General features: G+C 62.3%; 52 protein-coding genes and 2 tRNA genes (2 of these 54 only partly in view). 24 read left to right on the top strand and 30 right to left on the bottom strand.

The features are described 5' to 3' along the window. The 3 genes in view from AC1VON_RS19005 to AC1VON_RS18995 are tightly spaced (at most 40 nt apart) and all read right to left on the bottom strand, a layout consistent with a single transcriptional unit that may run on beyond the window. Positions 1-1,611, bottom strand: partial view of an ArnT family glycosyltransferase gene (locus AC1VON_RS19005; RefSeq protein WP_483124522.1) — the 5' portion only. The gene continues 39 nt to the left of window position 1, outside the view; only the first 1,611 of its 1,650 coding nucleotides appear in the window; its start codon is at positions 1,609-1,611; its stop codon lies beyond the left edge, outside the window. Between the two features lie 40 nt (positions 1,612-1,651). Then, positions 1,652-1,984, bottom strand: coding sequence for a lipid-A-disaccharide synthase N-terminal domain-containing protein (locus AC1VON_RS19000; protein ID WP_056562293.1), 333 nt, complete (start codon positions 1,982-1,984; stop codon positions 1,652-1,654). Further along, positions 1,977-2,711: a glycosyltransferase family 2 protein gene (locus AC1VON_RS18995; RefSeq protein WP_172350824.1), complete on the bottom strand. Its 735-nt coding sequence runs from the start codon at positions 2,709-2,711 to the stop codon at positions 1,977-1,979. The genes AC1VON_RS19000 and AC1VON_RS18995 overlap by 8 nt, the downstream gene beginning before the upstream one ends. Positions 2,712-3,092: 381 nt before the next feature. On the opposite strand from AC1VON_RS18995, the gene tyrS reads away from it, so the two are divergent. After that, complete coding sequence (gene tyrS, locus AC1VON_RS18990; RefSeq protein ID WP_483124521.1) at positions 3,093-4,346, top strand: tyrosine--tRNA ligase; 1,254 nt, start codon at positions 3,093-3,095, stop codon at positions 4,344-4,346. A gap of 130 nt (positions 4,347-4,476) precedes the next feature. Here the strand turns inward: tyrS and AC1VON_RS18985 are convergent, their stop codons facing one another. After that, positions 4,477-7,857 carry a hypothetical protein gene (locus AC1VON_RS18985; RefSeq protein ID WP_483124520.1) on the bottom strand — a complete coding sequence of 1,127 codons (3,381 nt, stop codon included), beginning with the start codon at positions 7,855-7,857 and terminating at the stop codon, positions 4,477-4,479. 95 nt (positions 7,858-7,952) lie between these two features. Between AC1VON_RS18985 and AC1VON_RS18980 the strand changes: the two genes are divergently transcribed. Continuing rightward, a complete protein-coding gene (locus tag AC1VON_RS18980; RefSeq protein WP_483124519.1) occupies positions 7,953-8,420 on the top strand; it encodes a peroxiredoxin in 468 nt (155 codons plus the stop codon). A gap of 31 nt (positions 8,421-8,451) precedes the next feature. Here the strand turns inward: AC1VON_RS18980 and AC1VON_RS18975 are convergent, their stop codons facing one another. After that, on the bottom strand, positions 8,452-9,594 hold the full coding sequence (locus AC1VON_RS18975) for a GNAT family N-acetyltransferase (RefSeq protein WP_483124518.1): 1,143 nt from the start codon (positions 9,592-9,594) through the stop codon (positions 8,452-8,454). Continuing rightward, entirely contained in the window at positions 9,591-10,586 is a 996-nt protein-coding gene (locus tag AC1VON_RS18970) for a sterol desaturase family protein (protein WP_172352991.1), read from the bottom strand. Before AC1VON_RS18970 ends, AC1VON_RS18975 begins: the two co-directional genes overlap by 4 nt. Positions 10,587-10,889: 303 nt before the next feature. On the opposite strand from AC1VON_RS18970, the gene AC1VON_RS18965 reads away from it, so the two are divergent. Beyond that, positions 10,890-12,194: a M23 family metallopeptidase gene (locus AC1VON_RS18965; RefSeq protein ID WP_483124517.1), complete on the top strand. Its 1,305-nt coding sequence runs from the start codon at positions 10,890-10,892 to the stop codon at positions 12,192-12,194. A 67-nt stretch (positions 12,195-12,261) separates the two neighbouring features. On the opposite strand, the gene AC1VON_RS18960 is transcribed toward AC1VON_RS18965, so the two are convergent. Both AC1VON_RS18960 and AC1VON_RS18955 read right to left on the bottom strand, forming a co-directional pair. Continuing rightward, positions 12,262-13,500 (bottom strand): M20 metallopeptidase family protein, encoded by a 1,239-nt coding sequence (locus AC1VON_RS18960; protein WP_483124516.1) that lies wholly within the window; start codon positions 13,498-13,500, stop codon positions 12,262-12,264. Further along, positions 13,487-14,665, bottom strand: coding sequence for a M24 family metallopeptidase (locus AC1VON_RS18955; protein ID WP_483124515.1), 1,179 nt, complete (start codon positions 14,663-14,665; stop codon positions 13,487-13,489). Before AC1VON_RS18955 ends, AC1VON_RS18960 begins: the two co-directional genes overlap by 14 nt. A gap of 215 nt (positions 14,666-14,880) precedes the next feature. On the opposite strand from AC1VON_RS18955, the gene AC1VON_RS18950 reads away from it, so the two are divergent. The 5 genes from AC1VON_RS18950 to AC1VON_RS18930 all read left to right on the top strand — a co-directional run bounded on the left by AC1VON_RS18950 (position 14,881) and on the right by AC1VON_RS18930 (position 19,788). Further along, positions 14,881-16,047 (top strand): ROK family transcriptional regulator, encoded by a 1,167-nt coding sequence (locus AC1VON_RS18950; protein ID WP_483124514.1) that lies wholly within the window; start codon positions 14,881-14,883, stop codon positions 16,045-16,047. Then, positions 16,044-16,808, top strand: a complete 765-nt coding sequence (locus tag AC1VON_RS18945) for an ATP-binding cassette domain-containing protein (protein ID WP_483124513.1) — start codon at positions 16,044-16,046, stop codon at positions 16,806-16,808. The genes AC1VON_RS18950 and AC1VON_RS18945 overlap by 4 nt, the downstream gene beginning before the upstream one ends. Before the next feature lie 39 nt (positions 16,809-16,847). After that, entirely contained in the window at positions 16,848-17,888 is a 1,041-nt protein-coding gene (locus AC1VON_RS18940; protein WP_483124512.1) for a sugar ABC transporter substrate-binding protein, read from the top strand. A 120-nt stretch (positions 17,889-18,008) separates the two neighbouring features. Then, positions 18,009-19,004 (top strand): ABC transporter permease, encoded by a 996-nt coding sequence (locus AC1VON_RS18935; RefSeq protein WP_065005129.1) that lies wholly within the window; start codon positions 18,009-18,011, stop codon positions 19,002-19,004. A gap of 13 nt (positions 19,005-19,017) precedes the next feature. Beyond that, a complete protein-coding gene (locus AC1VON_RS18930; RefSeq protein WP_172350834.1) occupies positions 19,018-19,788 on the top strand; it encodes an SDR family oxidoreductase in 771 nt (256 codons plus the stop codon). Positions 19,789-19,853: 65 nt separating this feature from the next. Here AC1VON_RS18930 and AC1VON_RS18925 read toward each other — a convergent pair whose 3' ends face one another. Both AC1VON_RS18925 and AC1VON_RS18920 read right to left on the bottom strand, forming a co-directional pair. Next, a complete protein-coding gene (locus AC1VON_RS18925) occupies positions 19,854-20,627 on the bottom strand; it encodes a hypothetical protein (protein WP_172350835.1) in 774 nt (257 codons plus the stop codon). 9 nt (positions 20,628-20,636) lie between these two features. After that, positions 20,637-20,712 (bottom strand) — tRNA-Val (locus AC1VON_RS18920). A 216-nt stretch (positions 20,713-20,928) separates the two neighbouring features. Between AC1VON_RS18920 and AC1VON_RS18915 the strand changes: the two genes are divergently transcribed. Next, positions 20,929-21,005: transfer RNA gene (locus AC1VON_RS18915), tRNA-Asp, on the top strand. A 906-nt stretch (positions 21,006-21,911) separates the two neighbouring features. Here the strand turns inward: AC1VON_RS18915 and rbsK are convergent. The 3 genes from rbsK to AC1VON_RS18900 are packed head-to-tail and all read right to left on the bottom strand — an operon-like array spanning position 21,912 to position 24,408. Beyond that, positions 21,912-22,856, bottom strand: coding sequence for a ribokinase (rbsK, locus tag AC1VON_RS18910; protein ID WP_483124511.1), 945 nt, complete (start codon positions 22,854-22,856; stop codon positions 21,912-21,914). 1 nt (position 22,857) lies between these two features. Then, positions 22,858-23,310, bottom strand: a complete 453-nt coding sequence (locus AC1VON_RS18905; protein ID WP_483124510.1) for an RbsD/FucU family protein — start codon at positions 23,308-23,310, stop codon at positions 22,858-22,860. Positions 23,311-23,352: 42 nt separating this feature from the next. After that, entirely contained in the window at positions 23,353-24,408 is a 1,056-nt protein-coding gene (locus tag AC1VON_RS18900; RefSeq protein ID WP_172350850.1) for an ABC transporter ATP-binding protein, read from the bottom strand. Positions 24,409-24,694: 286 nt separating this feature from the next. Here AC1VON_RS18900 and AC1VON_RS18895 point away from each other — a divergent pair, with 286 nt between their 5' ends. The 3 genes from AC1VON_RS18895 (at position 24,695) to AC1VON_RS18885 (ending at position 28,509) form a co-directional block, all read left to right on the top strand. Beyond that, positions 24,695-26,362, top strand: coding sequence for an ABC transporter substrate-binding protein (locus AC1VON_RS18895; RefSeq protein WP_483124509.1), 1,668 nt, complete (start codon positions 24,695-24,697; stop codon positions 26,360-26,362). Positions 26,363-26,458: 96 nt separating this feature from the next. Then, a complete protein-coding gene (locus AC1VON_RS18890; protein ID WP_483124508.1) occupies positions 26,459-27,580 on the top strand; it encodes a carbohydrate ABC transporter permease in 1,122 nt (373 codons plus the stop codon). Between the two features lie 11 nt (positions 27,581-27,591). Beyond that, a complete protein-coding gene (locus AC1VON_RS18885) occupies positions 27,592-28,509 on the top strand; it encodes a carbohydrate ABC transporter permease (protein ID WP_056562348.1) in 918 nt (305 codons plus the stop codon). A 123-nt stretch (positions 28,510-28,632) separates the two neighbouring features. Here AC1VON_RS18885 and AC1VON_RS18880 read toward each other — a convergent pair whose 3' ends face one another. Both AC1VON_RS18880 and AC1VON_RS18875 read right to left on the bottom strand, forming a co-directional pair. After that, positions 28,633-29,376 carry a creatininase family protein gene (locus AC1VON_RS18880; protein ID WP_483124507.1) on the bottom strand — a complete coding sequence of 248 codons (744 nt, stop codon included), beginning with the start codon at positions 29,374-29,376 and terminating at the stop codon, positions 28,633-28,635. Positions 29,377-29,379: 3 nt separating this feature from the next. Beyond that, positions 29,380-30,006 carry an SIS domain-containing protein gene (locus AC1VON_RS18875; RefSeq protein ID WP_172350854.1) on the bottom strand — a complete coding sequence of 209 codons (627 nt, stop codon included), beginning with the start codon at positions 30,004-30,006 and terminating at the stop codon, positions 29,380-29,382. Positions 30,007-30,110: 104 nt separating this feature from the next. On the opposite strand from AC1VON_RS18875, the gene AC1VON_RS18870 reads away from it, so the two are divergent. Then, positions 30,111-31,133, top strand: a complete 1,023-nt coding sequence (locus AC1VON_RS18870) for an aldo/keto reductase (protein ID WP_483124506.1) — start codon at positions 30,111-30,113, stop codon at positions 31,131-31,133. 88 nt (positions 31,134-31,221) lie between these two features. On the opposite strand, the gene AC1VON_RS18865 is transcribed toward AC1VON_RS18870, so the two are convergent. The 4 genes from AC1VON_RS18865 to clpP all read right to left on the bottom strand — a co-directional run bounded on the left by AC1VON_RS18865 (position 31,222) and on the right by clpP (position 36,678). Continuing rightward, positions 31,222-31,494, bottom strand: coding sequence for an HU family DNA-binding protein (locus AC1VON_RS18865; protein WP_006201846.1), 273 nt, complete (start codon positions 31,492-31,494; stop codon positions 31,222-31,224). 299 nt (positions 31,495-31,793) lie between these two features. Continuing rightward, positions 31,794-34,205, bottom strand: coding sequence for an endopeptidase La (gene lon / locus AC1VON_RS18860; RefSeq protein WP_140767873.1), 2,412 nt, complete (start codon positions 34,203-34,205; stop codon positions 31,794-31,796). Positions 34,206-34,478: 273 nt separating this feature from the next. After that, positions 34,479-35,753 carry an ATP-dependent Clp protease ATP-binding subunit ClpX gene (clpX, locus tag AC1VON_RS18855; RefSeq protein WP_023759839.1) on the bottom strand — a complete coding sequence of 425 codons (1,275 nt, stop codon included), beginning with the start codon at positions 35,751-35,753 and terminating at the stop codon, positions 34,479-34,481. Positions 35,754-36,048: 295 nt separating this feature from the next. Continuing rightward, on the bottom strand, positions 36,049-36,678 hold the full coding sequence (gene clpP, locus AC1VON_RS18850) for an ATP-dependent Clp endopeptidase proteolytic subunit ClpP (RefSeq protein ID WP_056562366.1): 630 nt from the start codon (positions 36,676-36,678) through the stop codon (positions 36,049-36,051). A 341-nt stretch (positions 36,679-37,019) separates the two neighbouring features. Between clpP and AC1VON_RS18845 the strand changes: the two genes are divergently transcribed. Then, positions 37,020-37,610, top strand: a complete 591-nt coding sequence (locus AC1VON_RS18845; RefSeq protein WP_483124505.1) for a hypothetical protein — start codon at positions 37,020-37,022, stop codon at positions 37,608-37,610. 49 nt (positions 37,611-37,659) lie between these two features. Further along, on the top strand, positions 37,660-39,039 hold the full coding sequence (locus AC1VON_RS18840) for a pyridoxal phosphate-dependent decarboxylase family protein (protein ID WP_483124504.1): 1,380 nt from the start codon (positions 37,660-37,662) through the stop codon (positions 39,037-39,039). On the opposite strand, the gene AC1VON_RS18835 is transcribed toward AC1VON_RS18840, so the two are convergent. Then, a complete protein-coding gene (locus AC1VON_RS18835; protein WP_483124503.1) occupies positions 39,029-40,165 on the bottom strand; it encodes an NAD(P)/FAD-dependent oxidoreductase in 1,137 nt (378 codons plus the stop codon). The genes AC1VON_RS18840 and AC1VON_RS18835 overlap by 11 nt on opposite strands. A 104-nt stretch (positions 40,166-40,269) precedes the next feature. On the opposite strand from AC1VON_RS18835, the gene AC1VON_RS18830 reads away from it, so the two are divergent. The 3 genes from AC1VON_RS18830 (at position 40,270) to AC1VON_RS18820 (ending at position 43,354) form a co-directional block, all read left to right on the top strand. Then, on the top strand, positions 40,270-41,520 hold the full coding sequence (locus AC1VON_RS18830; RefSeq protein WP_483124502.1) for a cytochrome P450: 1,251 nt from the start codon (positions 40,270-40,272) through the stop codon (positions 41,518-41,520). 135 nt (positions 41,521-41,655) lie between these two features. Continuing rightward, complete coding sequence (locus tag AC1VON_RS18825) at positions 41,656-42,603, top strand: hypothetical protein (protein WP_483124501.1); 948 nt, start codon at positions 41,656-41,658, stop codon at positions 42,601-42,603. 34 nt (positions 42,604-42,637) lie between these two features. Next, on the top strand, positions 42,638-43,354 hold the full coding sequence (locus tag AC1VON_RS18820) for a transporter substrate-binding domain-containing protein (protein WP_483124500.1): 717 nt from the start codon (positions 42,638-42,640) through the stop codon (positions 43,352-43,354). A gap of 10 nt (positions 43,355-43,364) precedes the next feature. Here AC1VON_RS18820 and AC1VON_RS18815 read toward each other — a convergent pair whose 3' ends face one another. The 7 genes from AC1VON_RS18815 to AC1VON_RS18785 form a co-directional block, all read right to left on the bottom strand. Next, on the bottom strand, positions 43,365-43,712 hold the full coding sequence (locus tag AC1VON_RS18815; protein WP_483126345.1) for a cupin domain-containing protein: 348 nt from the start codon (positions 43,710-43,712) through the stop codon (positions 43,365-43,367). Positions 43,713-43,803: 91 nt separating this feature from the next. Further along, positions 43,804-45,084, bottom strand: a complete 1,281-nt coding sequence (locus AC1VON_RS18810; protein ID WP_019857664.1) for an O-acetylhomoserine aminocarboxypropyltransferase — start codon at positions 45,082-45,084, stop codon at positions 43,804-43,806. A gap of 159 nt (positions 45,085-45,243) precedes the next feature. Continuing rightward, positions 45,244-45,765 carry a CoA-binding protein gene (locus tag AC1VON_RS18805; protein WP_483124499.1) on the bottom strand — a complete coding sequence of 174 codons (522 nt, stop codon included), beginning with the start codon at positions 45,763-45,765 and terminating at the stop codon, positions 45,244-45,246. Continuing rightward, a complete protein-coding gene (locus AC1VON_RS18800) occupies positions 45,762-46,538 on the bottom strand; it encodes an AAA family ATPase (RefSeq protein ID WP_483124498.1) in 777 nt (258 codons plus the stop codon). Before AC1VON_RS18800 ends, AC1VON_RS18805 begins: the two co-directional genes overlap by 4 nt. A 13-nt stretch (positions 46,539-46,551) precedes the next feature. Next, entirely contained in the window at positions 46,552-46,974 is a 423-nt protein-coding gene (locus AC1VON_RS18795; RefSeq protein ID WP_483124497.1) for a VOC family protein, read from the bottom strand. Between the two features lies 1 nt (position 46,975). Then, the gene (locus AC1VON_RS18790; protein ID WP_483124496.1) at positions 46,976-47,209 is read right to left on the bottom strand and encodes a hypothetical protein; all 234 of its coding nucleotides are present in this window, start codon (positions 47,207-47,209) and stop codon (positions 46,976-46,978) included. 1 nt (position 47,210) lies between these two features. Further along, positions 47,211-48,032 carry an enoyl-CoA hydratase gene (locus AC1VON_RS18785; protein WP_483124495.1) on the bottom strand — a complete coding sequence of 274 codons (822 nt, stop codon included), beginning with the start codon at positions 48,030-48,032 and terminating at the stop codon, positions 47,211-47,213. A gap of 153 nt (positions 48,033-48,185) precedes the next feature. Between AC1VON_RS18785 and AC1VON_RS18780 the strand changes: the two genes are divergently transcribed. The 3 genes from AC1VON_RS18780 (at position 48,186) to rpsI (ending at position 49,814) form a co-directional block, all read left to right on the top strand. Continuing rightward, positions 48,186-48,650, top strand: a complete 465-nt coding sequence (locus AC1VON_RS18780) for a PaaI family thioesterase (protein ID WP_483124494.1) — start codon at positions 48,186-48,188, stop codon at positions 48,648-48,650. A 215-nt stretch (positions 48,651-48,865) separates the two neighbouring features. After that, entirely contained in the window at positions 48,866-49,330 is a 465-nt protein-coding gene (gene rplM / locus AC1VON_RS18775) for a 50S ribosomal protein L13 (RefSeq protein WP_010915638.1), read from the top strand. 1 nt (position 49,331) lies between these two features. Next, positions 49,332-49,814 carry a 30S ribosomal protein S9 gene (gene rpsI / locus AC1VON_RS18770; protein WP_010915637.1) on the top strand — a complete coding sequence of 161 codons (483 nt, stop codon included), beginning with the start codon at positions 49,332-49,334 and terminating at the stop codon, positions 49,812-49,814. Positions 49,815-49,865: 51 nt separating this feature from the next. Here rpsI and AC1VON_RS18765 read toward each other — a convergent pair whose 3' ends face one another. The 3 genes from AC1VON_RS18765 to AC1VON_RS18755 form a co-directional block, all read right to left on the bottom strand. Next, a complete protein-coding gene (locus AC1VON_RS18765) occupies positions 49,866-51,248 on the bottom strand; it encodes an MFS transporter (RefSeq protein WP_483124493.1) in 1,383 nt (460 codons plus the stop codon). 76 nt (positions 51,249-51,324) lie between these two features. Then, entirely contained in the window at positions 51,325-52,383 is a 1,059-nt protein-coding gene (locus AC1VON_RS18760) for a glycerophosphodiester phosphodiesterase family protein (RefSeq protein ID WP_483124492.1), read from the bottom strand. 85 nt (positions 52,384-52,468) lie between these two features. Beyond that, positions 52,469-53,677: an acyltransferase family protein gene (locus AC1VON_RS18755; RefSeq protein ID WP_483124491.1), complete on the bottom strand. Its 1,209-nt coding sequence runs from the start codon at positions 53,675-53,677 to the stop codon at positions 52,469-52,471. 123 nt (positions 53,678-53,800) lie between these two features. On the opposite strand from AC1VON_RS18755, the gene speB reads away from it, so the two are divergent. The 3 genes in view from speB to AC1VON_RS18740 are tightly spaced (at most 30 nt apart) and all read left to right on the top strand, a layout consistent with a single transcriptional unit that may run on beyond the window. Continuing rightward, positions 53,801-54,808 carry an agmatinase gene (speB, locus tag AC1VON_RS18750; RefSeq protein ID WP_056562410.1) on the top strand — a complete coding sequence of 336 codons (1,008 nt, stop codon included), beginning with the start codon at positions 53,801-53,803 and terminating at the stop codon, positions 54,806-54,808. A gap of 30 nt (positions 54,809-54,838) precedes the next feature. Continuing rightward, complete coding sequence (gene argC / locus AC1VON_RS18745; protein ID WP_483124490.1) at positions 54,839-55,765, top strand: N-acetyl-gamma-glutamyl-phosphate reductase; 927 nt, start codon at positions 54,839-54,841, stop codon at positions 55,763-55,765. Further along, positions 55,765-56,538 carry the 5' portion of an aminoglycoside phosphotransferase family protein gene (locus AC1VON_RS18740; RefSeq protein WP_483124489.1) on the top strand. 66 nt of this gene lie beyond the right edge of the window, so only the first 774 of its 840 coding nucleotides appear in the window; the start codon lies at positions 55,765-55,767; its stop codon lies beyond the right edge, outside the window. The genes argC and AC1VON_RS18740 overlap by 1 nt, the downstream gene beginning before the upstream one ends.

Genomic DNA, 56,538 nt, shown 5'->3' with positions numbered 1-56,538 from the left:
TCCCGACGAATAGTTGAGGCCGTCGACTTCGGCGACGCGGTTCGCCGATTTGCCTCGCACCGACAGCATGCCATTCAGTTTCTGCTCATCCTCGATCGGCGCCAGCCCCAACGCGCAGGCCGGATCGGCAAGCAGATGTTCCGCCACCCCCCCAATATCGGTCAGCACCGTCTTGGTGCCGACCAGGAACACCAGGCTCGGTTCCTGATAGCGCGCCGAGGCCAGCACCGTCGTGTCACAAGCCTTGTTGGCAAGCACCGCTTGCTTGATTGCCGGGCTCAGCCAGATCGGCTTCAGGGATGGAGCGATGACACCGAACAGCAAGGCATAGGTGATGCCGGCACAGGCGGCGGTGGCTCCGATACGGGGCAGCGGCACCTGCAACTGCCGCGAAAAACCCAGGTAGCCAGTGCCGAGCGCGGCAGCGGCGGCCGGAATGCTCCACCAGGAAAAGGTGTGGGTGAGGTAGATCGGCGCTCCAATGCAGACCGCCGCCAGGCCGAGGCTGACCACGACCAGGCCGAATGCAGTCGACCACCACAGCCATTGCTGCCAGCGCTTGAGCGGTGTGTTGGCATCCTCCGGCGACAACGTCAGCAGCCAGCCGATCAGCAGCGCCATGCCGGGATAGGCCGGCAGAACGTAGTGCGGCAGCTTCGTCGGAATGAGTTCGAATACGAGCCAGAAAGGGATGTACCAGGCGAGGCAGAAGCGCAACCTGACATCGTCGCGCAGACGGTTGAGGGCCTGGAGACCGGCGCCGACGGCGATCAGGCCGAAGGGCCACATGAACAGCGAATAGGTCAGCATGTAAAAGCCCGGGGGCAGGCCATGCAATTCCTCGCCCGACGCGACCTTGCCAAGCATGTCCTTGCCGACAGCCTGCTGCAGGAAAGCACCATGGCTTTTCCAGGTGATCGCGGCGAGCCAGGGCAGCGTAATCAGCACGACGAGCAACAGGCCGCGCCCGACCTTGAGTTTCGACAGCCAGCGCCCGTCGCGCTCGAAGGCAAACAGCGCGGCGATTGTCAGTGCCGACAGCAGCGGCGCAATCGGCCCCTTGATGAGGATCGCCGCCCCTTGGGCGATCCAGAATATCCACCAGAGGTGGCCGGCGACCGGCTCGTTGCGCCGTGTTGCCAGGTAGATCTGCGCCAGTGCGCCTTGCGCCGCCACGCAGCAGGCGAGCAGCATCGCATCGGTCTTGGCGTCGCGGCCCTCGAAGGCCGTGGCGAAGATCGCCGCCATCACCAGGCCGGCGGCGAGGCCGGCATTGGCGCCGAAAAGATTGGTCCCTGTCCAGGCGATCGCCAGCACCGCAATGGCAATGCCAAGCGCGGAGACCGTGCGGTAGACCCAAATCGGCGCTTCGGCCCCCTTGCCGCTCAAGGTCACGGCGGCAGATTGCAGCCAATAGATACCGATCGGCTTTTGGTAGCGCGAGGCGTTCTGGAAGCGGATGTCGACATAGTCGCCGCTCTCCGCCATCTGCTTGGTGGCCTGGACGAAGCGCAACTCGTCCCGGTCGATCGGCGGCAGGGATGCCAGTCCCGAAACCGTCATCACCAGGCTGAACAGGAAGAGAAGGATGTAGTTCCTGTTCAACGCCATGCTCGAACCTCTCTGGTCATTTCTTGATGTGACAGGCCGCTCAATCGACCTTGGTCATCGCCGCCTTGCGCTCATTGGCGATCAGCCAGAGATTCCTGATGTAGATGAACATGCCCATGGCCTGGCCGGCGATGAACACCGGATCCTGGCGCTGGATGGCATAGATCAGAAGCAGGCCGCCGCCGAACAGGGAGAAGAACCAGAAGGCCACCGGGACCACGCTGCGCTTGGCCTTTTCCGAGGCGAGCCATTGCACGACGAAGCGCATGGTGAAGAAGAACTGGGCAATGAAGCCGAGCAGGACCCACGCATCGAATTGCTTGATGAAAACCTGGTGAAGCCACGTCGCCAGTTCCTGAAGCACGTTAAACACGCTTGATTTCCTCTACTTTTGGCATTCTGCGGCGCCTGCGGCGCAGCCACCAGACACCGCCGAGATCGAGCGCGCCCTGCAGGCCGCGGTCGAAAATGCCGTAGTTCGACTTGCCGTGCCGGCGCGAGCGGTCGACGACGTCGCAATGCACCACGCGATAGCCCTCCTGGATGACCAGAGCGGGGACGAAGCGGTGCGTGCCGTCGAAAAACGGCAGCTTGCGCAGGATGTCCGTATGGACAGCCTTCAGGCCGCAGCCGGTATCGCGCGTCTCATCATGCAGGATGGCGTTTCTCAGCCAGTTGGCGAAGCGCGACGCCAGTTGCTTGACCTTGCTGTCGCGGCGCTTGAGGCGCTGCCCCTGGGCGGCGCCGAAATCGGGGCCGGCCTGCCGCAAGGCGTCCACCAGCACGGGGATGTATTGCGGATCGTTCTGGCCGTCACCATCGATCGTGGCGACGATGCTGCCGCGCGCCGCCCAGGCGCCCGAACGCACTGAAAGGCTCTGGCCGGCGGATTTCTGGTGCCGCAATTCCCGTACCGGAAAGGAGCGAAGCGTCGCCTGCTCGGTCAGCACGGCAGCCGTCTCGTCGGTCGAGCCGTCGTTGACGATGATCAGTTCGAAGTCGCGCCCGGCCATCGCCGTCTCGATCTCGTCGATCAGCAGCGGCAGGTTTGCCGCCTCGTTCCTGCAAGGAATGACGATGGATATCAATGCGTCCGGCATGTCGCGTCGGGGCTCTGTCGTCGGATATGGCATTCCTGGATGCCGTGCGGTGCCGCTCGAGGTCGTGGGACTGCAAGAACCTTTGGCGCGGCGCCTCATTACGCCAGCCGAAACGATGAAGCAAGCATTGGTGCCGGACGGCCCGTTCCGCTGTTTCAACAACCGGTGATCATCAGGACATCTTGTGGTCCTTCGCGCGCAGGCGATCTGCCGCGCGATCGAACGCAAAACCGGATTCCACTTTTGCTGATCGCGAACCCTTGGTTGCCGCGCGATCGGACGCAAAACCGGATTCCACTTTTGCTGATCGCGCTTGGATGCTAAACGCGCCCGTTCACATACGCCGCGCCGGACCGGGCGGACGCTTTCGGGAAAGAAACCATGCCTGCCTTCAAATCCGATTTCCTGCGCACGATGAGCGAGCGCGGCTTCATCCACCAGATTTCGGATGAGACCGGCCTCGACCAGCTTTTCGCCAAGGAAACGGTCACCGCCTATGTCGGCTACGACGCCACCGCCACCAGCTTGCATATCGGCAATTTGATCTCCGCGACCATGCTCTACTGGCTGCAGGAGACCGGGCACCGGCCGATCGCACTGATGGGCGGCGGCACGTCGATGATCGGCGACCCGTCCTTCCGTGACGACCAGCGCAGCCTTTTGACACCCGAGGCGATCGCCACCAACATCGAGGGCATCAAGCGCATCTTCGGCCGCATCCTGCGTTTCGGCGACGGCCCGAACGACGCCATCATGGTCAACAATGCGGACTGGCTGATGAAACTCAACTATGTCGAGTTCCTGCGCGATGTCGGCCGGCATTTTTCCGTCAACCGCATGCTGACCTTCGACAGCGTCAAGCTGCGGCTCGACCGCGAGCAATCGCTGTCGTTCCTCGAATTCAATTACATGATCCTGCAGGGCTATGATTTCGTCGAACTCGCCCGGCGCCAGAACTGCCGCCTGCAGATGGGTGGATCGGACCAGTGGGGCAACATCATCAACGGCGTCGATCTCGGCCATCGCATGGGTACGCCCCAACTCTACGCGCTGACCACGCCGCTGCTCACGACATCGTCCGGCGCCAAGATGGGCAAATCGGCAAAAGGTGCGGTGTGGCTCAACGGCGACCTCTTCTCGCCCTATGATTTCTGGCAGTACTGGCGCAACACCGAGGACGCCGATGTCGAGCGCTTCCTGAAGATATTCACCCGCCTGCCCCTCGATGAGATCGCACGGCTGGCCGCACTCGGCGGCTCCGAGATCAACGAGGCCAAGAAGGTGCTGGCGACGGAGACGACGGCGATCGTCCATGGCCGCGAGGCGGCACAGCAGGCCGAGGAAACCGCGCGAAAAACCTTCGAGGAAGGGGCGCTCGCCGATACGTTGCCGACCGTCGGGGCCGACAAGGCAGCGCTGGAGGCCGGCGTCGGCATCCTGTCGCTGCTGGTCACGGCTGGACTGGCATCGTCCAATGGCGAGGCGCGGAGGCACATCCAGGGCGGTGCGGTTCGCATCAACGACCAGTCGGTCACCGATGATCGCCGCATGGTCACGCTTCAGGATCTGAGTCCGGAAAACGTCGTAAAGCTTTCACTCGGCAAGAAAAAACACGTTCTGGTGCGGCCGGCCTGAGGCCGCCTGGAAGCGTTCACCATCTCACGGAAACGGTGAACGGCCCTAACTATTTGTTTTGAGGCATTCCCAACGGAAAGCGCTAAGCGCTTTTCCCGGAAAAACCGTTTCACACTTATCCTAGAATACTCTAGCGATACTCGAAGATCGACCGGAATATGCCCGGCGCGATCACGGATAGCGGGTTGACGTCGAGCATCGGCTTGTTGGCATTGCCCCTGAGCCGGTAGGTGACGCCGATCAGGCCGCGATCGCGGCCGTTACCGAGAAGCGCGCCAACGATGGGCAGTTCGCCGAAGATGCGGTTGAGCCCATAGACCGGCATGAAGGTGCCCGTCATATCCATATTGTTGTTCTGGTCGTAGAGGATGCCCTGGAACGTCGTGCCGATGCGGGGTCCGCGCAGCACGCCATTGGCCAGCTTCAGATAGCCACTGCCTTTGTCGATCTCGGCGTAGCCGCGCTCGAACTTGACCCGCGACGTGTCGAGATTGCCCTTGACCGCCTGATTGAGGCTGCGGTTGTCGCCGGCCGGCGTGGTCGAGACGATTGAGGCCAGTTTCGGCTCGTTGACGATGAAGAAGCTGCTGGTATCGACCTTGCCCTTCATCGGCCCGTCGCCTGCCCCCGTCAGCGCCAAGGTGATCGACCCGCCTTCCATATGCTCGTAGATGTTGAGAAATCTCAGGATAGCGCCGGCATCCGCCGACTGCACGTTGAGCGAGCGCCGACCATCGCCGGCGGTGTTGCTGACTGCTATGGCTGCGCCCGAACTGGCCGTGGCGCTGACCTTCAGGCCGTTCACCCTTGAACCGGCCGCGCTGTAGTCCAGCTTCAGGTTGGACAGTTGTTCGTCGTGGAAACCGGTGAGCTGCTCGACGTCGGCGCTGACGGAAATGTTGTCTGTCCCCGTGGTCTTGGTTGCGGTGTCCACATCCGACATGAACTGCTTGATGAGCGAGCGAGCGTCGAGCGCATTGCCATTGATGTCGACCGCGTAGCCCTTGCCCGACCGCTTCACCGAAATCGCGACATCGTCACCCCTGTTTAAGGTGACCTTGCTGAATTTTGCCGACGACAGGGCGCCGTTGACCAGCACGATGCTGCCGTCGATGGAGAATGTTTTGCCATCGAGGTTGAAATCGGACAGTGTCGTGGTGTCACCGGACTTGGTCATGACGAAGGTGACACTGGCTGGAACCCCTGCCCCCTTGCTCCAGCCAGCCCAGGGAATGTCCAGCCTGGCATTGGTCAGGTCGGCCGATACATTCTGATTGCCGTTGCCGCTCTTGTCGATCGCGACTTTCACCGTTCCGCCCAGCATCGGCGTTAGGCCGGGCATGGCGGCGGCACGGATCTTGTCGTCAAGCACCAGGGCCACTTTGCGGCTGCGCGGCGGCCCATCATCCGCCAGCGGCTCGACGAGGTCGAGTTCGGCCGGAATGTTGTTCAGCGAGGCCTTGGCGGAAATCACCGCCTTTACAGGGTCGACCGTGATCGAGCCGTCGGCATCGGTGACGGTCTGTCCCTCGAACGGCTTGGCCAGCGACAGGCCGGTGTAGTCGAGGGACACCAGCCAGTCGAGCTTCGAGGTGTCGACGCCGGACTGCAACGGAATGTCGGCCCTGACATGGCCGGCAACGCTGCCGGACAGGTCCGCCGGCAGGAAGCCGACATGGCGCATGGCGTTGATCGGTTCGTAGGAGGCGAGTTCCGCGACAGCCGACGCCTCTCCCTCCACGTCAATGTCGAGTGCGCCGATGACCGGCGGGTGGTTCGCCGCCTTGACCGACAGTGTGCCGTTGCTGGCCGCCACGGTGCGGCCGCTGGGCATGAAGACGGTGCCCGATGAGAGCGAAATGTCGACGTCGTTGCCGTGGAAGGCGACGACGCCGACCGCGTCGCGTATCGGCGGAATGCGGCCGGCCGTGTCGAAGCGCGCCCCCTCGATCTGGAAGCGGCCGAACACTTCGTCGGCCGAAAGCGGAACGCCGTTGCCAAGGCGATCCGGCACCACCTGGAACTGAAGATTGGCATCGACGACGCGGCCGCCGAACAGATTGTCCAGCACCCAGAGCCGCGCGTTGCGGGCCGAAAACCACGGCCACAGCTGCTTGACGTGCGAGACCGGCATGTCATGGACGTTGAGCGCCAGATTGATACCGGGGGCCTTGCCGTCAACGAATTTCACGGCCGCGGTGCCAAGCACCTCGCCGGAAGCGTCGGACCGAACCGCGATCTGCTCGGCCACCAGTTCATGGCTCTTGGTCCGATAGACCCCGGCAATGCGGGCGACGAACGCCAGCGCGGGCTCGGGCGATTCCGATGGCGCCAGGGTCGAACCGTCGCTGGTCAGGTCATAACGATAGGAGGGTTCCTCGCCCACCGCTCCTGTCGCCGGCTTTGGCCCTATCGAGCCGCCGAAATTGAAAGAAGACCGACCGGTTTTCAGGAGCAGCCTGTCGACCTGGATCTTGTTGCTGCCATTGACAAGCGTGGCATCGACATCGATGTCGGCCGGCAGCAAGCCGCGCGTGCCAAGATCAAGGACGGACCCAGCGGACGAGATCGCGGCTGTCAGCCGCGATGCATTCGCGCCGGATCCTTCCGATCCTGTCAGCTTCAATGCGACCGCACCCAGCCTCCCAGCGCCGGCCGCGCTATTGTCGGCAGCCGCCAGCTCGATGTTCGCGGTCAGCGACGTCACGCGGTGCGCCGCGATATCGCGGGTTGCGGAAGCGGCAAGGGTAACCTTTCTGCCGTCGACATTCGCCTCGGAGGAAAACTCCATACCGCCCGGGCCCGATTGTACGACGGTGGCGTCGGTGATGGTGACCAGCTTGATCGCCCCGGCTTCGGGCAATACGAATTCGACGTTGCTGAGATCGATCCGGCGCAGCGAATCTTCCCGCACGGCGTCGAGCGCCTGATGGATGTTGCCGAACACCGCGTCGGACAGTTTCTCCGGGTCGACGAGGCCATCCTCATTGCGCAAGCCGGCTGTCCAGTCACCGCCTGACGGCATCGCGGCCGTGACGATGCGCGCGTCGGAGATCCTGGCGCTGGTCAGGCGCACCTCCCCCCACAGCAGCGGTACCAGGCGCATGCCGAAGCGAACACGGCCGGCATCCGCCATCGGCTTGCCATCCGATGTCTTCAGGCTGACGTCGCTGACCTGAAGCGCGACGAAACTCGAACTGTCGAGCGTGATGCGCGCCGGCCCGACGGCGACATGGACATCGACGCCGGCAAGTCTCTCGATGGCGACCTCGGCTTCCGTCCGAAGCCGCTCGGAGCCGATGCCGGATGCCCCGACCAGATAGACGACGACTGCTGCCAGCAACACGAGGCTGACAACGCCGGCGAACACGCGCGAAAGGATGCGGAAGCCGCGGCCGATGGACGCCTGACCGAGCGGCGGCACGCGGCACGCGGACGGCAATGCCCCCAGGTCGGTGATTTCATCCCGCCTGAACCTGATCTTCTCGTGCTGCGGTTGCTCCTGATCCACGCCATCTTCCGTTGTACGAATTCGCTCGTGGACGAATCCCCGCTCGACACTATATCGGTGTGGCTTCGCGTGTAACCTCAAACAAGGGCATCGATATGGCTGACCTCGACGTGGGCGATCTTGCGCCGCAATTCGACCTGCCGCGAGATGGCGGCGGTTCGCTCAGCCTCGCCGCGTCGGCCGGCAAACCCGTGGTGCTCTACTTCTATCCGCAGGACGACACCACAAGCTGCACGCAGGAGGCGATCAGCTTTTCACAGCTGAAGCCGGATTTCGAGAAGGCCGGTGCCGTCGTGATCGGCCTGTCGCCCGATCCCGTCAAGAAGCATGACAAGTTCAAGTCGAAATACAATCTCACCATCGATCTCGCCGCCGACGAGGAACGCAAGGTGATCGAAGCCTACCATCTCTGGGTCGAGAAATCGATGTATGGCCGCAAATACATGGGCGTCGAGCGCGCGACGTTCCTGATCGGCCGAGACGGGCGGATCGTCAGGATCTGGCGCAAGGTCCGGGTCAAGGGCCATGCCGAGGAAGTGCTGGAAGCCGTTCGCGCGCTTTGATAGCGCAATGCCAGGTTCACACGAGCCGGCCTTACTCGTCGGATGTTTCCGCCTTCGGCTGCCGCCGCGCCCGCCAGGATTTCGCAACATGGTTCGCATGATCGGCCAGCATGGCGAGATGGCCGCGCAGACCGCGAGCGCCCATCATCGACCACAGCGTGACTGATTGCGTGGCGAAGCGGCGCTTGAAGTCCTCGCCACCGCAGAGAAAATCAACCTTGGCCAAGCCGCGGTCGAGCGACCACTGGATATAGTCCATCATCAGTACCATGCCCGGCGAGGCGCGCTCGTATTCGGGATCGTAGGTGGTGACGAAAGCCATCATCGTGCCGTGCTGCTCGAAATTGATAGAGACGGCGATAATCGTGCCGTCAAGCTCCAGCACGAAGATGCGCAACAGCCCGAGTTCGGCCAGCACGGAAACAAGCGCGGCGAGAACGGGCGAGCCCTCGTCGAACAGGTCCGAGACGCGGCCATGCCGGGCGAGCCAGAGGCGCTTCAGCGCCGCAACCCGCGCGAGCACAGGCTCACGCGGCTCGTCCGCATCCAGCAGGCGGAAACGCAATTCCCCGCCTTCCTCCATGAACTTGCGGCCACGACGGTAATTCTGCCGGGCCTTCTTGGACAGCGTCTCGAACCATTTCGCCCCACCCTGCCAGGAACCGGCGACACGGTAGCTGGTTTCACTGCGGTGGTTGGGCCGTAGCGCCTTGCCATGGCGCGAGGCCGGGTCCAGCAGAGCACGGACACCGGCATCCGGCAGCAGACGGTTGAGATAGATCAGGTCGAAGCCACCCTGATCAAGAACATACTGCCAGAGCCGGGAAAACGCCTGCGAATCACAGTCGGGGGCAAGCAGCGCGTCGCCATAGTCACTGTGATCCTTTGCTGCCCATTCGAGCATGCGGATGCCGGAGCGCTTGAAAGTGGCGAGTGCAATCACGCCATCGAGCCGGTCGCCATTCCAGGCCAGTCCGATCCTGAGCGTGCGCAGTTCCTGCTGCGGGGTCGTGCGCCACCAGGCCGCGATCCATTCCGGGTGCTGGAAGACCAGCCCGCCGACGCGCCGCCAAAGTGCGCTCCAGGCCGGCGTGATCTCGGCCAGCCGCTCCGCCGATGTCACGACTTCGAAGGTGCGTGTCCGCGGGATGGCGAGCACGAAAGGAGCGTTCATGGCCGTGTCCCTTCTGATGATCGTGAGGTCCGTGGTTTTCCAGGCCGCATGCGCCTGGCGATATGCCTCCACATCCGCTTCAGCGGCATGACATAGAGGCCGGCGAGCGACTGATAATCGCGCACATCGCGGTCGATCAGTCCGAACTTGAAGTCCTCGTCGGGCTTCGGCACGCACAATGTTCCAAACAGCCGGTCCCAGAACGAGAACAGCAGGCCGAAATTCTTGTCGTAGTGGCGTGGATCGGTGCTGTGATGCAACTGGTGCCAATGGGGACACAGGATCACATTGTTGAGCCGGCCGAACGAGATCTTGAAATGCGTGTGCCTGACGAAATCCATCATCAGGATGTTGCGCATGACATAGACGTTCACGCCAAAGACGGTCAGTTCGACAAGGTTCAGTGAGATCAGCGACCAGATGCCGAAGCAGACGCCGACGATGAGGCCGTCCCAAGCCCGATTCATCAGCTCGTCGAGCGGGTGGACCCGATCCTTGGTGATCCCGACCATCACCTCGGCCGAGTGATGCACCTTGTGCAACTCCCAAAGCAGCGGATAGCGATGCTGGGCGACGTGATAGAGATAATAGGAAATGTCGTAGGCAAGCAGCATGGTGATGGTGAAGATCAGCACCGTCACCGGCCCTGCTGGCCCCTCGACCAGAGGCGGCTGGAACTGGAAGAGTGTCGAAAACAGCCAGTTGGTCGCGTAGCCAACCGCGGTGACGAAGACAATGCCGGCAGGCAGCATCAGGAAGGGCATCAGGGCCTTCTTCGTCACCCAGAACAGCAGATCGGCCTTCGCCGAGGGATGGGTGATGACCTCGTGCGGAATGACGAACTCGAAAAACTCCTTCCAGCTCTTATTCTCGACCGTGCGCCAATAGGCCACGAGCGCGCTGACAAAGGCAGTCAGCAGCAAAAGCCCCGTCGCCAGCAGACCAGTGCCCGAAATCTTGTCGAGGATCTTGCCAACCAGATCGCTCAGCATTCCCACAGCCATAATGAATCCCAAATCCCAGCACGCTTTACTCGAAAACCGTCAATTAAAAGCAATCGAAGACAGTTAAGAAACTACCCCTAAGGCGCGAGCGAAAATCGCTTCTCCCGCCCGGCACATTGGTGTCGATTGCCAGGGATTTCGCGACACCGGGGGCTCAACTTGGCGGTTCTCATGCAACCTCCCGCCCGCTCCGCGTGCATTCGTTGCCGCGCGTTCAATCCGGCAAAGCTTTGTTAACCTTAATAATGTGTAGTCAGGGTGTCGTGATGTCGTAAACGAAAGCTTGGTCCCGTGAACGCAACCGGTCAGTCCGCAGTCTTCGGCAGGCGCAAGGAACCTCACACGATCATCATCGCGCGCGGCAACGAGATCAGGCATTTCACGATCCGGCCCTGGCTCGCGGCATTCATCGGTTCAGCACTCGCCGCTATTGCCATCGGCTACCTCCTGGCCACATCCTATCTCGTGCTGCGCGACGACCTGATCGGCGCCACCACCGCGCGCCAGGCGCGCATGCAGCAGGCCTATGAAGACCGCATCTCGGCACTTCGCGCCCAGGTCGACCGCATCACCAGCCGCCAGTTGCTCGACCAGCAACTGATGGAAACCAAGGTCAGCGAACTGCTTGAACGCCAGACACAGCTCAGCCAGCGGCACGGCCGTCTCGGCCCGCTGCTCGAACGCGCTGAGAATGAGGCCGGGACGGAGCCCGCCGAAGATCCCGCAGCAGCCGTCAAGCCGGACAAGCACGCACAGGTGACCGGCAGTATCAGCCAGCCTGCGCAGAACTACGCGGTCGCCAGCCTGGGCGTGGACCTGGGTGCCGCCGACACCAGACCGTTCTCCTTGTGGTCGACCCGAACCGATCCACTGCCCAGCGATTCCGCCGCGGATCGCGCGGACAAGCTGTTCGTTTCAATCAACCAGTCGCTCAAGTCCATCGAAAACGAACAACTCACGCGCATCAGCACGCTCGCCGACAATGCCTACAAGAGCGCGGATGCCATTCAGCAGGCGCTGGCGGCGGCAGGGCTGCCGGTCGACAGCGATTTCGGCAAGAACGAGAGCGATGTCGGCGGCCCGCTGATCCCACTCGACAGTTCGATGATCTTCGACAGCAAGGTCAAGGAACTGGACGAAGCCCTGGATACGCTTGACCAATTAAAGAAGGAAGCGCGCCGGCTGCCGCTTGCCAACCCCGCCCCTGGCCACTCCGTCACCAGTCCGTTCGGCGTGCGCACGGATCCTATTCTCGGCACCGCCGCGCTGCACTCGGGAATGGACTTCAGGGCTCCCATCGGCATGCCGGCCAAGGTCACGGCGCCCGGCATTGTCACGAAGGCCGGCTGGAACGGGGGCTATGGCCGCATGGTGGAGGTCGACCACGGCAATGGTTTTGCGACCCGCTACGGACATCTGAGCGAAATCGATGTGACCGTGGGTGAGAAACTGGACGCCGGCGCCATCATCGGCAAGACCGGCAGCAGCGGCCGCTCGACCGGCCCGCATCTGCACTACGAAGTGCGCCACAATGGCGAAGCGATCGATCCCCTGCGCTTCCTCACGGTCGGCAAGAAGGTCGCCCAGTATCTCTGAGGCGCGCAAGCCCGGGTTGGTAGGGCTCTCGTGCAAACCATGCATGAACCGGTCTTGGATCGCCTGATCAGTCTGTGCTTCCTGGCTGTATCGACAGAAATCGGGTTGCCGCCGAAATCAGAGTGGCCGCACCAATCTTCAAGGCGGCCTCGTCGACCCGAAACCGGGGATGGTGCAGCGGAAAGACCGATTCGACCTGCTCGTTGCGAATCCCAAGCCGGAAATAGACCGACGGGCGCTTCTCGCTGTAGTAGCCAAAATCGTCGGCAATGGTCCATCCGGGCGTGTTGAGAACATTGTCGGCGCCGATGCAGGCCTTGCCGCTGGCGGCAATCAGTTCGGCCATTTCGCCGTCGTTGACGACCCCAGGCTCGCCCTTGTGTATGGCGAGTTCCACACTGGCGCCGTGGCTCGCCGCCATGCCCTCGAGGATTTCGCGAACACGCCGCCAGGCCCGCTCGCGGGTTGCATCGCTGCCGCTGCGGATGGTCCCTTTCAAGGTGACCTTGCCGGCGATCACATTGTAGGCGCTGCCGCCGTTGATACCGGTGACGGAAATGACCAGGGGATCGTAGGGATCAATCTCGCGCGAGACGATCTTCTGCAATTCACTCACCATGGAGCAGGCCACGGCGATCGCATCGATGCCCTCATAGGGCTTTGCCGCATGGGCCGCCTCACCGATGACGTCGGCGTCGAACGTATCGCACGCCAGCGTGTAGGGACCCGAGCGGACCGCGATCTTGCCTGATGGCGTATACGGATCGACGTGAAGGCAGATCGCGGCGTCGATATCGTCGAGCAGCCCCTCCTCCACCACACGTTTGCCGCCCGAGGGCAAGTCCTCCTCGGCCGGTTGGAAAATGAGACGCACGGTGCCGCCAAAATCGGCCCTTGATTTATGGAGGTGCGCGGCAACCGCGAAGCCCATCGATGCGTGGGCGTCGTGGCCGCACGCATGCATCACGCCGGGATTTGTCGAGGCATAATCGACGCCGGACTCTTCTTCGATCGGCAAGGCATCGATATCGGCGCGAATGGCAATCTTTCGATTTGACGGTTTGCCGGTGCCGACAATATCGACGGCCAGGCCAAAGCCCGCGACATCGCGAATATCGGTCATTCCCTCGCCGGCCAGCTTCTGCCTGAGATAACGCTGCGTGTCGGCCTCGCGGTTCGACAGTTCGGGATTGCGGTGCAAATGGCGCCGTATCTCGATCATGCGATCGAGAAGCCCGGCGTCGATATCGACCGCGCCGGGACCGGCAACATCGCCTGCCATGGCCGAGCCCTCAGGATCTGACATGGATCTCTCGCGGGAACTTCGTCAGGGTCTCATGGCCGTTTTCGGTTACCAGGATGGTCTCGGAGACCTCGATGCCCCAGCCATCCATCCACATGCCGAGGATGGAATGAAGGACGTTGCCGGGTTGAAGTACCGTCTTGTCGCCGGGCCTGAGGCTGATCGTGTGCTCGCCCCAATCCGGCGGATAGGCAACGCCGATGGAATAGCCGATACGCGATTCCTTCTTCAGTCCGTAGCGCTGGATGACCTTGCGCCACGCACCCTCGACCGCTTCGGCAGATGTTCCCGGCCTGACCGCATCGAGAACCGCGTCCATGCCCTCGATCACCGCCTTCGCCGTGTCCGAGACACGCGTCGGCGTCTTGCCGAGTTGCATCGTTCTTGCCAGCCCGGCCGCATAGCGGCGGCAGACGCCGGCCAGCTCCAGCGCAATCGTCTCGTTATCTCCAAACCGCCTGTCGCTCCACATGATGTGCGGGGCCGAGGCATTCTCGCCGCCGAGGATTGTCGGCGGAAGGGCGGTGATGTCGCCCGCGAAATCCGGGCTGCCGGCGATCTGCGCCGCCTGGATGGCAGCAATGGCATCGCATTCGCGCACACCAGGCGCGATCACCTCGAAGGCCCGCGCGACGGCCGCCTCGGCCAGGGTCGATGCCTTGCGCAGATAAGCGATCTCGGGTGCCGATTTGACCGCGCGGATCCAGTTCACCAGAAGGTCGGCATCGTGCCATTTGGCGTTGGGAAGGCCGGCGACGAGCCTGGCATGTGCCTTTGGCGAGAAATAATAGGCTTCGAGTTCAACGCCGATATGTCTGACACCCCATCCCTTGGCGGCGATCCAGTTCGCGATCCAGTCCATGGGATGGCGATCGGCACGCTGGACATGATCTTCCGGGAAGCCAACCACGTTCTCGGGCTTCATCCATGCCGTCAGAAGACCACCAGCCGCATCCATGGCGCGGCCGATCCAGACCGGCTCGACCTCCTCCAAGGGAACCAGCACCACCTGCGGCGTGTAGAATGACCAGCCATCATAGCCGGTGATGTAATGCTGGTTGGCAACGTCGTTGACGACAAGAAGCTCGAGACCGCGCCTCGCCATCTCGGTGCGGATCTTGCGAAGCCGCTGCTGGTACTCGTCGCGGGCAAACGGCAGTTCGATCATCTTTGCTCCATACTCTGTTCAACGGTTGCGAGGCTCCACCATTGAAGCGTTTTGCCGTGACGGCAATCGGCCAAGGGCGACAGGTGAACAGGTCCTAGGCCGATACGACCTACGTCCCCTCGGGAGCTTGGGATGCTGCTTCAATTTTATTTTTGAATTCCATTTGACTGAATAAATCTTTGGTGCGAACCTCGCGTCAACCGAGGGCGCAAGGCATGGCATTGCGGGGGACCAATCAGGAGTTCGGGCGGCCGTACAACCGGCGCATCGTGCTTGAGTCCATCCGCCTTCATGGACCGATAGCCCGTGGCGAAATCGCCAACCGCGTCGGGCTTACGGTCCAAACGGTCTCGACCATCGTTCGTGAATTGGAAGAGCAGGGCTACATCCTCTCGGTGCGCGAAGAGCCGAAGGGGCGCGGCCTGCCCCCTGCGACGCTGCGGATCAATCCCGAGGGCGGCTATGCCGTCGGCATCCACATCACCCCGCTCGGCATCAATGCGGCCTTGATCAATCTGCGTGGCGACGTGATCGAGAGCACCTATCGCGAGGCCCCGAACGCGACGCCGGACCATGCCTTCGACCTCATCGGCGCGATGGTGATCGAATTGATCAGGTTGCGGGCCGGAGGACGGGTGCTTGGAGTCGGCCTGGCCCTGCCCGGCCCATTCGGCGTCGAATCCATGAGTTTTGTCGGCCCGACCACCATGACCGGCTGGAAGGATGTGGCGCTGCGCGAGCGGCTGGCGGCCTCGACCGGGCTGCCGGCCTTCTTCGAAACCGACATGGCGGCGGCGGCCATGGGCGAGCGGCTCTACGGCCTCGGCGCTCAATTCTCTGAATATTACTACCTCTATTTCGGCGTCGGCCTTGGCGGCGTCATGGTTCACGACGGCAGCCCGCTGCGTGGCGCCTGGGGAAATGCCGGCGAGGTCGGGCACATTCCCGTCGTTCCCGGCGGCGAGGCCTGCCCCTGCGGCAACCGGGGCTGTCTCGAAAGATACCTCTCGCTCGAGGCGCTCCGGCGCTGGAACGGCGGCGAGGCCGATTGGGTCGCGGAAGTCGCACCGATCTTTCACAATGCCATTGCCGTCATCGAGAATCTCTTCGACCCCGAAACGGTCATCCTCGGCGGGCTGGCATCCACTGACCTGCTTGAACGGCTGGCTGGCTCGACCGACGGTCTCCACAATTCCGTCTCCGCGCGCAAGGACCGCACGACGCCCCGGGTCATGGTCGCACGCGGCGGGCAACATTCGGTATTGCGCGGTGCCGCCGCCCTCGCTGTTTCCGGAGTGCTGTCGCCCCGCTTCGGCCAGATGTTCACGGCCGAGCGCGAACGCGGCCGCGATCTCCTCGCGGCCAAGGAGATCGCCGCATGAGCGAACCGCTGCTGGTACTCGACAACGTCACCAAGAACTACGGCGCGATCGAAGCGCTCAAGGGGATCAGTTTCTCCATCGACAAGGGCGAGGTCGTGGCGCTGCTCGGCGATAACGGCGCCGGCAAATCGACGCTCGTCAAGATCATCGCCGGCGGGCTGGAGCCGACCTCCGGCCGCATGCTGTTCGAGGGCAAGGAGTTTCTTGCCAGATCGCCGGCCGAGGCGAAGGCGGCGGGCATCGAAACCGTCTACCAGGACCTGTCGCTGTGCACCAATGTCGACGTGGTGGCGAATTTCTTCATGGGCCGTGAGATCACCAGGAAGGTCCTGGGCATTCCCGTGCTCGACGAGCGCGCCATGGAGGCCGTCGTCGCGAAGGCGCTGGCCAGCGCCGGCACCCGCATTCCATCACTGCGCACCAACGTCGAGCATCTCTCGGGCGGCCAGCGCCAGGCCATCGAACTCAACCGGTTCGTGCATTGGGGCGGCAAGCTGGTGCTTCTCGACGAGCCGTTCGCCGCCCTTGGCGTCGAGCAGACGCGGCGCGGCCTCGACATGATCCGCCAGGTGGCGAGCCAGGGCATCGGCGTCGTCATCATCACCCATATCATGCAGCAGGCTTTTCAGGTCGCCGACCGGATCGTGGTGATCCGCCAAGGTATCGTGGCCGGCGATGTCGCCAGAAACAAAACAAGTCCCGATGCGGTGATCAACATGATCACCGGCGAGACGCTTGCCGGTGCCGGACCGGCTGGCTGAGGGACAAAAGAGGGGTCCGGCTCAACAGGAGCGAACGACATGAAGCGAATACTTCTTGCTGTCTTCGGTATCCTGGCACTGGCCTTTGCCACGCTCACGCCGGCATTCGCCCAGTCCAAGGGGACCGTCTACTATATGGTGCCGACATTGCTGGACGAGTTCCAGACCGGCTCGGTGACCGCGCTGGAGCTGTTCCTGAAACAGGTCGGCTACGAGATGAAGACGCTGAACGCCGACAACAAGACCGACGCCCAGCAATCGCAGATGAACGACGTCATCGCGCTGAAGCCAAAGGCGATCATCCTGGCGGCGGTCGATTTCAACGCTCTGAAGCCGTCCATCGAGGCCGCACGCGCCGCCGGCATCCCGGTGGTCGAGTTCGACCGCCAGATCACGTCGACACCTTCCGACTTCACCTCGGTGGCGGGTACCGTCGAGATCGGCCATATCGCCGCCGACCAGGCGCAGAAGCTGTTGAAGGCGAAGAACGGATCGGTGAAGGGCAAGGTGCTACAGGTGCTCGGCGATCCTGGCGATCCCTACACGCTCGACATCCAGAAGGGTTTCGAGGAGAAGATGAAGGCGTTCCCCGACGTCAAAATCATCTCGCTGCCGGCCATGCAGTGGGAAGCCAGCAATGCCGGCACCATCGTCGCCGACCAGATGCTGGCCAACCCCGACATCGACCTGATCTTCAGCCATGCCGCGCATCTCTCGGTCGCCGCCGTCGCGTCGCTCGAAGCCGCCGGCAAAAAGCCGGGCGACGTCATGCTGATGAGCTCGAATGGCGCGCCGGTCGGCCTCGACCTGATCCGCAAGGGTTGGCTCAACGTCGAAGTCGAGCAGCCGCTCTACGCGCAGGCCGCGGCCGTCGCCATGTTCATGGACAAGGTCGCCAACAAGCAGGAGATCAAGCCCGGCGACTACGACGTGCTGGGCCTGAAATCGACCGTGACCAAAGAAGCGTGGGGGCCGAACATCAAGATCCCGGGTGCCGCCATCACCAAGGAAAACGTCGACAATCCGGCCTTCTGGGGCAACCAGAAGGCGCCGACGGATACCGTCAAACCGGTCGAATAGGCCGGTCGCATAAGGTGCTCCGGACCAAAGTGGTCCGGAGCCGCTTCTCCGCAACATCAATCCGCGCAAGATCGTCACCGAAATCGATTTTCGGGGTTCATGCGCCAGCCGGATCAGCTCATGAACCCCCGCACCCGCCAAGCCCTGGAGTTCGTTCTCGACAACCTTGTCTGGTTCATGCTGGTCTTCGTGCTGGTGGTCTTCTCCATCTTCATCCCGAACTATTTCCAGCTCGGCATCTTCGCCAACATCATCGAGGCTTCGAGCGTGCTCGGCGTCATGTCGATCGGCCTGGCGCTGGTCATCATCGCCGGGCACATGGACCTGTCGGTCGAATCCGTCGCGGCGCTCAGCGCCATGGCGGTGGGCATCCTGTTCTGCTCGTCCGGCATCGGCCTCGGCATCCAATTGCACCCCGAATGGCTGATGGTTCCGGTGTCGCTGCTGCTGGCTCTGGCCGTCGGCGGTCTGATCGGCGCCTTCAACGGGTTTCTGGTCGTCAAGGTCAAGATGAGCGCCTTCATCATCACGCTGGCGTCCTACATCTGGGTGCGCGGCCTGGTGCTGGTCATTTCGGGCGGCCGCTCGGCTCAGGATTTGGCACCCGCCATCCGCTGGTTCGGCATCCAGCGGCTGATCGGCCTGCCGCTGACCGCCTGGATCGCCATCGCCTGTTTCGTCGTCTTCTCGCTGATCATGGCCAAGACGCCGTTCGGCCGGCACCTCGTGATGATCGGCGGCAACGAGACGGCGACCTTCCGCGCCGGCATCCGGGTCAACCGAAACCTCATCATCGCCTTCGTGCTTGCCGGCGCCATCGCTGGCCTTGCCGGCTGGCTGCTGGCGATCCGCACCTCGGGCGCCACCGCAAATCTCGGCGTCGGGCTGCTGTTCAACGCCTTTGCCGCGGTCGTCATCGGCGGCGTCAGCCTGAAAGGCGGCGTCGGCACCTTGCCCGGCGTCTATGCCGGCGTGCTCCTGCTCTCGGCCATCAACACGGCGATCAACCTGATGGGACTGCCGGCCAACTTCACCCAGGTCATCCACGGCCTGCTGGTGCTGGCCGCGGTGCTGCTCGACGCATTCAAGCAAACCATTCGCCAAAGACTCGCATGACAGGACGGCTCGCATGACCGGAAGACTGAAGGACAAGGTGGCGCTGATCGTCGGCAGCGCGCGCGGCATCGGCAAGGGAATCGCGCTTCGCTTCGCCGAAGAAGGCGCAAGTCTGGTCCTCGCCGACACCGAGGCCGAGGCCGGGCAAGCGACAGCCGACGAACTGGGCGTGCCCTTCATCCGCACCGACATCTCGCAAATGGCCGACGCGGAGGCCGCGGTGGCACTGGCGCTGAAGCGTCACGGCCGCCTCGATATCATCGTGCAGAATGCCGGTATCTATCCCTGGCAGTTGATCGAAAACACCAGCGCTGACGACTGGGACCGCGTGATGGCCGTCAATCTGCGCGGCACGTTCAATGCCAGCCGCGCGGCACTGGTGCCAATGAAGGCGCAGCGCTCCGGGCGCATGCTCTACACCTCCTCCATCACCGGCCCGCACGTGACCAGTCCCGGCCATGGCCATTATTCGGCCAGCAAGGCGGGCATCAACGGCTTCATCCGGGCGGCGGCGCTGGAATTCTCCGGCTACGGCATCACCGTCAACGGCGTCGAGCCCGGCAACATCCTCACAGAGGCCATCCAGCAGCATCGCGGCGCCGCCTATATCAAGAACATGGAGGATTCCATCCCGCTCGGCCGCCTCGGCAGCCCGCGCGACGTCGCCAATGCCTTCCTGTTCCTGGCCTCGGACGATGCCAGCTACATCACCGGCACGACCATCGTCGTCGACGGCGGGCAGTTGCTGCCCGAGGGCAAGGATTTCCGGATGGCGCCGCCGTGATTCCGTAAACCTGCGAGGGAAAGTCGCCGCTCTTTCCGTCGCCGCTCCGCGGCTTCCTGCAAGGCTTACCGAAACCAGTTGAACAGTTGTTCGAGCATTCCGGGCGGTTCCAGCGAGAACACGGCGCGAAATGTCGTCGGCCGATCGCTGGAAAATGCCGATGCAAGCGGGCGAGAATAGGATGCCGTCCGTCCGTCATCCGATATCGTGCCACTTGTCTCGATGATGCGCGGAGCCGTCACCGTCCATGCAATATGCCTGCCTGACATCTTCGCCAATATGAGGGTCTGCAGCCCTTGCGCCATCGGATCGTCGGCATACTTGTCGGTTGGCTTGAGACTGGGGAAATTGACGACGAATTCGTAATTGTCCCCTACTCGATTGAGCTGCACGCCTTGCTTCTTGTCTCCTCCGACACTGGCGTTCGAAAGAGCCGCAACGAGATCGTCTGTCTTGCCGGAGAAAAACAGCGAGCAGACCTCATCGCGGCCCTCGGTTTTCTGCTCGGCGGTTCCGGTTATGCCCGGCGACGACAACAGCTTGTCGGAACTGCACCATTTGCCGTTCGCGTTCTTGGCCATCGCCAGTAGCGAAGCATCCACCGCTATCCGGATATTGGCCGTCGCGGTCCCATCGCGCCGGAATGCCAGATCCTGCTTCATGTCGAAGCAGCCCGCCACCAACAGACATCCGACCAGCGAGACCACGATGTTGCGACGAACAGGGAATATCCAAAAACGCATCACATCTACGTTCAAAACTTGGCTCGGTGTCTCTTTTCGCGGCACCCTTCGCAAAAAGCGGCCAGCCGACGATGCGAAATAACCTATAAAAACCATAAGACTATTTGGTGGGCGATGACGGACTCGAACCGCCGACATCTTCGGTGTAAACGAAGCGCTCTACCAACTGAGCTAATCGCCCGCTCCGGCGCGACCTTTAAGCGGTCGGGACCGGGTTCGCAAGGCCAAATGAACAGCCGACGCCGTGTTCGCACGCCGGATTTGTCCACAGAATGGGGGCTGTCAAAAAACCTTCTCCAGTTTGTGTTTATGATGGTTTGGTGCGCTTGACACCCGGAGGCGAACCCCTTATCCACCGCCCCAACGACGAACACGGCTGACACGTGCTCGTCAATGCGCGGGTGTAGCTCAGTTGGTTAGAGTGCCGGCCTGTCACGCCGGAGGTCGCGGGTTCGAGCCCCGTCACTCGCGCCAAGTCTTTTCAAGGACTTGGCCTTTGTCGCGCATAAGAAGTTTCAATTTTTCCTGCCGCCTGGCGTCCTCCTTTAGGGCCGGGGCCGAAGGTCGAGAGCGGAAGATTGAAGCCTCGTCGAGAGGCTCAACCGCAAGGCGGACCGAGGCACCCGAAGTCGATTGTCATTTGCAGCGGTGCGGCTCATAGCGTCTCCCCCAATTCGAAAAACTCCCGTCGTACCAGATAAGCATTGGGCTGATGGCCTGGACTCCAATCCATCTTTGCAAGACGTCCGGCGCCATTCCCTAAATTGCACACATTTACATTAGCAATCCCTCAACTAACTGGGACGACCATACTCCACGTTGGGTCGACAGTTGGGTGTTGCGATGCAAAGTGACTTTGCAGCGGCGCGCGAGCTGCTCGAATGCGCGCAAAACCGCCTATCCGGAAATGACGAAACAAGCCGGAGTGTCCGCGCGATGCTTGACGTCCTGATTGAAGAGATCGCAGCCGCGGAATTTCAGAAGGCGCCCTTGACGATCATCCCATTTCCGCGAACGCGACCGCCGCGGTAGTCAGGAGCCCAGGTCCTTCCCTTCGAGGGGATTGTCGGGATGCAGCCAAATCAGGAAAGCGGCGTTGGCAGCCACCCATTCCCGCGCCAGGAGGGATATAGCCCAGTTCGATCACCCTGTGTGCTGGCCTTGCCTCCATCAGGCAAAGCCAGCCAACAGCCCCTGCGGCGGTTCGTAATGTCAGAAATGTGCGCGATTGGTCGCTAAGCAGGCCGCCGACAATTTCTTAGTCATGGACTTGCGGCGGTTGTGGTTGGCATCATGGGCCGCGCGAGCAGAAGGTGTTGGTCGGCGCTTCTCTCGCGCACGGCTGGCGGCAATGACAACGGTCGATCGGCGAAACCGATCCTAGCTTCCGGCCAGCAGCGCCTCGACCTCGCGCAGTGTCGGCATCGATGGCGCCGTCCCCGGCCGCGTCACCGAAATGCCGGCGACCGCGCAGGCAAAGCGCACCGCTTGCACCGGCTCCACGCCTCGCGAAAGCGCTGCGGCGAAGCCGCCGTTGAAGGCATCTCCGGCTCCCGTGGTTTCGACCACCGGCCCGGCGCTGATGGCGGGGACATGCTCGGAGCGGTCCTTGGTGTGCAGCAGTGCGCCCTTGTCACCGAGCGTGACGATGACGGTGCCGACGCCCTTTTCGAGCAGCTTGCCGGCGGCGGCCCGGGCGTCATCGACCGAGGAGACTTTCAGCCCTGTCAATTCCTCCGTCTCGGTCTCGTTCGGCGTGAGATAATCGCAGAGCATGTAGATGCGGTCGGGGAGCGTGGCCGCGGGAGCGGGGTTGAGGATGGTCGTCACCCCTGCCCCGCGCGCGATCTCCAGCGCCCTCAGCGCCGCGTCGATCGGCTGTTCGAGCTGCGTGACAAAGACGCCGGCCCCGCCGATCAGATCGGCATTGGCCTCGATATCGGCCGGCGAAATCAGCATAGCCGCACCAGGGCTGACGATGATGGCGTTGTTGCCGCTTCCCTCCTCGACGAAGATGTAGGCGGCGCCGGTGTAGCTATCCGGCGTATCGATGACGGCGCTTTTCACGCCGGCATCCTTCCAGGTCCGCTTGGCCATGTCTGCGAAGGCATCGACGCCAAGCCGGGTCAGGAAGGTGATATCGGCACCGAGCTTGCCGGCGGCCACCGCCTGGTTCGAACCCTTGCCGCCCGGCCCGAGCTTGAAAGAATTGCCGAGGATCGTTTCGCCCATGCGCGGCTGGCGATCGGCGCGATAGGCGGTATCGGCGACGAAGACGCCCAGGACGACGACAGGTTTCATGACGACAGGCTTGCCGGAGGCCATGCTATGCCGCGTCCGGCGGCACGACGCCCTTGCGGAAGGCGAAGCAGCCGTAGAAGCGGCGCTCGCCGGTCTGGATGACGCAATAGGCCCGTTTGGCGCGCTCATAGAAGGCGTAGCGCTCGACCGGGAGCATCGGCCAAGACTTGCCCTCGGCCGCGTCGATTTCCTTTTGCACTTCCTTCTGCACGGGCGGAATCTCGTCCGGCTTGCCGACGATCTCCATGCGCGCCGCGGAGTTGTCGACGAACGTATCCAGCGGGTAGAGCGACAGCACCGCCTTAACCACTTGCGCCGCCGGGGCATCGATGCGCAACAGCCGGCCGAGCGTCGTCTGGCGCGCCACCGAATCGGACGGGAAATTGGTGTCGGCGATGATCAGGTCGTCGCCATGTCCCATCGCCCGCAATGCCTGCAGCACGTCGGCATTGAGCAACGGATGGATCCCTTTGAGCATGATGGTCCTCGTGAAGTCCGTTTGAGATCAGAGACGTTGAGATCAGAGACGCTGGCCGGTCTCGGCGTCGAACAGGTGGATATGGTCGAGCCTGGGCCGGAGCTTGAGCGTGTCGCCAGGCTTGAAGTCGTGGCGCTCGCGAAACAATGCCACCATCTCACCGTCGCCGAAGCGCAGGAACACCAGCGTTTCGGACCCGGTCGGCTCGACCACCGAAATCTTCGCCGGGACGCCATCGGGATGGATCTCGAGATGCTCCGGGCGCACGCCATAGACGACAGCCTGCCCGTCCCGCGCGGCATTGTCGCCAATCGGGAACAATGTACCTGATATGTCGACACCGGGCTTGTCGCCCTTGCGCAAAACACCCTTGAGCAAGTTCATCGAAGGTGAGCCGATAAAACCGGCGACGAACAAATTGGCTGGCCGGTCGAACAGCTCCAGTGGCGCGCCGATCTGCTCGATGCGGCCGTCGCGCATGACGACGATCTTGTCGGCCATCGTCATCGCCTCGATCTGGTCGTGGGTGACGTAGATGGTGGTGGTTTTCAGCCGCTGGTGGAGTTCCTTGATCTCGGTGCGCATCTGCACGCGCAGCTTGGCATCGAGGTTCGAGAGCGGCTCATCGAAGAGGAACACTTGCGGATTGCGCACGATGGCACGCCCCATCGCCACGCGTTGACGCTGGCCGCCCGAGAGCTGCCGGGGATAGCGCTTGAGATAGGGATTGAGATCCAGGATATCGGCGGCGCGCTTGACCCGCTCGGCGACCACGGCCGGATCGGTCTTCCGCAGCTTGAGGGCAAAGGCCATGTTCTGCTCCACCGTCTTGTGCGGATAGAGCGCGTAGTTCTGGAACACCATGGCGATGTCGCGTTTTGCGGGCGGCAGATGATTGACGACACGGTCACCGATGGCGATCGTGCCGCCGGAAACGGTCTCCAGCCCGGCCACCATTCTCAGCAGCGTGGACTTGCCGCAACCTGAAGGACCGACCAGCACGACGAACTGTCCGTCAGCGATGTCGACGCTGACTTCGTGCAGAACCTTGACGGTTCCAAACGCCTTGGCCACCTTGCTGATCGCGACTTGAGCCATATCTCCCCCATCGGCTCCACTGGCCGTAGGCGCAGAAGCTAACCAACGCGACCTGCCAGGGCAAGTCGGTCTCTTATAGATAAAAACCTGTTCTCGTTGACACGGCGTTTGGTTGTGAGAATAGTGGCAGGCGCTGGTCCAAATGTCGGTAACGATCCGCAGGGAATTTCAATCGACGCAGGGTGGGGTCCTGCCTAATTCGTTGCCCAGCCGGGAGCACAGTCGTGCTCCAGCGTCCGACAGGTGGCCACATCCATTCACACTGATATTCTGGGAGGAATAGTCGATGAGAACAGGTCTTTACGACAAACTGGTCCGCGCTGGCGCCACAAGGCGCGACATATTGAAGGGTGCGGCCAGCATGGCCGCGATCGCGGCGGCATCCGGCGCTGGGCTCGGCGCGCTGACGCGTCCGGCCTCCGCTGCAAGCGAGCTTCGCTCGAAGATCCTGCAGATTCCCGGCGTTGGCAAAGGCCAGCCGACCGATGCCGATTTCCAGAAGGTCGGCGAGCTCTGCCTCGAGGCGACCAAGGCCAATGTCAAGGAAGGTGAATTCGCCGGCGTTGAGCTGACCTTCATGGGCCTCAACAACCAGAACCTGCACAATGTGCTGTTCCGCGGCTTCCTGAAGCCATGGGAAGCCTATACCGGCGCCAAGATCAGCTGGATCGACCTGGCGCAGGCCGACTACAACGCCCGCCTGCAGCAGTCGATCGCCACCGGCACCGTCGACTTCGACATTATCGAGATGGGCGCCCCCTTCGAAGGCGACGTCTGCGGCAAGGGCCTGACCTCGGAAATGCCCGACTGGGTCAAGAAGCAGATCGATTTCGACGATCTGGTCAATTATCTGAAGCCGCCGGTCGGCACCTGGGATGGCAAGCAGTATCGCGTGACCATCGACGGCGACACGCACAATTTCAACTACCGCACCGACGTGTTCGCCAATGCCGACCTCGCCAAGCAGTGGAAGGACGGCGGCGGTGAAGGCGAATGGGGCGTGCCGAAGACCTGGCAACAGGTGCAGGCCGTGACCAAGTTCCTCAAGGGCAAGAAATTCAAGGGCCAGGACGTCTACGGCTACCTCGATGCGCCCAAGCCCTGGGGCGGTTTCGGGTTCTACTTCCTCGGCAGCCGCGCCACCGCCTATGCCAAGCATCCCGACGACAAGGCCTGGCTGTTCGACGCCGACACGATGAAGCCGCGCGTCAACAATCCGGCCTGGGTGCGCGCCATTCAGGACGTGATCGACGCCCTGCCCTCCGAACCGGCCGACCAGATCAATGCCGATCCGAACACCACCGCCTTCCAGCAGTTCCTGGCCGGCACCGGCTCGATGATCCCCTGGTGGGGCGATGTCGGCTCGAACGTGAAGACCAATGATTCCTCTGTCATCGGCGACGTCACCGGCTTCTCGATCCTGCCGGGCTCGGACGACGTCTACAACTCCAAGACCGGCAAATGGGAGAAGCTCGCCAGCGGGCCGAACTATTCGCCGAACTGCGCCTACCTCGGCTGGGGCGTCTACGTGATGGCCCGTGTCGACAGCGACGAGAAGAAGAAGAAAGCGGCATGGTCCGCCGCCGCCCATCTCGGCGGCAAGGACCTGTCGATCTGGACGGCGATGTATCCGTCCGGCTTCCAGCCCTACCGCAATTCCCATTTCGACATTCCGGAATGGGTGGCGGCTGGCTACGACGAGGCCTTCATCACCTCGTACCTCAAGTCGGAAGGCGACAGCTACAACCATCCGAACGCGGCAATCGAGCCACGCATCCCCGGCATCTTCCAGTATTATTCCGCCGCCGAGGACATCCTGGCCAACACCTTCGCGGGCAAGATGAAGGCGCAGGAAGGCGCCGACGCCATTGCCGCGGCCTGGGAAAAGCTGACCGACCAGATCGGCCGCGAAAAGCAGATCAAGCTCTACAAGGCATCGCTCGGCATGGCCTGATCGGAGCCTGAAACCGGGTCCGGCGACGAGAGCCGCCGGACCCTGTCTTGACCGGTACGCCGGTCGCGAAGTGCCTTCTGCAACCGGACGAGACGCTTGGCTGACCAGATTTTGCCCACCAATGATTGGCCGGCAAACGCCGTCCCATCCGACCTGATCCCGCCAGGCCGCAAACGCCTTGGCTGGGCGCTGATGGCGCTGGTCACGCTCGGCCTCCTGGCAACGATCCTGGTACAGGTCCTCCACAAGAGCGAAGTCGACACGATCGGCTTCGAGACATGGCGTCCCGTCGTCTACGCCTATGTGCTATGGGGCGTGGCGCTCGGCATCGGCCAGGTGCTGACGCGCGGCGAGGACGGGCAGCGCGCGCTGTTCCTGTTGCCGGCGCTGCTGTTCACCATCGCCATGGTGATCTTCCCGACGCTGTTCGGCTTCTACATCGCACTCACCGACTGGAACCTCTCCTCCTTCAGTGGCCGCAGGTTCAACGGGCTCGACAATTTCTGGCAGATGCTTGGCGACCCCTACTACCGCAATGCACTGTTCAACATGGTGCTCTATGTGCTGGCGGTGCTGGTCGAATATGTCATCGCCTTCGGCCTGGCGCTGTTGCTCAACGCACAGATCCGGGCGCGAAAGTTCTTCCGCGTCGTCTTCCTGATGCCGCTGATGCTGTCGCCGGTCGCGGTATCCTGGATGATCGGCAAATCGCTGATGGAATACCGGTTCGGGCCGGCGGCGACGCTGGCGCGCCATCTCGGCTGGGATAATCCCGCCTTCTTCTCCGATCCGATCACCGCGCGCATCTCGATCATGCTGCTCGACGCCTGGACCTTCATTCCCTTCATGATGATCATGCTGCTGGCCGGCCTGCAGGCCATGTCGCGCGAGGTGCTGGAGGCGGCGCGCGTCGACGGCGCGACCGCATGGCAGACCTTCTGGCAGGTCACCTTCCCGCTGATGCTGCCGGTCTCGGTGACGGCCGTGATCCTGCGCATCATCTTCAAGCTGAAGCTCGCCGACATCATCATCACAGTGACATCAGGCGGCCCGGGCGGCGCGACCGATTCCGTGTCGAGCTTCATCTATCGGGAATACCGCGACCGCTCGAATGTCGGCTACGGCACCATGCTGGCAATGGCCTACCTCGTCATCATCGTGGTGTTCGTGACCTGGCTGCTGAAGCTCGCCAACCGCTTCGTGCGCAACGTCAACTGAGTGGCCGGATCATGAGCGTTCAGACCACCGACTATACCGTCTCCGAAATCCGCTCTCCGGCGAGCTTCATCACCAGCCGCGTCTTCATCTATGGGGCTCTCGTCTTCTGGGCCTTCATCTGCCTGTTCCCGATCTACTGGACGATAACGACCTCGTTCAAATCGGCGGTCGACGTCACGCAAGGCCATCTCATCCCCTTCGTCGACTTCTGGCCGGACTGGAAGGGCTGGCGATCGCTCGGCCTGTCGCCGGATTCGATCTTCCAGACCTCCACGGTGCGCGATGAGTTCTTCAAGCGATTCATGAACTCGGTCATCACTTCGGTCGGCGCATCGAGCCTCGCCATCGTCATCGGCAGCCTCGCCGCCTATGGCCTGACGCGCTACCGCTACAAATTCGCCTGGTTCAGGAACGAGGATATCTCCTTCTTCTTCCTGTCGCAGCTGATCCTGCCGCCCGTGGTGCTCGCCCTGCCCTTCCTGGTGCTCTACCGGGAGGTCGGCCTGCTCGACACGCGCGTCGGGCTGATCTTGCTCTACACCCTGATGGTGCTGCCGATCGTCATCTGGATCATGCGCGACCAGTTCAACTCCATTCCCGTCGAGTTGGAGGAAGCGGCCCTCGTCGATGGCCTGTCGATCTGGGGCGCGTTTTTCCGCATCGTCATGCCGATCGCGCTGCCAGGCATGGTCGCCGCGTTCATCCTGGCGATGGTGCTATGCTGGAACGAATATTTTTTCGCCGCGCTGCTGACCTCGACCGACGCCAAGACCATTCCGGTCATGGTGGCGAGCCAGACCGGCTCGCAAGGCATCAACTGGTGGTCGATGGCGGCCCTTGCCACCGCGGCCATAGCGCCTCTCGCCGTCATCGGCATCGCGCTGGAGCGCTATCTGATCATGGGCATGACTGCGGGAGCGGTGAAATAAGGCCGTACTGGTTCGTGCGCGATATCCGCGTTGGCCACAAAGGCCATGACCGCTACGGCAAGGGTGCATGCCAATCGCCTGGCAAGGTCGGACTTACCGGGCGGAACGGCTGAAAAACCGCGGTTAAGTCTTCAGGATGGACCGCAGGTGATCCATGATCATGGCAACGCCTTTTTGCCCGAGTTCCGCCGATGCATCCTTGGCGCCCGCCGTATACCAGCCGGTATTGTCGGCGAAGCGGGCGGCATCGACAGCTTCAGGGCATAGTGCCAGCATCAGCGATGTCTCGCCGACGCCGGCATGGTCGAACGGGTACTTGCCGTTCATGGCCGCCGGCATCAACGGATGCACCTGCACCCAGTTGAAGAAGTTTTCCCCCTCGGCATGTCCGGCATAATAGTCAGCCATCGTCTCGGAACCCCACCAGCCCTCGCCGCGCTGCTTTTCGAGAAAACGGAAGATCGCCTGACGGCCGGCGGTCTTGAAGGCGAGATCGGTCGGCATGCCGGCGGCAAAGTTCTCGGTCTGGTGATGGACGATGGCGTGGATGTTGCGGAAGCCGATGCGCAGCAGGCTGTAGAACAGCTCCTCGCCGAATGGGGCCAGTTGATTGCCGCCGACCTGCACCGAACCAGTGCCTTCCGGCGGCGCCACCGCGTAACTCGCCGCGCCGTAGTAGAAGGGCGGCAGGATGACGACATCCCTCTCCTGCTCGAACAGCTCCAGCGTCTTGATGACGGCCAGAGTGTCCATGCCGACAGCCATGTGCTCGCCATGGTATTCAAGCACGCCCAGCGGCAGCGCGACCGGCCAATTCTGCGTGATCGCCTTGCGGATCTGGTGCGGCAGCATCAATTCATAACGCATGGTCTATTCCATGTTGGTGTGGCGCGCGCGCATGGCTTGCGGCGACGCACCGGTCAGGGATTTGAGTTTCAGCACCATCACCTCGAACAGCAGAAACAGGGCTCCTTCGAACACCGAGCCCATCGGCAGGACCGAAGTCTTTTGTGGACCCTGGTCATCGGCCATGGTCTGGGCCGGGATGATCAGCGTGGTGTCGGCCAGCCCCGCGGCACTGCCACCGGCCTGGGCGGTCAGCAGCAGATTGGTCGCGCCGGCGTTGCGCGCAACCTGCATCAAGGTCAGCACTGTCGAGGTTTCTCCCGGCCCGGAACTGGACAGGAAAACATCGCCTGGGCCCAGCGGCGGCGTGGTCATGTCCCCGACCACCGAGACAGGCAGACCGAGATGGAAGAGCCGCATGGCGAAACCCTTGACCTGCAACGCCTCGCGGCCGCAGCCATAGACGACGATCTGTCTGGCTTCTGCCAACTGCTTGCAGGCGGCCTCGATGCTGCCTTCATCCACGCGTGCCAACACGCCGCCGAGTTCATCGAGCGCGGTCTTGAACAGGTTTTCGCTCGGGCCGCTCACTGCAAATCCACCCTCGAAATCGTCCGGGATTTTTTTCACGAACAGCTTGATCTGGTTCATGCTAGCAACCGCGAAAATGGGTGTCCAACGCCGCGCAACGCTTTTGCCTGATCACAGGCGTGATAGTGTCATGCCAGACAAATCAACCCGGGAAACTGCAGGACATGAAGACACGGCATTTCGACCGCATCGGCAATGGCGGCATCACCTTTACCGAGCTCGGCTTCGGCACGGCACCGCTCGGCAATCTCTACCGCACCGTTTCGGACGAGGATGCCAATGCCACGCTGGATGCCGCCTGGGCGACCGGCTGCCGCTACTACGACACCGCGCCGCTCTATGGGCTCGGCCTGTCTGAAACGCGCCTCAATCCCTTCCTGCGCGGCAAGAAGCGCGATGACTATGTGCTGTCGAGCAAGGTCGGCCGCCTGATGCGCGCCTGCCCGCCCGAGCAGCGCACGGGCATCGGCAAGTTCTTCGACACGCCGTCGCGCCGCGAGGTGTACGATTACAGCTATGACGGCGTGATGCGCTCTTTCGAGGCCTCGCTCGAGCGGCTTGGCGTCGACCGGATAGACATACTGTTCGTGCATGATGTCGACATCTTCACCCATGGCAGCAAGGAGGCGTCCGACCTGCGCATCGAGGAATTCATGCGCTCGGGCTATTACGGGCTGCTTTCGCTGCGCGACCAGGGCGTCATCAAGGCGTTCGGCGGCGGCATCAACGAATGGCAGGTTGCCCAGACGCTGGCCGAGCGCGGCGATTTCGACCTGTTTCTGCTTGCCGGGCGCTACACGCTGCTCGAACAGGAAGCGCTGACATCCTTCCTGCCGCTCTGCCAAAAACGCGGCATCGGCATCGTTCTCGGCGGCCCCTACAATTCCGGGATCCTGGCGACGGGGCCGAAACCCGGCGCCTACTACAATTATTCCGAAGCGCCGAGGGACATTCTCGAACGGGTCGCCAGCATCGAGGCTGTCTGCAAACGCCATGGCGTCAGGCTGATCGAGGCGGCGCTGCAATTTCCGTTGCTGCATCCGTCGGTCGTCTCGGTGATCCCCGGCGGCCAGCGGCCGAGCGAAGTCGAAAGCAACCGGGCGCTGCTCGACGCGAAACTGCCAGCAACCCTTTGGGCCGACCTCAAGAAGGAAGGCCTGATGAGCGCCGATGCGCCGACCGCATAACCGGGGACCATCAGCGCCGGTGTCAGGCCCAAAAAAGAAAAGCCGAGGCAAGCCCGGCTTTTCTGGTCTCTGAAAAAGAAAAACGCGTTTAGTTGACGGCGTCCTTGAGGCCTTTGCCGGCCGAAAACTTCGGCACGGTGCGTGCCGGGATCTTCACTTCAGCGCCGGTCTGGGGGTTGCGGCCAGTCGAGGCCGCACGCTTTGACACGGTGAAATTGCCAAAGCCGACAAGCCGGACATCGCCGCCCTTCTTCAGTTCGCCGGTGATGACGGAAAACACCGCATCGACCGCCGACTGCGCGTCACCCTTCGAAATGCTCGCGGCGTCGGCGACAGCGGACACCAGTTCGTTCTTGTTCATAAAAATTCCCTTCCATGAGAACACCGGAACTAACGACTCATCCGGCAGGAAACGGACTTTAGAAAGAAGCGTTCCCGCAACCAAGTCGAAAAGGCAGGAAAAAGTGGGAAAAAGCCCGGAAATCCGGGGTTTTTCACATGAAAAAGCCGGGCGCGAGGCCCGGCTTTCTGTTTGTGCGCTGCAACTTTAGAAATTTCTAACGCATGGCCCCGAAAACCGTAGCCGGTTTTCGGAAAGGACCATGCGCAAGTCTATAGTGTTAGAGCGTCCTTTACGCGTCCAATCGGACGCGCGGCGCTCTAATGTGCAAGCGACTTTCCAGCATCATCGGCACTGTCGGTCGAGGCCGGCGGATTGACCGGTTCAACCCATTCAATCGGCTCCGGCATACGCACCAGCGCGTGGCGCAACACCTCACCGACGCGTGAGACCGGAATGATCTCCATGCCGTTCTTCACGTTGTCCGGAATCTCCGCCAGATCCTTGGCGTTGTCTTCCGGGATCAGCACCTTCTTGATGCCGCCGCGCAGAGCGGCGAGCAACTTCTCCTTGAGGCCGCCGATCGGCAAGATGCGGCCGCGAAGCGTTATCTCGCCAGTCATCGCCACATCGGCCCGGACCGGAATGCCCGTCAGTACCGACACAATGGCTGTCGCCATGGCAGCACCAGCGGACGGACCGTCCTTCGGCGTGGCGCCTTCCGGCAAGTGCACGTGGATGTCGCGCTTGTCGAACAGCGGCGGCTCGATGCCGAAATCGATGGCCCGCGAGCGGACATAGGAGGCCGCCGCCGAAATCGATTCCTTCATCACGTCGCGCAGGTTGCCCGTCACCGTCATGCGGCCCTTGCCGGGCATCATGACGCCTTCGATCGTCAACAGCTCGCCGCCGACTTCCGTCCAGGCAAGCCCGGTAACGACGCCGACCTGATCATCAGCCTCGACCTGGCCGAAGCGGAAGCGCTGGACACCAAGGTAGTCGGCGAGGTTCGCCGCCGTGATGTTCACCGTCTTCTTCTTCGTCTTCAGGATCTCGGTCACCGCCTTGCGCCCGAGCTTCATCAGCTCGCGCTCCAGGCTCCGGACGCCCGCTTCGCGGGTGTAGGTCTGGATGATGGCGCGGATCGCATCCTCGCCGACGGAGAACTCCTTCGGCTGCAGCGCGTGATCGCGGATCACCTTCGGCATCAGATGCCGCTTGGCGATCTCGATCTTCTCGTCCTCGGTGTAACCGGCGATACGGATGATCTCCATGCGGTCCATCAAGGGCGCAGGGATGTTCAGCGTGTTCGCCGTCGTCACGAACATCACGCTCGACAGGTCATATTCGACCTCGAGGTAATGGTCCATGAACGTCGAGTTCTGTTCGGGGTCGAGCACCTCGAGCAGCGCCGACGACGGATCGCCACGGAAGTCCTGGCCCATCTTGTCGATCTCATCGAGCAGGAAGAGCGGGTTGGACTTCTTCGCCTTCTTCATCGACTGGATGACCTTGCCGGGCATCGAGCCGATATAGGTGCGCCGATGGCCACGGATCTCGGCTTCGTCACGCACGCCGCCGAGCGCCATGCGGATGAATTCGCGACCGGTCGCCTTGGCGATCGACTTGCCGAGCGAGGTCTTGCCGACGCCGGGAGGGCCGACGAGGCACAGGATCGGCCCCTTCAGCTTCTTCTGTCGGCTCTGCACGGCCAGGTACTCGACGATGCGGTCCTTGACCTTGTCGAGGCCGAAGTGATCGGTATCGAGCACGTTCTGGGCATAGGCCAAATCCTGCTTGACCTTGGAGTTCTTGCCCCACGGGATCGACAGCAGCCAATCGAGGTAGTTGCGCACGACGGTCGATTCAGCCGACATCGGCGACATCGTCCTCAGCTTCTTCAACTCGGCTTCCGCCTTTTCGCGGGCTTCCTTGGAGAGCTTGGTCTTCTTGATACGCGCCTCGATCTCGGCAGCCTCGTCGCGGCCGTCCTCGCCTTCGCCGAGTTCCTTCTGGATCGCCTTCATCTGCTCGTTGAGGTAGTATTCGCGCTGCGTCTTCTCCATCTGGCGCTTGACGCGCGAGCGGATGCGCTTCTCCACCTGCAACACGGAGATCTCGGCTTCCATGAAGCCCATCGCCTTTTCCAGCCGCTCCTTGACCGAGAGCGTGGCCAGCATTTCCTGCTTTTCAGGGATCTTGATGGCGAGATGGGAGGCAACCGTATCGGCGAGCTTGGAATAGTCGTCGATCTGGCTGGCGGCACCCACCACTTCAGGCGAGATCTTCTTGTTCAGCTTGACGTAGTTCTCGAAGTCGGTGACGACCGAGCGGGCCAGCGCCTCGACCTCGACCTCTTCCTCCTCCGGCTCGACCAGCGCCGCGGCGCGGGCTTCGTGGAAGTCGGGACGGTCGGTGAAGGAGACGATTTTCGCACGCGAGGCGCCCTCGACCAGAACCTTGACGGTGCCGTCGGGCAGCTTCAGCAATTGCAGCACATTGGCGAGCGTGCCGATGTCGAAGATCGCATCGGGCTCGGGATCGTCATCGGCGGCATTCATCTGGGTGGCAAGCAGGATCTGCTTCTCCTGACCCATCACCTCTTCCAGCGCCTTGATCGACTTTTCGCGCCCGACAAAGAGCGGAACGATCATGTGCGGGAACACCACGATGTCGCGCAGTGGGAGGACTGCGTAGACGCCGTCGCTGGGAGCCTTGGATATTTTGGCCATTGTCCAACCTTTCATGTCGCGGTCGCCATCAGGCCAACCGCGAATCTCATATTAACGACCGGGGATCGTTCCGCCTACCACCGTTTGTGACGGGAGTTTTACAGCACAGAAATCGGGCACCTCGGCCTTCTGGTGTTAGGTGGATGCAGGCGGGGCAAAGATCAAGAGTTAACATCGTCCGCAATCCACTCCATCGCCGAAGTCGCGTGCCCTTCACAGCAAAACGGCGCCGCAACGGCGCCGTTCCATAAAAATATAGGGTGGAGTGCCATGTCAGGCACTGACGTTGCCCTTCTTTTCCTTCTGTTCGGAATAGATATAGAGCGGCCGGGCGCTGCCGGTCACCACTTCCTCCGAAATCACCACTTCGCGCACGCCTTCGAGGGCGGGCAGTTCGAACATGGTGTCGAGCAGGATCGCTTCCATGATCGAACGCAGGCCGCGCGCGCCGGTCTTGCGCTCGATGGCGCGCTTGGCGATCGCCGACAGGGCGTTTTCGTGGAAGGTCAGGTCGACGTTTTCCATCTCGAACAGCCGCTGATACTGCTTGACCAGCGCGTTCTTCGGCTCGGTCAGGATCTGGATCAGCGCCGGCTCGTCGAGGTCCTCCAGCGTCGCCAGAACCGGCAGACGGCCAACGAACTCCGGAATGAGCCCGAACTTCAACAGATCCTCGGGCTCGACCAGGCGGAAGACATCGCCGGTGCGGCGATCCTCGGGCGAGGCAACGATAGCGCCGAAGCCGATCGAGGTCTTGCGGCCGCGATCCGAGATGATCTTGTCCAGCCCGGCGAAGGCGCCGCCGCAGATGAACAGGATGTTGGCGGTGTCGACCTGCAGGAATTCCTGCTGCGGATGCTTCCTGCCGCCCTGCGGCGGCACGGAGGCGACCGTGCCTTCCATGATCTTCAACAGTGCCTGCTGCACGCCCTCGCCCGACACGTCGCGGGTGATCGAGGGATTGTCGGACTTACGCGAAATCTTGTCGATCTCGTCGATGTAGACGATACCGCGCTGGGCGCGCTCGACATTGTAGTCGGCCGACTGCAGCAGCTTCAGGATGATGTTCTCGACGTCCTCGCCCACATAACCGGCTTCGGTCAGCGTCGTCGCATCCGCCATGGTGAAGGGCACGTCGATGATGCGGGCCAGCGTCTGCGCAAGCAGCGTCTTGCCGCAACCGGTCGGACCGATCAGCAGGATGTTGGACTTGGCCAGCTCGACATCGTTGTTCTTGCCGGCATGGGCGAGGCGCTTGTAGTGGTTGTGGACCGCCACCGACAGCACGCGCTTGGCGTAGGGCTGGCCGATGACATAGTCGTCGAGAACCTTGAGGATCTCCTGCGGTGTCGGCACGCCCTCGCGCGACTTCACCATCGAGGTCTTGTTCTCCTCACGGATGATGTCCATGCAGAGCTCGACGCATTCGTCGCAGATGAAGACCGTCGGACCGGCGATCAGCTTGCGCACCTCATGCTGGCTTTTGCCGCAAAACGAGCAATAAAGCGTGTTCTTCGAGTCACCGCTGTTGTTGCCGACCTTGCTCATTTTCCTGTCCTTTCATGGCCGCCCGCCGATGGTCTGGCTGAAAGGGCGCATACCCTATTTATCGCGGGAATCCGCCGCCGCCAGTATCCCGGCTCCCGCAACGTATTCCGTACGAAACACAAATCAGAAAACGTGGCAATGATTCGCAGCAACCCCACACAAAGCTAAGCCGTCGAAAATCAACATAGCCTTAACGTAGGCAATCCCGACCGTCGAGGGAACAGCCAATTGTGGCCGAAATGCCGCAAGAGGCACCAAAAGCGCGTGATGGTGCCATCCAACTGCCACCAAGTCCTTATGCCACAGCGCCTTCGGCCGGTTCGCGCGACGAAATGACCTTGTCGATGAGGCCGAAATCCTTGGCTTCGTCGGCGGTCATGAAATGATCGCGGTCGAGCGTGCGTTCAATCTCTTCGTAGCTCTTGCCGGTGTGCTTGACGTAGACCTCGTTGAGACGGCGCTTCAGCTTGACGATATCCATGGCATGGCGCTCGATGTCGGAGGCCTGCCCCTGGAAGCCGCCGGACGGCTGGTGAACCATGATGCGGGCGTTCGGCGTGGCGAAGCGCATGTCCTTGTGGCCGGCGGTCAGCAGCAGCGAGCCCATCGAGGCCGCCTGGCCGATGCAGAGCGTCGACACGGCCGGCTTGATGAACTGCATGGTGTCGTAGATCGCCATGCCCGAGGTGACGACGCCGCCCGGCGAATTGATGTAAAGATTGATTTCCTTCTTCGGATTCTCGGCTTCAAGGAACAGAAGCTGCGCGCAAACCAGCGTCGCCATGCCGTCCTCGACCGGACCGGTGATGAAAATGATGCGCTCCTTGAGGAGGCGGGAGAAGATGTCGTAGGCCCGCTCGCCGCGATTGGTCTGTTCGACCACCATCGGAACGAGGTTCATGTAGGTTTCGACGGGGTTCTTCATCTGATATCTCTTATCTCGCGGTGGGATTCCGGCGCCGGGAATGCCGGCAGATCGGGCAGAATTGGTTCTGGATCGTTGTTCCGTAGATAGGATGCCGGCTCATCCTTGTGCAAGGCCGACCCGTCCTAGCCATCTGGGTAAGTCGAATCAAGCTTTACGGCCAAGGATTCGTCACGGTGACGGCCTCCAACGCACCATGGCCGCACAACCAAGCCGCCGGCGCGTAGCAATTTCTTAACCGCGTCACTTAACGAAATGCGGCGAAACCGCTTTTCTCCGGGAGCGCTTCCCCTACAATTCAACGTTGAACTTGTGGCTGCGGTTCAAACAGGGGGAGTGTCATGTACAGGAGAAGCGTATCCTTCGCCGCTGCCGGGCTGGCCATGCTCGGCATGACTTCGCAGACGGCAGCCGGCGGCCGCGCCGTGGAATGCTACGAACCGGTCCGCACGCCTGACCTCTACGACACTGTCTATGAAGACGTGATGGTCAGCCCACCGGGCCAGCAGGTCGACTACACCCCGCCCATCTACGGCACGCGCGAACGCGTGGTGATGACCGTTCCGGCACGGGTGACCTACGAGGTCGTGCCCGCCGTCACGCGCACCGTCTATCACACGGTGAGGGTCGATGGCGGCGGCTATTCCTGGGAATGGCGCGTCATCCATGGCCGCAGGGTGCTGTGCAAGATCTGGCACAAGGCACGCTACGAACGCGTCGCCGAGACCGTGGTGATCCAACCTGAACGCACGCGGCGGGTCGTCATTCCAGCGCAATACGACAGCATCGCCGAGGAAGTCCTGGTGCAGCCGGAGCAAAGACGCATCATCGACGTACCCGCGTCTTACCAGACCGTGGCGCGGCGTGTGCTGGTGCGTGAAGGGTCGTCAGGCTGGCGGCGCGTGCATATTCCGAGGCATTGCCAAGATTAGTGGGCATGGCATAGCCTGCGCCACAGCGGGTCTCCGTTGGGCTGAGGACATGCGCGACCTGGAAATTTCCAATCAGGAACTATCGGATCTTGCGGAAGAAGCCCTGGATCTGGCCAAAAACTATTGGGCGTCCGTCGAGGAACGTCGGGCGTATCCCTCGACCAGCGGCAAGAATACGACTGAACTCTTCTCGCGGCCTTGGGCGGAGAATGCGCGTGGCCGGAACGTCCTCCAGGACTTCAAGTCGATCGCAGAGCATGCGCGGCCTGCAACCGGCAGATTCTTTGGTTACGTCCTCGGCTCGGGCGAACCAATCGGCGTCCTGGGCGAATTGCTGGCCGCGGTGCTCAATCAGAATGTGACGTCGTGGCGGTCGGCGCCGGCGGCGACGTCGATCGAACGCACCGTTGTTGGATGGTTGGCGGAAGCCGTCGGCTGCGCGGGATTTACCGGCAGCCTGTGCGGTGGCGGCTCGATGGCCAACCTCATGGCGCTGGCGATGGCGCGGGAAGCGAAGCTGCCAGCCAACGAAACAGGCGCACGACCCTGCGTGATCTATGCTTCCGAACAAGTGCACATGTCGATTCCAAAGGCCGTCGCGCTCTTGGGCATAGGCAGAAAAAATCTTCGCCTGATCCCTGTCGACGATAAATTCAGGATGCGCCCGGATGCCCTCCAGGCGGCAATAGCCGCCGACCGCGAGGCCGGCAACACGCCAATCGCCATCGTGGCCACGGTCGGGACCATCGTCTCCGGCGCGATCGATCCCCTCCCCGAAATTGCCGACATCGCCCGAAGAGAGGCCCTGTGGATGCACGTCGATGGTGCCTATGGGGGACTGGCGGCTCTGGCGGTTCCGGAAAAATTCCAGGGATTGTCCTTGGCGGATTCACTGTCGCTCGACGCACACAAATGGCTCTATCAACCACTCGATTGCGGCTGCCTGCTCAATCGCCATCCAGACATTGCGCGCAGGACGTTCTCGCACAGCGACGATTACGTGAGGATACTGAGCGAAGACCCCACGGAAGCATTTGCCTTCTTTGAGGAGTCGATCGAGCTCTCGCGACGCTTCCGCGCGCTGAAGCTCTGGATGTCGCTGCAATATCACGGACGCAGTGCCTATCGCGAAGCCATTGCGCGCGATCTCCACCATGCGCAAATGCTGGCTCAGACAATCGCAACGAGGCCTGAATTGGAACAGGTTGCGCCGGTATCGCTGAGCGCGGTCTGTTTTCGCCACCGCTCGAAGGACAATGAAGCGATCCTGCGCCGCGTGATTGCGCGCGGTCGCGTGTATCTGTCAAATGCCTCGATCAACGGCCAGTTCGCGCTGCGGGCGTGTTTCGTCAATCACCGAACGACGCCAGATGACGTACGGGCGATTGTTTCCGAAGTCATTGCCGCCGCTGACGAGCTCAATCACTGAGCCGTCGCACGTCTTCGGCCTGGCTTGCCACCTCCGCCCGCAACCAGCGCTTCAGCCCCGCGACATCGCCATCCCCGACAGCAGCCGCAACGCGCCGACCGACCGCCGCCCCGAACTTGTAGCCGTGACCTGAGCAAGCCGAGACGACAAGGCACCTGCCCTTCTCATGGGCGAGAAATTTCTCGTCCTCGGTGAAAGTGTAGGCGCAGGTGACGACCTCGGTCACCTCATACTCCTCGATGCAGGCGATCGGCGGCGAAAACAGGTTGCGGATCGCCTCGCCCTCGCCCGGCACCGGCTCACGATTCCAGTCGGCGTCGCTGGTCGGTACCCGGTGCAGACCTGACCCGAATTTCATGCCGGCGCCGCCGGAGGGCGGGATCACGTAGCCATCGACAGTGCCGCCGACGTCGAGGACGACGGGTGCCGCCTCCCAGGCTGCCTTCAGGTCGACCGGCGGTTCGACATAGGCAAGGGCTGTTCGATAGGTCTTCAGTTCGCCGCCCAGCTCCGGGAAAAGTTTCAGAACCCAAGCGCCGGCCGTAACGACGATGCGGTCGGCCTGCATGGTTTCGCGGCTTTCGAGCACGACATGACCGGCCTCGGAGTCGATCGCGGTGACCTTGCTCTTCTCGTAGACATTGGCGCCGTTGGCACGCAACCAGCTTGCCAATCCCGCCGCGATCTTGCGGCAGTGGAGCGCGCCGCCTTCCGGCGAGTAGTAGGCATAACGGAACGAGCCTGGCTCAAGGAAAGGCCAACGCTTGACCGCGGCGTCGGGCTCGAACAGTTCGAAGGGAAAATTCCCTTCTTCCAGGCCCTGGCGGTATTCCTCGGCCTCGTCACCGGGCTCGCGCGAAATGCAGACGAAGCCGCGCGCATCAAGATGACTTTCGCCGAGATCGGCCCACATCTCGTCCCAGGCTTCATAGGCCTCTGTGATTAGCCGGCCGTAGCCGGTTCCGGCCCGATAGGCGCGACGGATGATGCGGTGATGGTCGCCCGACGCGGCCAGCGGATTGGGGATCGGTCCCTGCTCGACGATCGACACGCTGTGGCCCGCCTTGACCAGGGACCACGCCGTGGAGAGACCGGCGATACCCGCACCAACGACAATCACATTCATCCGCTCAGACCTTCCGCAGCCGCTTCGGCTGGCTCAATTCATGGGTTGTCGCGCGCCAACATACGGTCTGGAACGAGGCTGGCAAGCCGCGCTATGGGTCTGGCATGACCAAATTGACGCTGCCCTACATCGCCTTTGATCCAGCCACACGCCAACTGAGGCTCGACCCGCACGAGCCGGCTTTCTTCCTGAATCCGTACGAGGCCTATGCGTTCCTGCACGGCGCATCGAATGCGTTCTACTGGGAAGAGTTCGGCTTCTGGTGCTTCGGCGGCTTCGACGATGTCAACCGGCTGCTGCGCGATCGCCGTTTCGGCCGCAAGAACCCGGCCGGCATTCCCGACAGCCGCGGCGTCGGCCAGGACCGAAGCCATCTCACGGCATTCGACGGCATCGAAGCCAATTCGATGCTGGAGCTGGAACCGCCGGTGCACACGCGGCTGAGGACGCTGGTCAACCGGGCCTTTGTCTCGCGCCAGGTCGAACGGCTGCGACCGCGGGTCGAGGCACTTGCCAACGAGCTGATCGACCGTTTTGATCCGACTGGTCCAGTCGACCTTTTGCCCGCCTTCGCTTCGCCCCTGCCGATCACCATCATCGCCGAAATGCTCGGCGTGCCGGTCGAGATGGGACCGCAACTGCTCGACTGGTCGCATCAAATGGTCGCCATGTACATCCATGGCCGCACCCGCGAGACCGAGGAGACGGCCAACCGCGCCGCGGGCGAATTCGCCGATTTCCTGCGCGGCTACGTCACCGAACGACGCAAGAACCCTGGTGACGATCTGCTTTCGCTGCTGATTTCGGCGCAGGAAGACGGCCAGAGGCTGTCGGAGGACGAGATGGTGTCCTCGGCGATCCTGCTGCTCAATGCCGGCCACGAGGCGACCGTGCACCAGACCGGCAATGCGGTGCGCTCGATCCTGGCGCAAGGCGGTGACCCCAGCCGCTTCTTCACCTCGTCCGAAGCGACCGCTGCCACAGTCGAGGAATGCCTGCGCTTCGACGCACCGCTGCACATGTTCACGCGCTACGCCTACCAGGAGATCGAAGTGGCGCCCGGCATCGTCGTACAGCCGGGCCAGACCATCGGGCTCTTGCTGGGCATGGCCAATCATGACCCGCGCGCCTTTGCCGAACCGCAGGCCTTCCGGCCGGATCGTGCGGACCAGAAGAACGTGTCCTTCGGCGCCGGCATTCATTTCTGCATCGGCGCGCCGCTGGCCCGGCTCGAATTGCAGGTGTCGCTGAAGACTTTGTTCGACCGGCACCCGCGACTGCATCTTGCCGAACAGCCCCGCTTCCGCGACACTTACCACTTCCATGGGCTGGAAACGCTCGCCGTCGGCTTCTGACGATCGCGGGCCTGGGGCTGCGCGATGAGACTGTTTTGGAGACCGGCGACAGCGTTCGCATTGGCGTTTCTATGCGCCTGCATGGGAGCGGCACGCACCCAGCAACAGCCGGAAAACATTCCCTGGGAAAACAGCATGGCCATTGCCCAGAAGATGGCGATGAGCCTACTGGAGCGGCAGACCGGGTCGAAGGGCCTGCCGCTGGCATCCTTCGCCATCGAGGTCGATCTCAACCTCGACGGCTTGCCTGAAATCTTCGCCTACCGCTACGCACCGGGCTGCGACGGCGTCAATTGCGGCAATTTCCTGTTCGTCCTGGAAGGCGACAGCTATCAGGAAGTTCTCGGCGGCATTCCCGGAGCGCGGCTGGTGCCGCAAGACAAGATCGCACTCAGCCCCTTCAAACGAAACGGTTTCTTCGACATCCAGTCCGACAAGATGACGATCGGCTGGGATGGAACGCGCTATATCGATGCTTCGACTTTTCCGGCATCGTCGCTGGATGGCGCTGCCTTTGTCGCGGCTTGTCAGAAAAACAAGCTGAGCCAGCAGTCGCAAGAGCAAGTGAGTGCCGCTTGCCAATGCCAGTTCAACCGATTTCAGACGCTCGGTTTCACACAGGCCGACCTTGATGCCTATACGGCCTCGATGGTTGGCCAGGATTTCAAGTACCCCACGGGCGACAAGGAGAATGCCTGGCTCACCCTCACGAGAAATGCCCAGGACATCGCCACGGGCTGCGATGTCGCGAGCGGCAAGAGCCAATGGCCGCCGGCCTATTTCAACCATGGCGACCAGCCGCAGCGGAAGCTGAACTTCAACGGCTTTCTCGACGCCTGCCCGGCTCAGGATTTCATCCTGACCAACCACAAGACCGGCTCGCCCGATCGTGCGCTCAGTCTCTGCGGCTGCCTTGCCCGCGAGATCCCGACCCATGGCGTCAGCCAGGAAGGGCTCGACCTCCTGGCGCAATATTATCGCGACGAGATATCGGATTCCGATCTCGAAGTGCAGGACGCCGATCTTCTGACGGCGCACGACAAGGCGTCGGAAGCCTGCCTCAGCCAGTTTCCGGCGAAGTAGATCGCCTTAACATGACATCTGGCCGCCGGAACCGATGACCGCAATGAAATTCGCCTTTCTGGAAGAGCCGCCATTTTGCTTTACCGACGGATCGTCCGAGGTTTCGGGCTGTGACGTCGAGCTTGCGCAAAGGGTCAGCGGCATGCTGGGTCTCAGGGATTTTACGGCGATCGGAACTGAATTCGCCGAATTGTTGCCAGGACTGGTGAACGGCCGCTGGACCATGACGACCGGGCTGTTCGTCTCCGATGAGCGCAGGCAGATTGTCGACTTCACCCGGCCGATCTGGTCTTTGCAGGATGGGTTGCTGGTCATGCAAGGCAATCCGTGCGGCTTCGACGGCTATCAATCGATTGCGAAAAATCCCACCGCCTTGATCGGCGTCATCACCGATCAAGTCCAGCATCTCACGGCGTTGCGGAATGGCGTCTCGCCCAACCAGATCAGGCCGTTCGCGACACAGGCGGATGCAGCACGGGCTGTTGCCGACGGCGTGGTGCATGCCTATGCCAGCGTTGCCATGGCGCACCGAGGTTATCTGGCGCGGCGACCCGAAATGCCGCTTGGACTTGTCGAGATTGCCGCGGCCGAAAAACAGCCATCGGCCGGTGCATTCGCGATCGCCAAGGAGAATGCTGGCCTGCTCCAACGCATCGATGATTGCCTCGATGAACTGCTCGGCGGCGACTGGCACCGGCGGATGATGGCCCGATACGGATTTTCAGACAGCGACATCGATCGCGTCGTCTGACCCGGAATGATCACAGCTTGATCACATACTCCTTGCGGGTCGTTTCAAGCACTTCCCAGCTGCCCTTGAAGCCCGGCCTCAGCACGAAACTGTCGCCGGACTTGACGGTGCGCGCTTCGCCACCGTCTTCCGCGATCACCGAAACGCCGGACAAGATGCGGCAGAACTCCCATTCGTCATAGACGATGCGCCATTTGCCCGGGGTCGACTCCCAGATGCCGGCATAGAGGCCATCGTCACGCTCCTCGACATTCCAGGTGCGGAATTTCGGATCGCCCGAGATCAGGCGATCCGGCGCCGGCGCGCCAGATTCGGGTTCGACGCCGTCAATAGATATTGTCAGGTAATGCGCGGACAGAATTTGCCTCCATGAAAGAGCCGCGTATGCCGGCTCACCCCAACCCAGGCGCTGCGCGCCGCCCCTCCCCACAAGGGGGAGGGTAAAAGAATCAAACCTTGGCGAGCGCCTGTTCGAGGTCGGCGACGATGTCGGTGACGTCCTCGATGCCGATGGAAAGCCGCACCGTGTCCGGGCCGGCGCCGGCCTTGACCTTCTGCTCGTCGGAAAGCTGGCGGTGCGTGGTCGAAGCCGGATGGATGACCAGCGACTTGGTGTCGCCGACGTTGGCCAGATGCGAGAACAGCTCGAGCGCCTCTACGAATTTGACGCCGGCCTCATAACCGCCCTTGAGGCCGAAGGTGAACACGGCGCCTGCGCCAAGCGGCGAGTATTTCTTCTGCAGCGCATTGTTCTTGTCGCTGGGCAGGCCGGGATAGTTCACCCAAGCGACCTTGGGGTGGTTGGACAGCCAGCCCGCGACCGTGACGGCATTGTCGCAGTGGCGCTGCATGCGTAGCGGCAAGGTTTCGAGGCCGGTCAGGATGAGGAAGGCGTTGAAAGGCGAGATCGCCGGGCCAAGGTCGCGCAGGCCGAGCACGCGCGCGGCTATGGCGAAAGCGAAATTGCCGAAGGTCTCGTGCAGGACGAGGCCGCCATATTCGGGGCGCGGTTCCGACAGCATCGGGTACTTGCCCGACTTCGACCAGTCAAAGGTGCCGCCATCGACAATGACGCCGCCGATCGAATTGCCATGACCGCCGATGAACTTGGTCAGCGAATGGACGACGATGTCGGCGCCGTGCTCGATCGGCCGGATCAGATAGGGCGAGGCCAGCGTGTTGTCGACGATCAGCGGCAGGCCGTGCTTGCGGGCGATGTCGCCGATCTTCTCGATATCGACGAAGGTGCCGCCGGGATTGGCCAGGCTCTCGATGAAGATCGCCTTGGTCCTGTCGTCGATCTGGCTCTCGAAGGTCGAGATGTCGTTGGTGTCGGCCCAGCGCACCTCCCAGCCATAGTTCTTGAAGGCATGGCCGAACTGGTTGATCGAGCCGCCATAGAGCCTTGTCGCGGCAACGAAATTGTCGCCCGGCTGCATCAGATTGTGGAACACGATGACCTGTGCGGCATGGCCCGATGCGACCGCAAGGGCAGCCGTGCCGCCCTCGAGGGCGGCGACGCGCTCTTCAAGCACCGCCTGCGTCGGGTTCATGATGCGGGTGTAGATGTTGCCGAAAGCCTTCAGCCCGAACAGCGAAGCGGCGTGGTCGGCATCGTCGAAGACGAAGGAGGTGGTCTGGTAGATCGGCGTGGCGCGTGCGCCGGTGGCCGGATCGGGCTTGGCGCCGGCGTGAACGGCGAGCGTGTTGAAACCGGGCGTACGGGTCACTGAAAACCTCCCTCGAGAACTTCTGAAATTCGCCGGGCATTCTTGGCGAAGCCGGGCCTGGAATGCAAAGAAGAAAATACCCTTCGGCGTGGGACTTTCAGCCAAACCTCAGGAAAATATGGTATTCGCCGGAATAATTTTGCGCTGCTCGCCCCTCGCCTATTTCTGGCGCACGCCGAAACTCTGAAACCCCTGCCGCATCAGCGGCTTCTTCGACGACAGGACGCCGGAGTTGACGCCGGTCCAGCCGATCTCGCCGGAGAGCTTGCCGTACTCGATCTTGGGGCAGCGGTTCATCACCACCTTGATGCCGGCCGCCTCGGCGCGCGAGGCTGCCTCGTCATGGCGCACCCCAAGCTGCATCCAGACGACCTTCGGTAATGGATCGAGCTTTAGCACCTCATCGACAATGCCGGGCACCGCGGTTGCGGCGCGAAAAATGTCGACCATGTCGATCGGTCCCGGAATGTCGGCCAGCCGGGCATAGGTCATCCGGCCAAGGATCTCCTTGCCTGCTTGGCCGGGATTGATCGGAAATACCGTAAACCCCTTGGCCAGCAGGTATTTCAGCACGAAATAGCTCGGTCTGACGTCATTGGCCGATGCGCCGACCATGGCGATCGTCTTCACCGAATTGAGGATGCCGCCGATATAGGTGTTGTCATAGCTATCGTGATTCATGCCTCGTCCTCATACAACGCCTCGGCGAGAAAACCATCCGGATCATTGCTGAAATCGCGCAACATGCGGAAGTGGTCGGTATCCCGGAAGTCGGCGGGCTCCAGCCCGAAACGGCTGATGCGGAACAGTCGCGCGCCGGGACATGCCATCAATAATGGCGAGTGCGTCGCCATGATCACTTGCGCGGCGCCCGAGTGGTCCATGCGGCGCAGCATCTTCAGAAGTTCGATCTGGCGCGACGGCGAGAGCGCGCTTTCAGGCTCGTCGAGGATGTAGATTCCTTGCCTGCGGCAACGCTCCTCGAAGAAACGGATGAAGCCTTCGCCATGCGACCAGGACAGGAAGTCAGGCGGCGTCCCGCCGGATTCCCTAGCCGCCTCGTCGAGGTAACGGGCAACGGAATAGAAGGATTCCGCGCGGAAGAACCAACCGGCGGTAACCTTCGGCAGCCAGTGGCAACGAAAATTGTCGGCTAACGCGGCACCGCTCTTGTCGATGGCGCGAGAATGGTCGACGGGCATATAACCCTTGCCGCCGCCGGCCTCGTCATAGCCGGCCAGCGCGCCGATCGCCTCCAGCAACGTCGATTTTCCGGTGCCATTCTCGCCGACGATGATGGTGATCGGCGTGGCGAATTCGAGTTCGAATGCGTGGCCGCGAAACAGCGGCAGGTTCCAGGGGTATTTTTCCCAATCCTCGACTCGCGTCGGTTCAAGCAGGATGCGCTTGAGATAGGGGGCCTTGAGCCGCGTCAGTTGCTTGCGGTAGGCCATCACCTAGTCAACATCAATCAGGCAGCGAAATCGTACCGTCTTCCGCGATCGGAAAGGCCGGATTGTGCGCCACTTCCCAGACATGGCCTTCAGCATCGGCGAAGTAGCCATACCAGCCGCCCCAGAAGGCGCGACCGGCCGGCTTGACTATGCGGCCGCCGGCTTTCTCGGCCATCGCCAGCACCTCGTCGACTTCGGCATCGGAGCGGGTGTTGTAGGCGAGATAGACGGCCGAAGGCGCTTCGGCGAAGGCGATGCCGGAATCTTCTTCGGCGCTCTTGCGTGGAAACAGGCCAAGAATGACGCCGCCCATCTGGAAGAAGGCGACCCCGTCGGTGATGCCGGCATGCCGTTTCAGGCCCATGGCCTCATAGAAGCGCACCGCACGATCGAGATCGTCCGTCGCGATGGTGATGATGGAGATACGTGGTTCCATCCTATTTTAAGCCGAAATGATCTCTGAGGATGTTAAAAAGCTGCGCCGCAGAGTCCTCATCCAATTGTATCGACTGGCTCACCTTGTCAGGGATCTCGCGATCTTTTCGGCCCGATGTGTTGATTTGCAATAATCGACGGCCGTCTAGCTCGTAAGCAAAGTAGGTCGCGTCAATCGGATCGTGGAGGGTCATCCGCTGCAGCGTTCCGGGAACAAAAGTATCAATTCGCGCCATCTTATTCGTCCGTCCATTGCGGCTTGCGCTTGCCGATGAAGGCGCCGATGCCCTCCTCTGCGTCGCGTGCCAGCATGTTCTCGACCATGACGCGGCCGGTATAGGCATAGGCGTCCGCCAGCCCCATTTCAGCCTGGGCGTAGTAGGCTTCCTTGCCGGTCTTGACCACCAAAGATGATTTGGAAGCAATGGTTTGCGCGTATTTGGTGACGATCTGATTCAGGTATTCGCGCGGCACGACGCGGTTGACCAGGCCGAATTCCTTGGCGGTCGCCGCGTCGATCGTCTCGCCGGTCAGCAGCATTTCCATCGCCTGCTTGCGCGACACGTTGCGCGACAGCGCCACCATCGGCGTCGAGCAGAACAGGCCGATGTTGACGCCCGGCGTGCAGAAGGTCGCCTCATGCGAGGCGATCGCCAGGTCGCAGCTGGCGACCAGTTGCAGGCCGGCGGCGGTGGCCAGACCGTCGACTTCGGCGATCACAGGCAAGGGATGGCGCACGATCGCCTGCATCAGCGTCGCACAAGCGGCGAACGTCTCTTCGAAGAAGGCCTTGCCGCGGTCGGCGTCGGCGCGGCGCGCCGTCATTTCCTTGAGATCATGGCCGGCGCAGAACACTTTTCCCGCTGCCGACAGCACGATGACACGAACGGCCTTGTCGTCCTTGGCGCGGTCGAGTTCGGCAGTCAGCGCCGCCATCACCCCAAGCGACAGGGCGTTGGCAGGAGGATTGGCGAGGGTCAGGCGCAGCACGCCCTTGTCCAGCCTGGTCGTGACCGGACCCTCGACAGCGACAGGCTTGATGGCAAGGATTTCGGCCATGGCTAAGGTCTCCGCGATTCCGAACGGGCTGGGAGAGTATCTAATATCGGATCGGGTTTCATCCAACACCCATCGCTTGCGCCAGAAGACTGAAGGTGTTGCAAGGAACGCCCGGCTGCGCCCATACAGGCCTGCGCAGAACGAGAGACCGACATGCCCGCCCAGACCAACCTCAAGCCGGTGCTGACCGCAGCACAGATCAATGCGCTGATGGAGACCGTCTTTCCACAACTCAACGAGAATTCCGCCGCCTATGAGGCGATCGACGTGTTCCCCGGCGGCTGCATCGTGCGGCTCAACGCCGGCGAGCGGCATCTGCGTCCTGGCGGCACGGTGTCGGGCCCTGCCCTGTTCACACTGGCGGACATTGGCGGCTATGTCTGCGTGCTCAGCCACGCCGGGCCGGATGCGCTCTCGGTCACGACCAACCTCAATATCAACTTCGTGCGCAAGGCCGGGGCCGGACCGATCGATGGCCATTGCCGCATCCTGAAGCTGGGAAAGAGCCTGATGGTGTTCGACATCGACATCGTCGCCGGCCCGGAAGGTCAGACGATCGCGCACGCGACGGGCACCTATTCGATCCCGCCGAAGCGGAACAATGATGTGGTAAAATAATACCTTTTACCTAGATCGTTGTTTTTGCTATTGTTTCTTCGCTAGGGAGCTTTCTGATCGGCTTGACGCGCAGTTCCCCCTCGCCTATAAGCCCTCACGAAGCAGCGGCCCGCAAAGGCCGCCGTTTTGTTATTGGCGGCGGGCAAGCGCCCATCGTCAATCCAAGCAACAAGAAACGCCTTCCTCAGTGAAGGTCAGAACCGAGAGCAGAAAACATGACAACCTTTTCGCAGAAGCCTGCGGATGTGGTGAAGAAGTGGATCCTGATCGACGCCGAAGGTCTCGTCGTTGGTCGTCTCGCCACTGTCATCGCCAATCATCTTCGCGGCAAGCACAAGCCGACCTTCACCCCGCATGTCGACGACGGCGACAATGTCATCGTCATCAATGCCGACAAGGTGGTGTTCACCGGCAAGAAGTTCACCGACAAGGTCTATTACTGGCACACCGGCCACCCCGGCGGCATCAAGGAGCGCACCGCGCGCCAGCTGCTCGAGGGTCGTTTCCCCGAGCGTGTCGTCGAGAAGGCCGTTGAGCGCATGGTGCCGCGTGGCCCGCTCGGCCGTCGCCAGATGAAGAACCTGCGCGTCTATGCAGGCGCGGAGCATCCGCATGTCGCCCAGCAGCCAGAAGTCCTCGACGTGGCCAAGCTGAATTCCAAGAACAAGAAGGTCGCATAAGATGGCTGAGCTTTCCTCGCTCGCAGAACTGGGCGCCGCCACCGGCAACACGAACACGCAGGCCGCGGCCCCGGTCCACGTCCAGAAGCTCGACAAGTCGGGCCGCGCCTATGCCACCGGCAAGCGCAAGAACGCCATTGCGCGCGTCTGGGTGAAGCCGGGTTCCGGCAAGATCGTCGTCAACGACAAGGAATTCGCGACCTATTTCGCGCGTCCGGTCCTGCAGATGATCCTCAACCAGCCGATCATCGCCTCCAACCGTTCAGGCCAGTACGACATCGTCGCCACGGTCGTCGGCGGCGGCCTCTCCGGCCAGGCGGGTGCGGTTCGTCACGGCATCTCCAAGGCGCTGACCTACTACGAGCCGGCGCTGCGGGCCGTGCTCAAGAAGGGCGGCTTCCTAACCCGCGACAGCCGCGTCGTCGAGCGCAAGAAGTATGGCAAGGCGAAAGCCCGCCGCAGCTTCCAGTTCTCGAAGCGCTAAGCGCTCCACGGTTTTGGACAATCGAAAAGGCCGCCTCCGGGCGGCCTTTTGCTATCCGGCGGAATGGTCGGCGTCGCGGATGAACAGGAATGCGCAGACCGCCGAGAACGCCACGGCGAGCGCGGAGGCGAGGAAAGCAATCCGCATGCCTTGGATCGTGCCCAGCGCCAAGGCCGAGCCGAACAGCGCGACCCCGATCGCCCAGCCCGACTGGCGCACTGTGTTCAGCACGCCCGAGGCTGTTCCCGACATCGCCGTCGGCACTGACGACAACAGTGCCGTGGTCATGGCGGGCACCGCAAGACCGATGCCGACCGGCAGGAACAGCAGCCGCCAGAGCAGCGACAGGTAGGACGTGTCGGCCTGGATCAGTGCCATCAGCCCGAAACCGGTCGCCCCGATGAGCAGGCCGATCGCCATCGGCAAGCGTGGGCCGTAGGTGGCCGCGATGCGGCCGGCGGCAATGTTCGACACAGTGACCGCCGCCATGAAGGGCAGGAAGGCGAGCCCGGTCATTTCGGGCGAAAAATGCATTTCCTTCTGGAAGTAGAGGCTGAGCATAAAGATCGTGCCGTAGAGCGTCAAATTGACCGCCAGCCCGACGAGGCTGGTCACAGCCGGCACACGGCTGGCGAACAGCTTGAGCGGAAACATCGGTGCCGCTGTCCGGCTCTCAGCGAGCAGGAACAGGCTTCCGGCCGCCACCGCCACTATCAGTCCGCCGATGACCGCCATCGAAATCCAGCCCGACGAACCGGTTTCGATGAAGGCCGCGGTCAGCGAAAACAGTGCCAGCACAACAAGCCCCTGGCCGGCCCAGTCTATAGGCGGCCGCCCGGCCTTGAGCGGCGTTTCCTCAAGAAACCGATAAGCCATCCAGATTGCGAGAGCGCCGATAGGCAGGTTGACCAGGAAGATGCTGGCCCAGCCAAACGATGCCACCATGAAGCCGCCGAGCACAGGTCCGGCCGACAGCGCAATGCCGCCAGCCGCCGTCCACAGCCCTACGGCGCGTGCCCGACGTGGCCTGTCGGAGGCATAGGCGCGATTGAGGAGCGCCAGCGAACACGGCATCAGCAAGGCCGCACCAGCACCCTGCACGGCGCGCGCCGCGATCAGCACCCACGGGCTCTGCGCCAGCCCGCAGACCAGCGAAGCAACACTGAACAATGCCATGCCGCCAACAAACACGCGGCGGGCGCCGATCCTGTCGCCGAGGGCGCCGCCGGCGAGCAGCAGCGACGCGAAGGCGAGTGTATAGGCATCGACGACCCATTGCAGGCCGCCTATGCCCATCGAAAGTGCGGCGCCAATCCTGTTCAGCGCAACATTGACGATTGAGACATCGAGTTGCACCACCACAAAGCCGAGACTGATCGCGGCGACGATTGCGGCATAGGCGGCGCGGGGCTTGAGAACGATGGCTTCGGACATGCCTTGGGATAACGGATTTTCACTGACACCGTTCCGTCAGCAGAGGCCAGCCTGCGACAACTTCAACCGCGGCAGATCAGTTGATGCTGGCGGTCGCGGCGGGCTCGATACGTTCGCCGACCCCAGCATAAAGCACGCGATAGCCGTTCGCCGCCAGCCAGTCGATGGCCGCCTTCGGCTCGTCGGTCTGGATGATGGTGGCGCCACGATCGGCCCAGAAACCCCAGGCCTCGCGCGGCAGGCTGGCCTTGACCGCCAATTCGTCGCCACGGCCGCCAGCCAGGAAGCCGCCCGGCTTGTTGACGATGGCGTAGGTGTCGGCCCAGATGTGCCAGTTACCCCGCACCGCGGCGGCGCGCATGCGCGTGCTGAACAGCGGTCCGCCGGTCTCGGTCAGCGTCTCTGCACCCGCCCGCCAGTTGATCAGCTCGATCGCGCGCGGCGAGAAAGCGTGGTCGACCGTCTCGGCGAAACCGGCATCATGCACCGCGTCATCGGCGATGATCGGCATGAACTGGACGCCGCCGCCGATGGCAGCCATCGCGGCCTTGACCGTGGCGATCCTGTTCTGGTTCCAGAGGTTCTCCTTGACGATGACCTGATCGGCCATGCCGAGATCGCGTGCCACAGCGATCATGCCCGGGAGATCACCGACTTCGAGCTTGTTGTCGAGATTGATGAGGATCCTGTCCCTGGTCGCCAGCAGCATCTCGTGCAGCGTCGAGACCCGCTCGTTGGTGACGACGCCGGTGCCCTCGACCAGCAGCCGGCAGGCCTTCAGTTCGGCCAGCGTATAGTTCACCACCTCGCCCTTGCAGGTCGTGGTGCGATCGAGCCAGCTGTCATGCATGACGACGAACGCGCCGTCCTTCGAGCGCCTGATGTCGACCTCGACGATTTCGGCACCCATGGCGATCGAACCTTCAACGGCGGCAATCGAGTTTTCCGCGTAGAGCGTCTTGCCGGCCTGCATGCTCCCGGCGCGATGCGCGGCCACCATGACGTGGTCGCGCCACTGGTTGGCATGCTCGAAGCGGTCGAGGATCTGCCTGGCACGGCTTTCGCCGGCCAAAGCCTGACCGGATGCGACCGCGAAGGCCGTGGAAAGCAAAAGGCTCAACCAGATTGTCCGCATCGAGAATCGCTCCTTGCCGGATCGAAACCGGGATAGGCGATGCCCGTGACAGGCGGGTGAACGAAGCCGGCTAGCGGATGGTGCGTCAGATGCGCCTGGACAGCCGGCGGAACCATGCCATGGCCGGCATCTCGACCAGGCGCCAGGTAATCCAGGAGGCGGCGATGGTGGCGATGAGCATGATGACGATTGCCCCGGTCCCGGCCAAGCCGGCGCCGAAGCCGGTGGCGGGCTGTCCGCGCAGCACGAAGTCGCCGATCAGGCCAAGGCCAAGCTTGCGCTCGACGAGCCCGGCAAAATTGATCAGACGCGCCTGGACGAAGATGTGGACCATGTAGATGGAGTAGGACAGCGCGCCAAGCGTCAGCATGAAGGGCGTTCTCAGCAAGGCGGAAATCCAGCCGCCCTCATGGGCGAAGAGGAACAGCGCCAGCGCGAACACCAGGGGTGCCGCGATACCAAAATCATTACTGCCCGCCAACGAGACAAAAAGCACGATCACCGCCACCATGACGATTTCGGCAAGGGTCCAGCTCAGCCGTGGGCCGCTCCTGGCGAGGAGCTGTCGCGCCCCTGCAATGGAATCATGCTGAAACCAGGCCAGCAGGGCGCCGAGCGAGAAGCCGTAGAGACAGCGGATGAAGCCGAAATCGTAGGACACATCCATATGATGCGTGGAGAAGCCGAGCAGGAACAGCGGCGCGGTGACGGCGGCGGCGACAAACCATATCCAGGCACGCGCGCCGGCGACGAAGACCACGCCCGCGAACAAGAGATAGGCGAAGAACTCGGCCGAAATGCTCCAGCTTGGCGCATTCCAGGTCAATTGATCCTCAAAGCCCATGCCCTGCAGGAGAAGCAGATTGGCAAGCAGGCTCCCAAGGTCGAAACCGCCGGTGAAGGGGGCTGCGCCGGTGCCATGAAGTTGCGGGAGCATCAGCCGCAGCAGTTCGAACCCCGCAAAGGCCGCAAGCATCAGCAGATGCAGCGGGTAGATGCGGCCGAAACGCACCAGCGCGAAGCGGGCTACCTCTTCCGGCCGGCTGAGCCGATTGGCGTAGCTGCTGGCGATGACGAAACCGGAAAGAACGAAGAAGAAGTCGACGAAAAGGTAGGACGAACCCACAAAGGCGCTTTGCGAGATCGACGAGGCGGTCGGGAAATGAAACAGGGCCACCAGAAGCGCGCAGATGCCGCGCCACGAATCGAGAACCTGGAAGCGTTCTCCCGCTACCGTACCGGCATGGGTCGACACCACGGCATGGGACGGATTAAGAAACGCGGTCTGCGTCATGATGGTACAGATCCTGTCTTGCCGTGGCACCTGGGCGGCATCGTTTCGTCTCCCCAAGCTGTGACTGGCATCTTCCGTGCCGGTTTTGTAGTTGTTGCACCCCGATGAAAACGAGGACCAGTAATGGCGACCAAGAACATCGACCATGCCTTCACCGCCCGTTCCAAGACGGGCGGCGCCCTTGAGCCGACCTATTCCGGCGCGCTGTCGTTCATGCGGCGCAAATACACCAAGGACGTGAAGGGCGCGGACGCGGTGGTGTGGGGCATTCCCTTCGACGCCGCCGTCACCAACCGGCCCGGCGCCCGTTTCGGGCCGCAGGCTATACGCCGCGCCTCGGCCATCCTCGACAATGACCCGCAATACCCGTTCTCGCGCGATCTGTTCGAGCATCTGGCCGTGGTCGATTATGGCGACTGCCTGCTCGACTCCGGCAACCACCAGAAGACGCCCGGCACGATCGAGCGCGAAGCGGCCAAGATCCTGAAGTCGGGCGCTTTCCTTTTGACGCTCGGCGGCGACCATTTCGTTACCTGGCCGCTGCTCAAGGCGCATGCCGCCATCCACGGACCGCTCGCTCTGGTGCAGTTCGACGCGCATCAGGATACGTGGGAAGATGACGGCAAGCGCATCGACCACGGATCCTTCGTCGGCCGTGCGGTCAAGGAAGGCATCATCGACCCCGACCGGTCGATCCAGATCGGCATCCGGACGCACGCGCCCGACACGTTCGGCATCAAGATCCTCTACGGCCACGAAATCGAGGAGATGCGTGCGTCCGACATCGCCTACGCCATCGTCGACCGCACCGGCGGCAAGAAGACGTACCTCACGTTCGATATCGACTGCCTCGACCCGGCCTATGCGCCCGGAACCGGCACCCCGGTTGCCGGCGGCCCATCCTCGGCGAAGATCCTGTCGACGCTGCGCCAGCTCAACCAGGTCGATATTGTCGGCGCCGATGTCGTGGAGGTTGCGCCGGCCTATGATCACGCCGATATAACGGCGATCGCCGGCTCGATGGTGGCCATGCAATATCTCGGCCTGCTGGCTGAACGAAAGGCACGACAGGTAGAGATGAACAACGGCAATCATAACGGTGCCGCGGTGAATCAAGGTCACGGCATATAGTCTTGAAATATCAGGGAATTTGATCAGGTCATGAAACCGAAAATCTTCATCGACGGCGAGCACGGCACCACCGGCCTCCAGATCCGGGCGCTGCTTGCCGAGCGTGGCGACCTGGAGATCATTTCCATTCCCGCGGAGCGCCGCAAGGAGACGGCGGCGCGCGCCGAATTCCTCAATGCCGCCGATATCGCGATCTTGTGCCTGCCGGACGATGCGGCGAAGGAGAGCGTCTCGCTGATCGCCAACGACACCACCAAGGTCATCGATGCGTCGACCGCGCATCGCGTCGCCGAAGGCTGGGCATATGGCTTCGCCGAGATGGACAAGGATCAGGCCAAGACGATTGCCACGGCCAAGCGCGTCGCCAATCCCGGCTGCTGGCCGCAGGGGCCGATAGCAACGCTCAGGCCACTGGTCACATCAGGCCTGCTGCCCGCCGATTTCCCGGTCACGATCAACGGCATTTCGGGCTATTCAGGCGGCGGTCGGCCGATGATCGAGGATTATGTCGCCAAGGGCGAGGACGCCTCGGAGTTCCTGCCCTATGGCCTGACCCTGCAGCACAAGCACGTGCCGGAGCTGAGGGCCTATGCGAAGCTGTCGCATGATCCGATCATGCAGCCGGCGGTCGGCAATTTCGCACAGGGCATGATCACCGTGGTGCCGCTGCAGCTCGGCGGCCTGGACCACGTGCCGACGGGCGCGGAGCTCCATGCGGCCATTGCCGACCATTTCGCCGAGATCAGGGGCGGCGTGGTGGAAGTGGCGCCTTACGCCCATCTGGAGCGTGTGCCGGAGATCGATCCCGAGATCTACAACGGCACCAACCGCATGAAGGTCTATGTCTTTGCCAACGACAAACGCGCGCAGGCGCTGCTGCTGGCGGTCTATGACAATCTCGGCAAGGGTGCCTCGGGCGCAGCCGTCCAGAACATGGACCTGATGCTCGGCCTTTGATGGACGCACCAGTCTTCCCGGCGCGCTGGAAAATCAGCGCACCCGAACTCATTGCCGAGACCTTTTCGAGCCGCATCTGGAAGGTTGTTCGCGAGGATGGCTCGCCGGCCGTCGTCAAGGCGCTCAAGCCTTTCGACGATGTCGCCGACGAGTTGCGCGGCGAGCATTTCCTCGCCTGGCGGCGCGGCGAAGGCGCGGTGCGCCTGCTTGGCCGCGACGGCCATAGAATGCTGCTCGAATATGCCGGCGACACTCTGCTTACGCGGGTTCTCGATGAACAGGGCGACAACACCGCAACCGCGATAGCGGCGGATGTGATGGCGAAATTGTTTTCGCCTGGGAAAGACCCCTTCCCGCCCGAGCTTCAGCCGCTCCGGGAACGGTTCGCCAGCCTGTTCAAGAAAGCCGCAACAGACCGCGGCGCCCGCCGCAACAGCCTCTATGTCGAGGCCGCCGCCATCGCCGATCGGCTGCTGGATGATCCGCATGACGTCAGGCCATTGCATGGCGACCTGCATCACGAAAACATCCTGCAAGGCCCGCGCGGTTGGCTGGCGATCGACCCGAAGGGCGTGCTTGGCGATCCCGGCTTCGACGCCGCCAACATGTTCTATAACCCGCTCGACCGCGACGCGCTTTGCCTCGATCCCTCGCGGATCGCACACATGGCCGAAGTCTTTGCCAGGACGCTGGGGCAGTCGCCGGCCGCGATACTGGACCATGCCATCGCCTATGGCTGCCTGTCCGCGGCATGGCATCACGAGGACGACAAT

It is taken from the genome of Mesorhizobium sp. HAY1-8B, assembly GCF_056868045.1.
Note: the sequence above shows the minus strand (reverse complement) of the source record. Positions and strands in the feature narration are given on the sequence as shown.

Bases quoted from the DNA above. Each gene is read 5' to 3' on its own strand.
- AC1VON_RS18835 (WP_483124503.1), bottom strand. From the start codon at position 40,165: ATGAATGTGATTGTCGTTGGTGCGGGTATCGCCGGTCTCTCCACGGCG.
- AC1VON_RS18895 (WP_483124509.1), top strand. From the start codon at position 24,695: ATGAGAACAGGTCTTTACGACAAACTGGTCCGCGCTGGCGCCACAAGG.
- AC1VON_RS18960 (WP_483124516.1), bottom strand. From the start codon at position 13,500: ATGTCAGATCCTGAGGGCTCGGCCATGGCAGGCGATGTTGCCGGTCCC.
- AC1VON_RS18785 (WP_483124495.1), bottom strand. From the start codon at position 48,032: ATGGCCGAAATCCTTGCCATCAAGCCTGTCGCTGTCGAGGGTCCGGTC.
- AC1VON_RS18845 (WP_483124505.1), top strand. From the start codon at position 37,020: ATGTACAGGAGAAGCGTATCCTTCGCCGCTGCCGGGCTGGCCATGCTC.
- AC1VON_RS18795 (WP_483124497.1), bottom strand. From the start codon at position 46,974: ATGGAACCACGTATCTCCATCATCACCATCGCGACGGACGATCTCGAT.
- clpX (WP_023759839.1), bottom strand. From the start codon at position 35,753: ATGAGCAAGGTCGGCAACAACAGCGGTGACTCGAAGAACACGCTTTAT.
- AC1VON_RS18875 (WP_172350854.1), bottom strand. From the start codon at position 30,006: ATGAACCAGATCAAGCTGTTCGTGAAAAAAATCCCGGACGATTTCGAG.
- AC1VON_RS18865 (WP_006201846.1), bottom strand. From the start codon at position 31,494: ATGAACAAGAACGAACTGGTGTCCGCTGTCGCCGACGCCGCGAGCATT.
- AC1VON_RS18930 (WP_172350834.1), top strand. From the start codon at position 19,018: ATGACCGGAAGACTGAAGGACAAGGTGGCGCTGATCGTCGGCAGCGCG.
- AC1VON_RS18760 (WP_483124492.1), bottom strand. From the start codon at position 52,383: ATGCGGACAATCTGGTTGAGCCTTTTGCTTTCCACGGCCTTCGCGGTC.
- AC1VON_RS18825 (WP_483124501.1), top strand. From the start codon at position 41,656: ATGGCCATTGCCCAGAAGATGGCGATGAGCCTACTGGAGCGGCAGACC.
- AC1VON_RS18885 (WP_056562348.1), top strand. From the start codon at position 27,592: ATGAGCGTTCAGACCACCGACTATACCGTCTCCGAAATCCGCTCTCCG.
- lon (WP_140767873.1), bottom strand. From the start codon at position 34,205: ATGGCCAAAATATCCAAGGCTCCCAGCGACGGCGTCTACGCAGTCCTC.
- AC1VON_RS18950 (WP_483124514.1), top strand. From the start codon at position 14,881: ATGGCATTGCGGGGGACCAATCAGGAGTTCGGGCGGCCGTACAACCGG.
- AC1VON_RS18880 (WP_483124507.1), bottom strand. From the start codon at position 29,376: ATGCGTTATGAATTGATGCTGCCGCACCAGATCCGCAAGGCGATCACG.
- rpsI (WP_010915637.1), top strand. From the start codon at position 49,332: ATGGCTGAGCTTTCCTCGCTCGCAGAACTGGGCGCCGCCACCGGCAAC.
- AC1VON_RS18800 (WP_483124498.1), bottom strand. From the start codon at position 46,538: ATGGCCTACCGCAAGCAACTGACGCGGCTCAAGGCCCCCTATCTCAAG.
- AC1VON_RS18945 (WP_483124513.1), top strand. From the start codon at position 16,044: ATGAGCGAACCGCTGCTGGTACTCGACAACGTCACCAAGAACTACGGC.
- AC1VON_RS18790 (WP_483124496.1), bottom strand. From the start codon at position 47,209: ATGGCGCGAATTGATACTTTTGTTCCCGGAACGCTGCAGCGGATGACC.
- AC1VON_RS18780 (WP_483124494.1), top strand. From the start codon at position 48,186: ATGCCCGCCCAGACCAACCTCAAGCCGGTGCTGACCGCAGCACAGATC.
- AC1VON_RS18830 (WP_483124502.1), top strand. From the start codon at position 40,270: ATGACCAAATTGACGCTGCCCTACATCGCCTTTGATCCAGCCACACGC.
- AC1VON_RS18955 (WP_483124515.1), bottom strand. From the start codon at position 14,665: ATGATCGAACTGCCGTTTGCCCGCGACGAGTACCAGCAGCGGCTTCGC.
- speB (WP_056562410.1), top strand. From the start codon at position 53,801: ATGGCGACCAAGAACATCGACCATGCCTTCACCGCCCGTTCCAAGACG.
- AC1VON_RS18925 (WP_172350835.1), bottom strand. From the start codon at position 20,627: ATGGTTTTTATAGGTTATTTCGCATCGTCGGCTGGCCGCTTTTTGCGA.
- AC1VON_RS18970 (WP_172352991.1), bottom strand. From the start codon at position 10,586: ATGCTGAGCGATCTGGTTGGCAAGATCCTCGACAAGATTTCGGGCACT.
- rbsK (WP_483124511.1), bottom strand. From the start codon at position 22,856: ATGGCCTCCGGCAAGCCTGTCGTCATGAAACCTGTCGTCGTCCTGGGC.
- AC1VON_RS18935 (WP_065005129.1), top strand. From the start codon at position 18,009: ATGAACCCCCGCACCCGCCAAGCCCTGGAGTTCGTTCTCGACAACCTT.
- AC1VON_RS18840 (WP_483124504.1), top strand. From the start codon at position 37,660: ATGCGCGACCTGGAAATTTCCAATCAGGAACTATCGGATCTTGCGGAA.
- rplM (WP_010915638.1), top strand. From the start codon at position 48,866: ATGACAACCTTTTCGCAGAAGCCTGCGGATGTGGTGAAGAAGTGGATC.
- AC1VON_RS18975 (WP_483124518.1), bottom strand. From the start codon at position 9,594: ATGAACGCTCCTTTCGTGCTCGCCATCCCGCGGACACGCACCTTCGAA.
- AC1VON_RS18870 (WP_483124506.1), top strand. From the start codon at position 30,111: ATGAAGACACGGCATTTCGACCGCATCGGCAATGGCGGCATCACCTTT.
- AC1VON_RS18980 (WP_483124519.1), top strand. From the start codon at position 7,953: ATGGCTGACCTCGACGTGGGCGATCTTGCGCCGCAATTCGACCTGCCG.
- AC1VON_RS18900 (WP_172350850.1), bottom strand. From the start codon at position 24,408: ATGGCTCAAGTCGCGATCAGCAAGGTGGCCAAGGCGTTTGGAACCGTC.
- AC1VON_RS18820 (WP_483124500.1), top strand. From the start codon at position 42,638: ATGACCGCAATGAAATTCGCCTTTCTGGAAGAGCCGCCATTTTGCTTT.
- AC1VON_RS18755 (WP_483124491.1), bottom strand. From the start codon at position 53,677: ATGACGCAGACCGCGTTTCTTAATCCGTCCCATGCCGTGGTGTCGACC.
- AC1VON_RS18765 (WP_483124493.1), bottom strand. From the start codon at position 51,248: ATGTCCGAAGCCATCGTTCTCAAGCCCCGCGCCGCCTATGCCGCAATC.
- tyrS (WP_483124521.1), top strand. From the start codon at position 3,093: ATGCCTGCCTTCAAATCCGATTTCCTGCGCACGATGAGCGAGCGCGGC.
- argC (WP_483124490.1), top strand. From the start codon at position 54,839: ATGAAACCGAAAATCTTCATCGACGGCGAGCACGGCACCACCGGCCTC.
- clpP (WP_056562366.1), bottom strand. From the start codon at position 36,678: ATGAAGAACCCCGTCGAAACCTACATGAACCTCGTTCCGATGGTGGTC.
- AC1VON_RS18805 (WP_483124499.1), bottom strand. From the start codon at position 45,765: ATGAATCACGATAGCTATGACAACACCTATATCGGCGGCATCCTCAAT.
- AC1VON_RS18905 (WP_483124510.1), bottom strand. From the start codon at position 23,310: ATGCTCAAAGGGATCCATCCGTTGCTCAATGCCGACGTGCTGCAGGCA.
- AC1VON_RS18940 (WP_483124512.1), top strand. From the start codon at position 16,848: ATGAAGCGAATACTTCTTGCTGTCTTCGGTATCCTGGCACTGGCCTTT.
- AC1VON_RS18995 (WP_172350824.1), bottom strand. From the start codon at position 2,711: ATGCCGGACGCATTGATATCCATCGTCATTCCTTGCAGGAACGAGGCG.